Source organism: Micromonospora sp. NPDC005163, assembly GCF_053599835.1.
Window position 1 is genome coordinate 1 of record NZ_JBSFYP010000046.1, and the last position, 55,090, is coordinate 55,090.

Below are 55,090 nucleotides of genomic sequence, written 5' to 3' on the forward strand. Positions count from 1 at the left end.
TCACCACCATCCACGCCACCGAGGCCGGCCGGCACCAGGGCTGGCTGCCCGAGGAGATGAACCGCACCATCCACGGCGTCGAGCACTGGCTCAGCAACGAGTCCGCCCGGGTGATCGTCTGCTCGGGGTACATGCGCGACGAGGTGACCACGCTGTTCGGCGTGCCGAACGGCCGGGTCGACGTGGTGGCCAACGGCGTGGAGCCGCACCGCTGGCAAGTGCCGTCGGCCGCGGTGAGCGCCGCTCGGGCCCGGTTCGCCGGGGACGGCCCGCTGGTCACCTTCGCCGGCCGGCTGGTCTACGAGAAGGGCGTGCAGCACCTGATCGCCGGGTTGCCACGGCTGCGCGAGCGGCACCCCGGACTGCGCGTGGTGATCGCCGGCGACGGCCCGTACCGCGCGGAGCTGGAAGCCGAGGTGCACCGCCGCGGCCTGGGCGGCATGGTCGCCATGCCGGGCTTCCTGGGCGGCACCGACCTGCCGGCGTTGATGGCCGCCTCCGACTGCTTCGCGGTGCCGAGCATCTACGAGCCGTTCGGGATGGTGGCCCTGGAGGGCGCCGCGGCCGGAGCCCCACTCGCGGTGGCCGCCACCGGTGGTCTCGCGGAGATCGTCGAGCCGGGGGTGACCGGGATGACCTTCGCACCGCACGACCCGGACGGGCTGACCGACGCCGTGCACGCGCTGCTGTCGGACCGGGACCGCGCCCGCGCGCTGGCCCGCCGCGCCCGGCAGATGGTGCACGACCAGTACGGCTGGTCCGCGATCGCCCAACGCACCGCCGCCAGCTACGCCGCGGCCATCGCGACCGACGCCGCGTTCACCGCCCAGCGCGCCGAACAGCGCATGTCCCAGGGCCGCGCCCTCCCCGCGCTCCCCCACGGCAACCTGCTGGCCGCCGCCGGCCTCCGCTGAGGTGCAAGGAAGGGCACCTTATTAACGCCTGCGGTAGAGGAAGGGCCCCCTATTAACAAGCGCGCTACTGATCGCACGACAAGGGCCGCCGACCATGAGTCGGCGGCCCTTGTCCTGTCGGAGTGTCAAGAAGGGGCCCTTCCTCTACACGAGGCGTTAATAAGGTGCCCTTCCTTGCACGTCAGCGGTTGGCGAAGGGGACGTAGTCCCGCTCGGCCGAGCCGACGTAGACCTGCCGCGGGCGGCCGATCTTGGTCTCCGGGTCGTTGATCATCTCGCGCCACTGGGCGATCCAGCCGGGGAGCCGGCCGAGCGCGAACAGCACCGTGAACATCTTCGTGGGGAAGCCCATGGCCTTGTAGATCAGGCCGGTGTAGAAGTCCACGTTCGGGTAGAGCCGGCGGGAGACGAAGAAGTCGTCGGCGAGCGCGATCTCCTCCAGCTCCATGGCGATGTCCAGCAGCGGGTCCGGCTTGGCCATCCGGCCCAGCACGTCCTGCGCCGCCTTCTTGACGATCGCCGCCCGCGGGTCGTAGTTCTTGTAGACCCGGTGGCCGAAGCCCATCAGCTTGACGCCGTCCTCCTTGTTCTTGACCTTGCGGACAAAGGAGCGGACGTCGTCGTCGCCGGCGTGGATCTGCTGGAGCATCTCCAGCACCGCCTGGTTGGCGCCACCGTGCAGCGGACCGAACAGCGCGTTGACACCGGCGGACACCGAGGCGAACAGGTTGGCGTTGCTGGAGCCGACCAGCCGGACGGTCGAGGTGGAGCAGTTCTGCTCGTGGTCGGCGTGCAGGACGAAGAGCATGTCCAGCACCTTCGACATCACCGGGTCGACCTCGTACGGCTCCGCCGGCACGCCGAACGTCATCCGCAGCAGGTTGTCCACGTACCCCAGCGAGTTGTCCGGGTACAGCAGCGGCTGCCCGATGGACTTCTTGTAGGCGTACGAGGCGATGGTCGGCACCTTCGCCATTAGCCGGACCGTCGAGATCTCCACGTGCTCGGAGTCGAACGGGTCCAGGCTGTCCTGGTAGAAGGTGGACAGGGCGCTGACCGCCGACGAGAGCACGGCCATCGGGTGGGCGTCCCGGGGGAAACCGTCGAAGAAGCGGCGCATCTCCTCGTGCAGCAGCGAGTGCCGCCGGATCCACTCGGTGAACTCGGTCAGCTGCTGCTCGGTCGGCAGCTCACCGTAGATGAGCAGGTACGAGACCTCCAGGAAGGAGGACTTCTCGGCCAGCTGCTCGATCGGGTATCCCCGGTAACGCAGGATCCCCGCGTCGCCGTCGATGTAGGTGATCGCGGATGAGGCAGCCGCGGTGTTCACGAAACCGGGATCGTACGTGGTCATCCCGGTTTCCTTCAGCAGCTTGCTCACCCCGATACCGGCGGGGCCCTCGACCGCAGGATGCACCGGCATCGACAGCTGCCCACCGGGGTGATCGAGCTTGACTTCCGTCATGTGGTTCCTCGCTTCGCCGGCAGATCTACGTTGAATTGCCTTCGCTTCTACCGTAATTGCGGCTCGGTCGACACCGCCCGCCGTGGTTCTGCGGTGAGGTATGCGTCACCCGATTCCCGACCGGACCGCCGGGAAACCCCGCGCGAAACCACAGCGAGCCCAGCTCAGGACAGCGCGAGGCGTCGGAGCGTACCGTCCGCCGCCACCTGGTAGACGTCGAGCTGGTTGGTGCCGGCCCGGAACAGTTGGTCGTCGGTGAGCAGCGCGGCGAATCGGCGTCCGCCGGGATCCGCCGGCACCACCGGGACCACCGCCCCGATCCGGCCGTTCACCGCCACCGCCAGCAGCGTGCCGTCCGGTATCCGGTCCGGCACGTCGCCCCAGACCAGCGCCGGCAGGGTGCCGGTGTCCGGATCCATCGCCCGGAACGCGGCCAGGTCGGCCACCCTGGCGCTGCCCCCCGTCGGGCCGGCGCGGACATCGGTGCCCACCAGGGGATGCGGCGGTGGCAGCGGCGGTGGGGCGGGCACCCCGCCGGGGAAGGTGACCGGTTCGCCGGGGCGGTCGTAGAAGTGCTTCGTGCCGTCGGTGCGCGGGGCCTGCCGGGCGGAACGGCCGTCGACCCGCCAGGGCAGCCGGATGGCCGCCTCGTCGGCCACGGTCGGCAGCAGGTCGACGTGTTCCCAGTTGCGGTCGTCCACGCGGCCGGCCCGCTGCCCGGGCTCCTTGAGGAACATCGGCACCCACGCCACCTCGCTGGCGGCCGCCTTGATGGCGTCCATCCCCCGGCCCTGGGCGCCCGGGCGGAAGCTCACCCCGTGATCGGCGGTGACCACGACGAGGGCCTGGTCGTAGAGGCCGCTGGCGCGCAGCGTGCGCAGCGTCTCGCCGATCAGCCGGTCGGTGTAGCCCAGTTGGGCGAGGTGCCGCTGTCGGGCCAGGTCGACCCAGCCGGCGCCGTCGTTGGGCAGGTCCTCGGGGGCGTCGTAGCGCGCCCCGGACGGCAGGAACGCCCACGGCGAGTGCGGCATCAGCAGGTGCAGGAAGTGCAGGGCAGGTCGGGGTGCCGGTTTCAGCCCGGCCAGGAAGCTGGTGAACCGGGCCGGCTGGTTGTCGTCCAGGCTGTCCCAGCGGAACTTCGGGTCGGCCGGCACCGGCTCGGCGGCGTCCAGGCCGGCCTCGGCGCGGGTCTGCTCCCGGTACGAGTCCTCCGGGTCGACCCGGGCCTCGGTCGGCCCGGCGACCTGGCCGAGCAGCTTGCCGGTCTCCCGCACCAGCACGCCGAGCCCCTGTTCCGGCGCGACCGGCTGCTCGCAGCGGCTGGGCGGGCAGAGCCGGGTGATGCTCTCCTCGGCGCGGATGTCGTACAGGCCGCCGAAGGCGGTGAAGATGTTGTCCGGGTACTGCGAGTAGTGCGGTGCGACCGACCGCGCCGGGTAGCGGCCGGTGAGCATCGCCGGCAGCGCGTTGGGGGTCCAGCCGCTGACCCCGGTGGCGTTGCGGTACCAGGTCGAGCCGCCGGCCAGCTCGGCGAAGTGCGGGTACCGGGCCGCGTCGATCCGCCCGTCGGCGCCGAGCAGACTCACCAGCGGCAGTTCGTCGAGGATCAGCATGACCACCGGCGGGTGGCCGCCCGTACCCTGCGCGGTGCCGGCCGCGCCGCCGTCGCCGCGGGGCAGCACCACCACGGAGGTGGGTGAGCCGAGCAGGAAGAGCGCCACGAAGGCCACCGGCCCGACTGCGGCCAGCCGCAGCACCCGGCTCGGCGCCCGCCAGCGCCGATGCGCGGCCGCGCCGGCCGCGCCGGCCAGGCCGGCGACGAGCAGCAGGGGTACGCCCCGAAGCGGCGTCACGTGCCGGCCCACCTGCACGGCCAGGGCGGCCAGCAGCAGCCCGACGAGGCCGGTGTGGGTGAGCGCGCGGGTCGTTCGGCCGGCGAGGCGGCTCAGCGCACCGAGCAGCGCCACCGGCACGGTGGGCACCACCGCCACCAGGGCGACCAGCAGCAGAATCTGCCCCGGGTCGGCTCGGTGGAAGAGGAAGAAGTCGGGACTGCGGCCGAGCACGTCCAGCAGCGGCTGGGTGACCACCAGCCCGACCAGCGCCACCACCTCCAGCAGGCGGCACAGTTCACCGCGCCAGCCCCGGTCCCACCGCCCGGTCACCGGCTTCTCGGCCGGCGGGCCCGGCGGGGATGCCGACGCTGGTTCAGCCACCCATCACCGCCCGGTAGAGCGTGCGGGTGCCCGAAGGCAGCTCGAGACGATCGGTGATCTGGCCCCGGGCCGCGAGCAGGCGCTCGAAGGTGTCACGCCGGTAGTCCGGAAAGAGGCCCTCGGGCTTGTTGGCGAGCAGCCGGCGGGCCATCGGGTCCTCCGGATGCACGAACTCCACCACCACCGCACCGCCCGGCGCCGTCAGCCCCGCGAGCCAGTCGATCACCTCCGGCAGCGGCACGTTGCGCCCGATCGCCAGGTGGTGCACCACGGCCAGGGCGAGCACCGCGTCCGCCGACGCCCGCTCGGCGAAGCCGGCGCGCTCGACGCCCCGCCAGCCGCCACCGGGCGACGGGTCGGCCAGATCCACCACCAGCGGCAGGATCCGGCGGTGCCCCTCGGCCCGCAGCGCCCGGTACAGCTCGTCGACCACGGCCGGGTCCTGCTCGACGGCGACCACGTAGTCGGCGTGCTCGGCTGCCAGCCGGGCGTACCGGCCGTCGTTGGCGCCCAGGTCGAGTACCAGGCGCGGCCGGGCGCCGGCAGTCAGCGCGGCGGACACGAACCGCTCCTTGGCCGCCCGGTCCTGAGCGGAGTAGCCGCAGGTGCGCTGGTAGTCCGACCAGTGGCTGCCCGCCGGGCGACGGTCCAGCTTGCGGACGAGTTTCTCCATGCCACGCACGGTGGCCAGCAGCAGTTCCCGGGAGAAACCGGCGGCCCGCAGCTGGGCCCGTACGTCGGTGGTGCTGGCGGCGGCGTTGCGCTGCTGCATCGCGCCGTGCAGGTGCACGTGGGTCAGGACGCCGGGGCGCAGCCGGCGGGCCCCGCCGAAGAGCGGGCGGAGCTGCTCGGCCTCGATGCCGTCGACCCGGGCGCGCAGCCAGGACTGGAAGTCCACCCCCAGGTGGGCGGTGAGCAGCAACGGGTAGAGCACGGTCTGGCAGAACTGCCGGTAGCCGGCCCACGGCTCGCCGTCGCGTACCGGCTCGAAGGAGCCGATGTCGATGAAGACCGCCTCGGCGCCACGCCACTGGAGGTTGTAGGCCGAGCCGTCCTTGGTGGTGAACCCGTCGGTGAGCGCGCCGCGCAGGATCTCCAGGTGCAGCAGCGCGGCGTCGCGCAGCATGCTGAAGGACCACTCGTACGGGTGGGAGACGAACGGGATGCGTTCGTGGCGCAGCACCGCCGCCCACGGCTTCCCGGCGGACGCGGGCACCAGCGCCGGTGGCGCGTCCTCGGTAGCGCAGACCTTGCCCGCGGCAACCAGCGCCGGAAAGAAGGCGGTGGCTCGCAGCGCCCGCCAGTGCTCGGCTGCCTGCGCGTCCAGCCCGCGCAGCACCTCGTCGCCGACATGGAAGACCCGGTTGGCCGGATCGCGGAAGGAGGCCGGCTCGGGCCGGGCCGCCGCGGGTGAGAACGCCATCGCCGGGACGTGCCGACTCACCGCTGGTCGGTGGGCTGTCGGCGGAACCGGTCGACCAGGCGTCGCCAGTAGAGCTTGGCAGCGACCGCGGCCCCGGCCACCCCGCCCACGACCGCCTGCACGATCAGGCTGCCGGATCCCGCGTCCAGGTAGGCCAGATGGATCACCGATCGCTCCTTCACTCGCCGTCTCGACACCGGCGTCCCGGGCGTACAGCGGTGAGGCTTTTGACCCAGAAAGCCGGACTTGTTCCTCACCGTACGCCGATCGTCCACGCCGTAGCGGACAGATTGGCGCACTGCACCGGGACGGAGCTGGGGACTATGCGTCAGCTGTGGGATTCGGCAGCCGCACGGTGAACACGGTCCGGCCCGGCCGGCTGTGCACCGCGACCGCGCCGTGGTGCGCCTCCACCACCGCCGCCACGATCGCGAGGCCGAGGCCGGTGCTGCCGTGCGCCCGGGACCGGGAGCTGTCGCCGCGGGCGAACCGCTCGAACAGCTCCGGTTGCAGCTCCGCCGGCACCCCCGGCCCGTCGTCAGCGACGGTGAGCACGGCCGCGTCCCCGTCGACGGCCAGCGTGGTCGTCACCACCGTGCCGGGCGGGGTGTGCACCCGGGCGTTGGCCAGCAGGTTCGCCGCCACCTGGTGCAGCCGGGCGGCGTCGCCGGGGACCCGGATCACCACCTCGGGCAGGTCGAGCTGCCAACGGTGTTCCGGGCCGGCCACGTGCGCGTCGCTGACCGCGTCCACCACGAGGGCGGACAGGTCGACCTGGTCGACCGCGAGCGGGCGGCCGGTGTCCAGCCGGGCCAGCAGCAGCAGGTCGTCGACGAGGCTGGTCATCCGGGTGCTCTCCGACTCCACCCGGCGCAGGGCGTGCGCCACGTCGGCGGGGACCTCGCCACGGCCGCGCCGGGCCACCTCGGCGTACCCGCGGATCGCGGCGAGGGGGGTGCGCAGCTCGTGGCTGGCGTCGGCGACGAACTGGCGTACCCGTGTCTCGCTGGCCTGCCGGGCGGCGAGCGCGTCGGCGACGTGGCCGAGCATCCGGTTCAGCGCGGCGCCGACCTGGCCGACCTCGGTACGCGGGTCGGTGTCCCCCGCCGGCACCCGGACGGCGAGCGCCACCTCGCCGCGGTCCAACGGCAGCTCGGTGACCCGGGTGGCGGTGGCGGCCACCCGGTTCAGCGGTCGCAGCGTGGCCCGGACGATCAGCGCGCCGGCAGTGCCGGCGATGAGCAGCCCGACGGTGGCCACGCCGGCCTGCGCGGCGATCATCCACCAGACGGTCTCCCGCACGCCGGCCAGCGGCAGCGCGACGACCCGCACCCGGCCGTCGCGGAACTGCCGGGCGACGGCGCGGTACTCGCCGCGGTCGCCGAGGTCGACCGTGCGCGGCTCGGCGCCGACCGGCAGGGCGGCCAGGGCGGCGACCTCGTCGGCCGGAACGGGTTTCTCGTCGGGGAAGGGGTCCGCGCTGGACGGGCTGTGGGTCAGCGTGGACGCGGCCGTAACCCGGTCACCGGTGATGTCGGCTACCACGGTGCCGGCCGGTAGTCCGGGCGGGATGGCCGGCCCGCTGCCCGGGAAGGCCGGCCGACCCGCGCCCCGCATCACCGTGGAGGGGGCCAGTTGGGCGTCGAGCCGGTCGATCAGGAAGTGCCGCAGCGCCACCGTGGTGAGCCCGCCGATGGCGACGCTGACCAGCGCGAGCAGCGCGACCAGGGCGAGCACCAACCGGGTACGCAACGACCGGCCGGCCAGCCACCGGCGGGCGGCGCGCACCGGCCGGCGGCCCGGTCGGTCGCCCGGGTCACTCGGCCGGCTTGAGGACATAGCCCGCGCCGCGCAACGTATGGATCATCGGTGCCCGGCCGGCGTCGATCTTTTTGCGCAGGTACGAGATGTACAGCTCGACGACGTTGGCCTGGCCGCCGAAGTCGTAGTTCCACACCCGGTCGAGGATCTGCGCCTTGCTGAGCACCCGGCGCGGGTTGCGCATCAGGAAGCGCAGCAGCTCGAACTCGGTCGCGGTCAGGGTGATGAGCTGGCCGTCCCGCCGGACCTCGTGGCTGTCCTCGTCGAGGCTGAGATCGCCGACGGTCAGCACCGCGTCCTCCCGGGTGGCGATCGCGAAGCCGGAGCGGCGCAGCAGGGCGCGTAGCCGGGCGATCACCTCCTCCAGGCTGAACGGCTTGGTGACGTAGTCGTCGCCGCCGACGGTCAGCCCGGCGATGCGCTCCTCGACCGCGTCCCGGGCGGTCAGGAAGAGCACCGGCACGGTGGGCGACTGCTCGCGCAACCGGCGCAGCACCTGGAAGCCGTCCAGGTCGGGCAGCATCACGTCGAGCACCACGGCGTCCGGCTGGAACTGCCGCGCGGTGCTCAACGCCGCCGTGCCGTTGCCGGCGCTGCGCACCTGCCAGCCCTCGTAGCGCAGCGCCATCGACAGCAGGTCGGTCAGCGTCGGCTCGTCGTCGACCACCAGCACCCGGACCGGCTCGCCGTCGGGGCGGCGCAGCTCGATCCGGCTGGGCGCGGTCTGCCCGTCCATGACCATGTCCCCCATCGTGGGCGCGCCAGCTGTGGCACGCCTCTGCGGCACCTGTGTGCCGGCTGTGCGGACGGGTCGGCGGCGCGTCGGTGTCACCGCCGGTCAGCTCCGCCCCGGGGTCACTCGGACACCCCGAACGGGTCGGTGCGTACGAACCGCATGCTCCAACCGCCCAGGCCGTCGGGCCGGTCGCGCTCGTAGAGGTGGTCGGGGCCGGCCTGCACCGGCCCGGTGCCGTCCGGGTGCCGCATGATCCAACGCTGCGGCGGGGCGCCGTCCGGCCCGGCCGGCACCTCCCGCACCAGGCCGTCAGCAGGCCCGCCGACGAAGCGTACGGTGACCTCGCCCATCGCGGCGTCCCCTCGGGTGACCGTGCCGGCACGTTCGGTGACACCGGCCCTGGCTCGCAAGCTACCGCACCCACCGCCCGCATCGCAGCGGGTGGGCGGGCCCGGCGCCTCGCGATTTGGCCGACGGTTTGCCCAGCTCGGAGCCCGGGTACCGCGAACGAAGCAACCGCCGCCGGCGGGACGAGGCGAGGAGCGGTCGATGCGCACGCTGGACAGGCGATACCGGCTCGAACAGCGCATCGGCGTCGGCGGCATGTCCGAGGTGTGGCGAGCCCACGACCGGGTGCTGGACCGGCCGGTCGCGGTGAAGCTGATCTCGCCCGGCGCGGACGGCCAGCACGGCCCGGTGGAGCGCATCCAGGCCGAGGCCCGCTCCGCGGCCCGCCTGGTGCACCCGAACGTGGCGAGCGTGCACGATTTCGGCACCTCCTCCTCCGCGCTGCCCGGTCGCCAGGTGCCGTACATCGTGATGGAGCTGGCCGAGGGGGAGACACTCGCCGCGCACCTGCGGGCCGGTCCGCTGGACTGGCGGATCTCGGTCCGGGTCTGCGCGGAGGTCGGCGCGGCGCTGGCCGCCGCGCACGCGAACGGCATCGTGCACCGCGACGTCAAGCCGGCCAACATCATGCTCACCCCCTCGGGGGTGAAGGTGCTCGACTTCGGCATCGCCAGCCCGGCCGGGGCGTCGGACCCGACGCCGGAAGGGATCATCGTCGGCACTCCGGCGTACCTGGCGCCCGAGCAGTTCGACGGCGCGCCGGCCACCCCGGCGGCCGACATGTACGCCCTCGGCGTGCTGCTCTACTACTGCCTCACCGGCCGGCTGCCGTACGCGGCGGACAGCACCGTCGAGCTGCTGGGCGCGCGCCGCCGGCGGCCGGCGGAACCGCTGCCCGAGATCGACGGGCTCCCGCCGGAGGTGGCCGAGCTGTGCCGCTCCTGCCTGGCCGAGGACCCGGCGCGGCGTCCGACCAGCCTGGTCGCCGCGCTGCTGCTGGCCGAGGCGGTGGACGCCCGGGTGTACGTGCCGATGCTGGCGCCCACGGCACGCCGATCGGCTGCGACGTCGCCGTGGACCGAGCAGGCCGCGATGGAGGCCACCGAGGCGGTGCGGGTGGCCGACGGGCCGGACCGGTCCGGCGGGCGCTGACCGCTCGGCGTTTCGCCGCGCAAGGGTCGGGAACTCGGGCCGGTGAGCGACGGGAGGAACGCGATGCCGGATCCGAGTTCCTGGCTGCATGAGGCCACCGCGACCGCCGAGGGCGGTCACGTACGCACCGACGATGGCGGACTCTCCTCCGCGCTGGCCTCGCCGCTGGCGGCGCACTGCACCGGGTTGCGGCCGGAGCAGTTGTTGGCCGCCGCCTTCGCGTCCTGCCTGCACCACGCGGCGGTGGAGGCTGCCGGGGAGATCACCGACGAGGCGCACACCGTTCAGGTGCGGGCTGAGGCGAAGCTGGGGCGCGACGACGACGGCCGGTACCGGGCCGACGTGCACGCCTCGATCTCCTCCGCCGGTCTGAGCCGGCAGCAACTGGCCGACCTGGTCGAGTACGCCGACCGGCTCTGGCCGTTCTCCAGCGGCGACAACAGCCGGCACCGGTTGACCGTCACCCCGGCGGAGAACGGCCGGCACTGATCCGGTCGCCACCTGGGTCGTGCGTCCACCGAACGGCCATGCCGGGGTCTCGGGTGTTCGGTGGACCGGGCATCGGCCGTAGGAGTGAGTCGTGAAGAGCCGCCGAAACGGATGCTGATGACGTCGACGGCGACCGGCTTTGACCGGCGAATCGGGAATACCCGGCTAGCCCGAACGGCGAGGTTGATCGTCTTTGCGGGGTTGTTGCCCCTTATTGTCCCCAAGATCGGGACAAATTGTGGCGCATGCCACCGTACGGGCCGGTGGAATCGGGAAAGCAGTTCTTTAGCCTCGGCGAGTGCATCGCGACGACCCCTCCGAGCAGAAGCTGACCGACGCGCGCCCGACGACCCTTTCGAGCGACGCCGCATCAACCGAACGGACGATCGGCCGTCACCGGGCCTCCGAGCCACCCCGCCGCGCCCTGCTGGGCTCGACCCCGCTCCGGGTGGCCCTGGCCACCGGTGTCACCTGCTGCCTGAGCCTGGTCGCGGTCACCACCGCCCGAGGCGGCGAGGACAACACCCGCCCGGTGGAGTCGCTGGCCGAGGCGGTTGCCGACCGCGCCGCCATCGCCGACGAGCGCGCCTCCCGATCGCTGGACCGCGAGGCCGCCCCCGCGCGGATCATCCCCAGCCCGACCCCGAAGCCCACCCCCACCCGCACCGCCGCGCGCAAGGCGGTCAAGAAGCCGGTCAAGCCGCGCCGACCCCGACCGGTCGCCGGACTCGACCAGGCCCAGATGGACAACGCCAAGATCATCGTTGACGTCGGGCTGGAGATGAAGATGCCGCGCCGCGCGCTGGTGGTGGCGCTGGCCACCGCCATGCAGGAGAGCAACCTCTACAACCTGGCCAGCGACGTGCTGCCGGAGTCGGCGCAGTACCCGAACCAGGGCAGCGGCTTCGACCACGACTCGGTCGGCCTGTTCCAGCAGCGGCCCAGCAGCGGCTGGGGCACGGTGGCCGAGCTGATGCGCCCGTCGTACGCCGCCCGGGCCTTCTACGAGGCGCTCAACGAGATCCCGGGCTGGCAGGACATGAGCGTCACCGCCGCCGCCCAGGCCGTGCAGATCTCCGCCTTCCCCGACGCGTACGCCCAGCACGAGGAGCGGGCGACGACCGTCGCGGCGGCCCTGACCGCCTGAGGGCGCGCACGGCGGTCGCCAGGCGACCGATCCACCCCCTCGGTGCGCGTCAGCGGTTGTGGGCGCCGTCCCGCCCGGCCGGCGGCTCCATGCCCACGTCCCGGCCGCCAGCGGCCACCCGCGTCGCCGGTACGCCCGTGCCCGCCGCCGCGGTCGGGGTGTCGGTGGGTACCTGCTCGGCGGTCACCCCGCCGAGGATCTCGTCCACCCGCGCCTCGCGTCGCCGGCGGGCGTCCAGCGCCGCCTCGAAGTCGCGCCGGGCCTGCATGGCCTCCGCGTACGCCCGCTCGCGTACCTGCCGGGCCTCCTCGCGGGCCTCGTCCAGCTCGATCCGTGCCTGGGCCAGGATCTCGGCCGCCTCCCGCCGCACCGCGTCACCAGCACGCCGGGTGCTCGCGGCGTCGCCCAGATCCAGCCGCTGGAGCAGCCCGCTGAGCCAGGTCGCCTCCTCGCGGATCTCGTCCCAGACCCGAGCGGTCCCGGCGGCGCCCTCCGCCCGCGCCGCGAGCCGGGACAACCGGATCGCCAGCTCATCCAGGCAGGAATCCACCTGCCGCTGGTCGTAACCGGTCTCAACGACGGAGAACCTCATACTGTCGCCCCCAGGCAGCTGCTGTTTCTTCCCACCTGGATCCTCGGTCGCGACGGGAGCGGCCGAGGGTGTTCGGGAAAATTGTTCAGCATCCGAGCGCGCGGGGTGCGCGGTCCGCGCCGGAGAGGTCAGCCGCGCTTCGGCAGCACGACCACCCGGCCGAAGAACTCGTCGATGCGGCGCACCACGTCGTTGAAGTCGTCCAAGTCGATCGGCTTGGTGACGTACGCATTGGCCTGCAGCGTGTAGCTGCCCACGATGTCGGTGTCCGCGTTCGAGGTGGTCAGCACCACGATGGGGATGGTCCGCAGGTCCTCGTCCTGCTTCACCGCGCCGAGCACCTGCCGCCCGTCCATCCGTGGCATGTTCAGGTCCAGCAGGATGACGTCCGGCCGGCGGGCCTCCAGGTGCCGCCCCTCGGCGCGGAGGAACTCCATCGCCTCCTCGCCGTCGCTCACCACGTCGATGACCTTGTCCACGTCGGAGTCCGCCAACGCTTCCTCGATCATCAGCACGTCGCCCGGGTCGTCATCCACCACCAGGATGCGTACCGGCTGCGGGCTGTCTGCGCCCATCACTACCTGCCTCGGCTCAGCGGGGACGGGACCAGACGGTCACCGTGTCGGCGGGGAAATCTAGCCCATCAGAGGGCGCTGTGGGACGCCGGGTCGACGGCGTCCGGTTGGTAGTGCAACACGTCGGCGAGGCCGGTGACCCGCAACACCCGCTCGACCCGCCCGCTGGCGCCGGTGAGCCGCAACCAGCCGCCCTCGGCGGCGGCCCGGTTGTCCCCCCGAACGAAAACGGCCATTCCGGTGGAGTCGCAGAAGGTGAGGTCGGTGAGGTCGAGCAGGAAGCGGCTCTCGCCCGCGTCGGCGAGCCGCTCGATCGCGGTGGCCAGCTCGGGCGCGGTGCTCAGGTCAAGCTCACCGGCGAGCCGCAGGCAGTAGCCGTCGCCGTCGCGCCCGGCGTGCCTGACGCTGAACGTCACCGTGCTCCCCCTTCGCTCCACCGCTGATGGGTGGGACGTTTGCAGTGCGGCAAGTATAAGCAGGGGCACCCCGCCGAGCGAGTGACGCGGTGATCGAGTGCTCGCTGGCGCGTTCGGTCCCGGTGGACGTCGCCACGGCCGCCCTCCGGGCGGCCGGTGTCGTGAGCGATATACCTGTGAGGCATAACTACGACTCTGAGGTATATCGCTCGTTGGCGACCCGATGCCCGGCACTCCCCGGCGGCGATCAGCCGGCGGCACTGCCCCCGGCGGCGGGCAGCGCGGCCCGGCCCAGGGTCAGCGCGCGCACCGCTCGGGGAAAGTCGCGTAGCGCGGCGGCGTAGTGCTCCAGGGGCAGGTCCACCGCGGCAGCCGGCACCCCACGGCTGGTCAGGATCCCCACCAGCCACCCGACGAACTCGGTGAACAGCGAGGCGTCGTCGACGTAGAGCGCGGCGGCCAGGAAGTCGACGATGTGGCCCAGATCGCTCACGGTCGAGTCGAGCTGGGCGGGCGTGTACGCCCGGGTCGCCGGCACCCGCTCGCGCAGGTCGGCCAGCGCGCTGTCGATCAGCTCACCCCGGCGCCGGACCAGACTGGCGTACTCGTCGTCGGCCAGGTGCGACAGCTGCGCCGGTGGCACCCGACGCAGCGCCCGCTCGTCCGCGATCAGCTCGGCCGCCGCCGGCGCGTCCGCCGCCCAGGGGGCACCCAGCCGACGGGCCTACCGGCCGTCCGCACCGAACCCGCGCCCGCCGACCACCACCGGCACGTCCGAACGGCGGCACGCCTCGATCATGCGGTGGGCGTGCGGCAGCCGTACCGGCTGCGCGCAGGCCAGCGCCACCGCGTGCGCGTCGTGCTGGTGCAGGTACGACACCAGGTGCGCCGCCGGGACGCTCGCGCCCAGAAAGGTCACCTGCCACCCGCGCAGCCGCAGCACCTCGGCCACCAGCCGGGGCGGCAGCGCGTGCCACTCGCCGTCCATGCAGGCCACGACGATCCGCCCACCGGTCGGACGTGGGTTGGCGTGCGCGGCGACCGACGCCACCACCCGCTCGCTGATGTGGGTGGCGGCGTGCTCCTGGGCGTGACCTGCTCGACCCGCTCGGCCACGGCGGGCGCCGGCATCCGCTGGCAGCCGGTCACCGCCGTGACGAGCCGCTCCGGGCCGAACTGCTCGTCCCCACGGCGGCCACCACGGGCCTCGGTCACCCCGTCGCTGTAGAGCAGGCAGGTCTCGCCCGGGGCCAGTCGGACGGTCACCTCGCCGACGCGTGGGTCGGGCACCACGCCGATGAGCATGCCGCGCAGTGGCACGGTCTCCACCTCGCCGGAGGCCCGCAGCACCAGCGGCGGCAGGTGCCCACCGCCGGCCATGGTGAGGGTCAGGCCACCCTCGCGCTCCGGCCGGGCGACGCCGAGCACGATGGTGGCGAAGCGGCCCTGGCCGTGCGCCTGGGTCGTCTCCAGGAGCGCGTCGTTGAGCAGCCGCAGCAGCCGACCCGGGTGCGACTCCACCCGGTGCAGGGCCTGCAGGCACTGGCGCAGCGGTGCGCTCCGGCCGCGCCCCAAAGGGGGGTGGCCCCCGACCCTGGGACCTGGGGTCGGGGGTCGGAGGAATGTCTAGGGTGCGGTCATCGGCTGGAGCCGGGGCCCGCTCTCGCGTAGTTCGGCGGTCGGCGCGCCGTCGGCGTCCTCGGGTGCCCCGGAATCGGGCGTCTGGTACAGGTAGCGGACAAAATCCGCACCGGACTCGTTGTCGTCCGCGCCCGGCCACTGACCGATGCAGTCCATGCCGACCACTTCACGGCCGGTCCCGTCGGCCTCCTCCAGCAGCGCCCACAGGCTCACCGGGTAGGACCGCGTGGCGTCTGGCGTGAGCTGCCAGCGGGCGTACCAACCGGGTCGGGCGGGGACGATCTCGACGATCCGTTTCATGACGACCTTCCTTCCGCGTACCTCGGAAGAACTCCGGTCCTGAACTGATCCTGTGGGCGGGACGGGTGAGCGTCCATCACCCACCCCGGATGAAGCCCACCGACGCTCGCCCGGCCCGCCCCGGCGGCGTCCGTTTCGGTGCCCGGCACGGCGGGAAGGCGACGGACGCAGGCACGATCCCCAGCGGAAGGGGTGTCACCATGCGCAAGCAGATGGAGGGCGACAACCAACGGCGCCGGGCGCTGGCCCGGCAGGCCCGCGAACAGGGTCGCCAGCCCAGTGAGTTCGGCGCCAGCCTGAGCGCCTCCAAGCAGATCACCAGCCTCGATCAGGGCAAGCGGGCCGGGCCGGCGTCGGCCGGGCACCGCAAACAGGACAGCACGCGCGGTGGACCGGCCCCGCCGCCGGTCGGCACGGCGGACAATCCGCGGCCGCAGCCGTCCCCGCCGGCCGGCGCCGCAGGGGCGAGCAGCGTGGGCTACCAGGAGCTGGTCGAGGACGTCCGGCGCCGGGCCGGCGTCGACTTCAAGACGGCCAAGGTGGGCACCGAGGCGACCGTGCTGGTCCTCGCCTTCGCGCTCGAGGCGGCGGAGCGGCAGCGGCTGCTCACCGCGGTACCGACCTCACTGCACGACGTGCTGCCCGTCGACGGCGTCGAGCGGCACCGCGACCTGCCCGGCTTCCTGGCCGAGGTGGGCCGGATCAGCGGCCGCAGCCCGGAGCAGGCCCGCTACCACGCGGAGGCGACGCTCGCCGCGCTCGCCGAGCAGGACGGCGACCTGGTCGAGTCGCTGCACGTACCCGACGGCCTGCGGGACCTGCTGAACCCGCCGGAGGCCGGCGGGGGCCTCGTCGGCGCCTCCACCACCACACCCACCCTGGACGCGGCCGAGCTGCGGACGGCGCTGGACGACCTGCCGTACTGGGCCGGCGACAGTGACGCGCTGTACCGGGTGGTCGCGCTGCCGTCGGACAACCTGGACCGGGTGCTGGACCGGCTCGACCAGCTACGCGCGGAGACCGGGCGCGCCCCGAGCATCGGGCGCCCCGGCGACACGGCCGCCGTGCTGACCGTGCGGACCAACCAGGCAGACGGGGTGACCGCGCTCGACGTGGACCTCGCCCACCGGATCGACGACGCGATCGACGAGGTGGGCGCCGGGATGGCCGGCGGCTGACCGGGCACATCGGCGCACACGGGCCGGCGGACGCGGGGCACACCCCGCGCCGCCGGCCCCCGCCGTGCCGTCCCGCTCCGGCGGCTCGGCTAGCGTGCCGGACATGAACCGCGCCGCCGACCGGCTGGAACTGGTCGCCGATCCGGTCCGCCGGAGCGGACGGATGCTGCTCTCCGGCGGCGTCGAGCAGTCGTACGTGGACGTCGACGATCCCCGGCACCTGCACTTCGAGTACGTCCGGCGGATCGCCTCAGCGGTGGAGCTGGCGGCCCCACCGGGCGACCCGCTGAGCGTGCTGCACCTCGGCGGCGGCGCGTTGACGCTGCCCCGTTGGCTGGCCGCCACCCGGCCCGGCTCCCCGCAGCGCGTCATCGAGCGGGACCCGTCGGTGGTCGAGCTGGTCGCACGGGAACTCCCGCCGCTGCCGCCCGAGGTGGACGTGCGGATCTCCGACGCCCGGGAGGCCGTCGCCGCCAGCCCGGCCGGCCGTTACGACCTGGTGGTCGCCGACATCTACCGGGCGGCCCGGATGCCACGACACGTACGCACCGTGGAGTTCGCGGCCGAGGTGGCACGCACCCTGCGCCCGGACGGGCTGTACCTGGTCAACGTCACGGACCTGCCGCCACTGGTCGGCACCCGTGTGCAGGTGGCGACGCTGCGGGCGGTCTTCGGCGACGTGTGCGTGCTCGGCGACCGGCGGATGCTGCGCGGCCGGCGCTACGGCAACCTGGTGCTCGCCGCGACACCCCGGCCCGGCGGGCTGCCGGTCGGCCGGCTGGCGGTGGCCGCCCTGCGTGACCCGGTGCCCGGCGGTCTGCTGCACGCTGCCGCGCTGGACGGTTTCGTCGCCGGCGCCCGACCGGTCACGGACGCCGACAACCCCGCACAGAAATGATCACCTGACGCCCGGCGGCCGGCCGCACACCACCGGGTGATCCGCGCGGGCGCCGGGTTTCCCGAGGTGACCCTGGGGAAGCCGCGCCGGATGAGCAACGCCGACACGCGGGTGACCGCACGCCGGGCTCTGATCGTGATCGGTCTGGTGCTGGCGACCGCGTTCGCGCTGGCCTTCGTGTACGCGACCCGCCGGGTGCTGGTCTGGACCGTGGTGGCCGCCTTCTTCGCCGTCGCGCTCAAGCCCCTGGTGGACCGGCTCCAACACCGGTTCGTGCGGCGGCGGGCGTTGGCCACGCTGCTGGTGTTCCTCGCCGCGTTCGTGGTGCTGGCGATCCTGGCCGCGGTCATCCTGACACCGCTGATCAACGAGCTGGGCCGGTTCGCCGAGCGGGCGCCGGAGCTGCTGCGCGACGCGCGCGCCGGCCGGGGCCCACTGGGGCACCTGGTGGAGCGCACCGGCGCCCGGCGGTACGTGTCCGAACACTCCGAGCAGCTACGCACCTTCGGCACCCGGCTGCGCGAGCCGGCGGTCGGCGTGCTGCGCGGCGTCGTGGAGACGGTCGCCGGGCTGGTCACGGTCATCGTGCTGGCGTACCTCATGGTGCTGGAGGCGCCGCGGATCACCAGCCGCGTGCTCGCGGCGGCCGGGGACGGCCAGCGCGAGCGGTTGCGCCGGGTGGGCCGCGAGGTGTCCCGGACCGTCACCGGCTACCTCACCGGCAACCTGGTGATCAGCGTGATCTGCGGTGCGTTGACCTTCGTGGTGCTCGCTCTCACCGGGGTGCCGTTCGCCGCCGTGATCGCCCTGCTGGTGGCGGTGGCGGACCTGATCCCACTGGTCGGCGCGACGTTGGGTGCGATCATCGCGGCCGGGGCCGGTTTCCTGCACTCCCCCACCGCCGGCGTGGTGGTGCTGGTCTTCTTCGTGGTCTACCAGCAGGTGGAGAACCACCTGCTCCAGCCGCTCATCCTGGCCCGCGCGGTCCGGCTGAACCCGCTGACCGTGCTGCTCAGCGTGCTCCTCGCGGCGGAGCTGGCCGGCCTGCTCGGCGCCCTGCTGGCCATCCCCGCCGCCGGCATCGTCCAGACCCTGCTGCGCGAGTACGGCCCGGCCCGGCTGCGCCCCGACCCGCCAGCGTCAGCGGGACCGGGCCGCGACCTCGGGTGAGGTGCTCTCCAGCGGTACCGCGTTCGCCGGGACCAGCCCGAGCTGGACCGCCTGCCGGGACAGCGTGGCGTCCAACGCCCAGTCGGCGCTGACCCTCGTCCGGTTCCCCGGCATCGCCATCAGGTGGTACGCGCGGGTGACCGCCTTCGCGGGCAGCCCGGCCAGCGGCACGTGCAACGGGTTCGCCGCCGCGGCCTTGCCGCCCAGGTCGACCACCCAGCCCAGGTCGTGGTGCTTGTACGGCTTGCGCTGGCCGTACCCGTACGACGCGGCGATGTTGTGCGCCACGCGCTTGCCCTGCCGCTGGGCGTGCTGGGCGGTCATCGTGCAGACCTGGCCGGGGCGGGTCAGGTCGGGCACCGCCGCGGCGTCGCCGCAGGCGTACACCTCGGGGTAACCGGGGACGGTGAGGAACTCGTCGACCACCAGACGGCCCTTCTCGGTCCGCAGGCCCAGCTCGCTGACGAACGGGTCGGGGCGCACCCCCACACACCACACCAGCGTGCAGGTCGGCACGTACTCGCCGTCGGTGAGCTTCACCCCGTCGGCGGTCGCCTCGGCCACCGACGTGCCCATCCGCACGTCCACCCCGCGCCGGTCGAGCACCTTGTGCGCGGTCTGCGACATCCGTTTGTCCAGCTCCGGCAGCACCCGGGGGGCGATGTCGAGCAGCATCCAGCGGGGACGGACGGTGAGCCGGGGCCGCTGAGCCTGCAACGCGTCGGTGAACAGCTGCCCGTGCGCGGCGACCTCGGTGCCGGTGTAGCCCGCGCCGACCACCACGAAGGTGGACCGGGCGCGCTGCTCGGCCGGGTCCTCGGCCTGTTCGGCCAACTCGATCTGGCGGATCACGTGGTCGTGCAGGTAGACCGCCTCGGGCAGGCCACGGAAGCCGTGCGCGTACTCCGTCACCCCGGGGATGGGCAGCAGCTTGTTGACGCTGCCCACGGCCAGCACGAGCCGGTCGTACGCCAGCCGGTTCTGGTCCCCCTCCGGCTGGGTGAAGCCGACCCAGCGGTTCTGCAGGTCCACGTGGTCCGCCTCGCCGATCACGACCCGCACGCCCTTGAGCGTCCCGGTCAGCGGCACGGCGATCCGCTTGGGCTCGACCACCCCGGCGGCCACCTCGGGCAGCAACGGCAGGTAGAGGAAGTAGTCGGTGGAGTTCAGCAGCACGATCTCGGCCCGGTCCCGGGCGAGGCGGCTCAACGTCTTCGCCGCGTGGTAACCGGCGAACCCGGCCCCCACGATCACCACACGAGGTTTCGTCATTGCGGCCCGTTTCCCGTCGAAGCCCGGGACAAACGTCGAAGAAGCCGTACGTCGGGCGCGGCGGTCGGTCGGCGACGTCGGCGGCGGGACGGCTCAGCTCGGCTGGAGCCGGAGGTGACCGCTGCCGCCCACCGCCTCCAACCCCCACTCGTGGCCGAACGCCCGCACCCGATCGGCCGTGATCCGGCCCAGTTCGGGCGGGATGTCCGGGTCCAGCACCAGCCGCCCCTGCACCGGGTTGAGCCCCAGCATCGCGCGGATCAGGGCCAGCGGGGCGCCGGCTGCCCACGCCTGCGGGCTGCACGCCGCACGGCAGCCATGCCACCCACCGTAGGAACGGTCGACACCAGGTGTCATCACCCGGTCCGGGTGAAAGCAATGGAACATCCACGCCCGGCGATGTGGACAGACACCTCCATCGATGGGGAGGATGCCGGAATGGGATCTGACGACACCGGCGAGAAGCCCACGAGGTCCACCCGCCGCACCTTCCTGTCCGCCTCCGCCGCCGCCACCGCGGCGACCGCCGCCACCGTGGCGGTGCCCGCGCTCGCCGCGTCGGCCACCGCCGACGCCCCACCGTCCGGTCCGGGCCGCCCGCTACGCCCGCAACGGCCCGACCGCGAGCTACGCGAGCTGCTGCGCCAGGTCGATCCGCGCCGCATCGAGGCGATCGTCCGCCGGCTGGCCGCGTTCGGCACCCGGCACACCCTCGCCAACCAGGACGACCCGCAGCGGGGCATCGGCGCCGCCCGGGACTGGATCTTCGCCCGCCTCCAGGAGTACGCGGCGGCCTCCGGCGGCCGGATGACCGTGGAACTCCAGTCGTACATCCAGCAACCGGCGTCGCGGATCCCCACCGCGACCCGGATCACCAACGTGGTCGCCACCCTGCGCGGGACGACCTCGCCGAACCGGACGTACGTGGTGACCGGCCACTACGACTCCCGGGTCACCGACGTGATGGACGCGGTCAGCGACGCGCCCGGCGCCGACGACGACGCCTCCGGCGTGGCCGTGGTCATGGAGCTGGCCCGGTTGATGGCCAGCCGGCCCACCGCCGCCACCGTCGTCTTCGCCGCGGTCGCCGCCGAGGAGCAGGGGCTGTACGGCTCGACGTACCTGGCCCAGCAGCTCAAGGCGGCCGGTGCGGACGTGCATGGCATGTTCAGCAACGACATCGTGGGCAGCAGCACGGCCGACGACGGCACCCGCGACCCGTACGCGGTGCGGCTGTTCGCCGAGGGCGTGCCGACGGCGGAGACCCCCGCGGAGGCGACCACCCGGCAGTCCGTCGGCGGCGAGAACGACTCGCCGTCCCGGCAGCTCGCCCGGTTCGTTCGGGACGTGGCGGAGAACGACACCACCAGGATGCGGGTACGGGTCATCTACCGGCGGGACCGCTACCTGCGCGGCAGCGACCACATCTCGTTCCTGCGCGAGGGCTGGCCGGCGGCGCGGTTCACCGAGCCGAACGAGGACTTCGCCCACCAGCACCAGGACGTCCGGGTGCAGGACGGGCAGCAGTTCGGTGACCTGCCGGAGTTCTGCGACTTCGGGTACATCGCCCGGGTGGCCCGGGTCAACGGCGCGGCGCTGTGGTCGCTGGCCCAGGGGCCCGGCACGCCCAAGGGCGCCATCATCGTGACCACCGACCTGACCAACAACACCACTCTGCGCTGGCAGCGCGGAACCGAGCCGGACCTGGCCGGCTACGAGGTGCTGTGGCGTGAGACCACGGCCGCCGAGTGGCAGCGGGTCATCCCGGTCGGTGATGTCACCGAGGTCAGCATCGACCTTTCGAAGGACAACGTCTTCTTCGGCATCCGTGCCGTGGGCCGTGACGGCCTGCGCAGCCCGGTCGCGTTCCCCCGGCCGGGCAGCTGAGCAGGCGCCCCAGTGACCGCAGCCTGACCTCGGCCGCCGGGCCCGCCGCGGAGCGGGTCCGGCGGCCGTTCAGGTCGCCGCCGGTGCCGTGATCGCCCAGCGCTCGTGGTCGCGCCACGCGCCGTCGATGAACAGGTAGTCCGGGGAGAAGCCCTCCAACCGGAAACCCAGCTTGCGGGCCACCCGCCGGGACGGCTCGTTGCCGGGCTGGATGTTCGCCTCCAGCCGGTGCAACCCTTGCGCGCCGAACGCGTGGTCGATGACCAGGGCGAGGCCCGCCGAGGCGTGCCCGGTGCCGCTGTACGGCTGGAACGCCGCGTACCCGAGGTAGCCGCCGCGCAGCGCGCCCAGCACGATCCCGCTGATGTTCACGTAGCCGGCGATCTGGCCGCTGGCCCGATCGCAGATCAGGTAGCCGGAGCTGTCCCGGCGGCGGATCCGGCGCAGGTACCGGTCGTACTCCTCCGGGCTGTCCGGCGCGACCAGCCACGGGTGGTGCAGCTCCCGGCTGCGGCGCGCGGCGGCGAGAAACTCGTCCGAGTCGGCGGGCCGGGGTCGGCGGATCGCGGCGGGACCGCCGGTACGCAGGTATCTCACGGCGGACCACTCTGACCGACCCACCCCGGCGCTGTCCAACCGGCGGTCAGCGCACGGCCGGCCCGGTGCTTTCCCGGGGCAGCACGCTGTGCGGCACGGTGACCCTGGCGATCGCCGCGCCCGGCTGGTCGATCCGGGCGGTGAGCCGGGCCACGGCCTCCCCGGCCAGGAAGCCGGTGTCGACGGCGACGGTGCTCAAGGTGGGCCGGGAGTAGCGCCCCTCCTCGATGTCGCCGATGCCGATCACCGCGACGTCGACCGGGACGCGCAGCCCGGCGTCGAAGGCCGCGCGCATCGCGCCGATCGCGAGGGGGTCGGAGTAGCAGAAGATGGCGTCCGGACGGTCCGGCTGGGCGAGCAGGGCGCGGGCGGCACGGTAGCCGTCGGCCCGACGGTGCCGCGACGCGGGCAGCCGCTGACCGGGGACGGCCGCCAGCCCGGCCCGACGCAGCGCGCGGTGATATCCGTCAGCTGACTCCCTCGGGTACGCGCCGATCGCGGCGATCCGCCGGCGGCCGGCGCGCAGCAGGTGCGTGGTCGCGTCCTCGGCAGCCTGGGCGACGTCGACGCTGACCCGGTCGCAGCGCCCGTCCCGAACCTCGCCGCCGACCAGCACGACGGAACGCCCGGCGGCGGTCAGCGCCTCGACCAGTTCGGTCGGCGCGACGGGCGCGCTGACCAGCACGCCGTCCACCGGCAGCGGGCGGGCAGCGCCCAACGACGGCGCCGGGCGCTCGTCGTCGGGCCCCACCTGCTCGATGACGACCCGGTAACCCCGACCTGCCGCCGCGCGCACGACCTCGCGTGCGAGGTCGTGCGGGTAGGGCACGTCGGCACCGGGCAGGACCAGGGCGAGCACGCCGGTGCGGCCGGTGCGCAGCGTCCGGGCGAACACGTTCGGCCGGTAGCCCAGATGGGCGACGGCGGTCTCGACCCGGCGGCGCACCTCGGGGCTCACGTGGGGATAGCCGTTGACGACGTTGGAGACGGTCTTCACCGACACGTCAGCGAGCTGCGCCACGTCCTTGAGCGTGGAAGCCACGACCCGCCCTCCCCCCGACGAAGGTCACACCACCAAAGCCGTTTCGCTGGTGCAGTTCCGACCCTCGCAGGCGATTTCACACCTGTCAAGACGATACGGTGGTGTTAATGAAAGGGGAGTCAATGGACAACGACGCTGCGGTGCCGGCCACTGTGCGGCTCGTCCGGGACTTCGTGAACACCTTCGAGCGGCAGATCGACGACGAGATGCTGACCAGCCCCGACCGGCTCCGCGACTGGTTCGTCGAACGGGACCTGATGGCAATGGACGTGCACCTCGGGCCGGCGGACCTCGACGTGGCCGTGACGGTTCGGGAGGGCCTACGCGCCGTGCTGCTCGGCCACGCCGGTCACCACGCCGACCCCACCGCGCTCGACCGGCTCAACCAGGCCCTGGCCGGGGTGCCCGTCACGCTGCGCTTCGCCGACGACGGTCACCACCTTGTCGCCGCCGACAGCGCCCCGCTGAACCGGGCGCTGGCCGGGCTGGTCGACGCGATCCGCGTGTGCGGCGAGGATGGCAGCTGGCCGAGGCTCAAGGTCTGCGCCCGCGACACCTGCCGCTGGGCGTACTACGACGCCTCCCGGAACCAGGCCCGCCGCTGGTGCTCGATGGCCGGCTGCGGCAACTACATCAAGATGAAGCGGGCGTACGCCGTCCGCACCGGCCGGCCCACCCGGGGCAACGGTTTCGGGCCGTGAGTGTTGCGTAGGTTGAAGCAGAGCAAAGGGCGCGAGCAGACCGCCGGCTCCTCCGCTGGCGAGGAGTCAGCCGAGGTCCGGGGCAGCCTTCTCACCGGGCCGGACGAACCACGGCGCCAGCCACGGGGTGAGCGCGACAAGTGCGATGGCGAGGGCGGTGATGACCGCTTGGCCGATCCGGCCCGGGGTGACACCCGCCGCCGGACCCAGCACATAGTTCGCGTACCAGTTCGCGGTCGCGTCCGTCACCAGCACGACGCATCCCAACGCCAGTCCCCGCACCCGACGAGCCGCCAGCAGAAGTGCCGCCAAGGAATCCCACAGAGTCAGGGACACGAAGTAGAACGTGAGCCAGCCAGGCAGGATGAGCTGCGGCCTCAACGCGGGCACGAACAACTGAAGCAGGTGGACCACCGTGCCGTAGGCGAACACCAGCACGGCGACCGACACGGCGAGTCGAACAACGCGCGGCACGTCACGCCATCGAGCAGCGCACATGCGGCCAGTCTGCCTCAGCCGGGCAACGCCGCCCGCTTCCTCACAGCGGGCCGGGCTGGGTCTGCTCCAGTGGCATCGGGACCTGGAGGAACGTGGTGCCGCGCATGTCCAACCAGGCCCGGTCCGGTGCCCGAACCAGCCGCAGCATCACCGACTCACAGGACGGGCAGCGCGCGACCAGACCCGGGGCGTGCGAGAAGACGTGCAGGCTGGCCATCGATCCGGTCATTCCGCAGTTTTCGCAGCGGCCCATCGCCGTGCTCAGGTCGACGGCGAACAGCTCGCGCAGCGGGCCGTCGAGCATGTTGCCGTCCAGGTACGACATCTCGGTCATCGGGTCTCCTCGACGTTGCGTGGGCGGGTGGGCTGGTCAGCCGGTGGGGCCGAAGCGTTCGGTCTTCACCCGCCGCGACGCGTGGCCCAACCCCACCAGCAGGTCGGCAACGGTCTCCACGAACCCGGTCGGGCCGCAGACGTAGGTGAGTGGTTCCAGATCCGGCGGCCAGCCGTGGGTGTTGACGTCGGCCAGCCCGATCCGGTGCGGCTCACCACGCCACCCCTCGGGCGCCTCGCGGGTGTACACGTACGCCACGTCCAGCCCGAAGTCGTCGCGGACCCGGCGGCGCAGCTCGTCGCCGTAGATCACGTCGCCGGGCGTACGCACCGAGTAGAGCAGCCGGAACGGCACCTTGCTGCCGGTCGCCCGGCGAGCCCGGATCATCGCCATCAGGGGCACGATGCCGGAGCCACCGCCGAGCAGCTGCACCGGCGCCGTCTCCTCCGGCCGCCAGATGAACCAGCCACCGAGCGGGCCGCGGACCTCCACCGGGTCACCCGCGCCGTAGACGTCGATCAGGTACGGCGACACCTCGCCGTCCGGCACCCGCTGCACGGTCACCTCGATGCGCGGCCCGCCCGGACCGTCCACGACGGGCCCGGCCACCGAGTACGACCGGGCCGCCTGGTAGCCGTCCGGCGCGGTCAGCCGCAGGTCGACATGCTGCCCGGGCAGGTGCCCCGGCCAGTCCGGCACCTCCAGCACCAGGGTGTGCGCGCTCGGCGTCTCCACCCGGCGCTCCAGCAGCCGGCCGACCTGCCAACGGATCGGGGCTCGCGCCGGCGTGCCGGTCGCGACCGCGCGCTCAGTCACCCTGGTACCGCTGCTCACGCCACGGGTCGCCGTAGTCGTGGTATCCGGCCGTCTCCCAGAACCCCGGCTCGTCCATCGTCTTGAGCCGGATGCCGCGCACCCACTTCGCGGACTTCCAGAAGTACAGGTGCGGCACGAGCAGCCGAGCCGGCCCGCCGTGCTCCGGGGGCAGCGGCGCGCCGTCGAAGGTGTGCGCCACCCAGGCCCGGCCGCCGCGCAGGTCGTCCAGCGGGAGGTTGGTGGTGTACCCGCCGTACGAGTGCGCGAGCGCGAAGTGCGCGCCGGTGTCCACGCCGTCGAGCAGAGTGTCCAGCGAGACGCCCTGCCAGGTGGTGCCGAGCTTGGACCAGTGGGTGACGCAGTGGATGTCCACCATCGGCGTCTCCTGCGGCAGTGCCATCAGCTCCTGCCACGACCACCGGTGCTCGGTGCCATTTTCGGCGGCGATGACGAACTCCCAGGTGTCCAGCGACACCCGGGGCGTCGGGCCGGCCGAGAGCACCGGGAAATCCTCGGTCAGGTACTGACCGGGTGGCAGGGCGGGCTCCTGTGTTCGGGGCCGACCCTGAAAGCCCGGTGACACGATTCCCATTGCACAGTCGTACCACCCGCGCCGGCCGGGGCGGGAGCTTTCCCGCGTACCTCCTCGTCGCCCCGGCGCGGCGCGGTCAGCGCCGCTCCGCGACCACCTCACGCTCCTCGGGCTGGTCGCCCCGAGTGGCGCGCAAGCTGGTCAGCGTGACCACCACCAGCACCCCGATGATCACCACGAGCGAGGCCAGGGTGGGGATCTGCGGCACGCTGTCCCAGATGCCGTGCGCCCAGTGCAGGCCCAGCTTCAGGCCGATGAACGCCAGGATGATGGCCAGGCCGTAGCTGAGGTGCACCAGCCGGCTCAGCGCCGCGTGCAGGACGAAGTAGAGCGCACGCAGACCGAGCAGGGCGAACGCGTTGGTGGCGAAGACCAGGTACGGGTCCTCGGTGATGCCGTAGACCGCCGGCACCGAGTCGACCGCGAAGACCACGTCGGTGGCCAGCACCGCAACGACCACCAGGGCGAACGGGGTGAGCGCCCGCTTCGCTCCCTGCCGGACGGTCATCCGGGTGCCGTGGTACTCGTTGACCACCGGCATGAACCTGCGCAGCAGCCGCACCGAGCGCATCCTGCTGATGTCGACTTCCTGCTGGTGCCCGGAGAGGGCGTCCCGGAGCAGCTTCACCGCGGTGGCGATGAGGATGATCGCGAAGAGCAGGAAGGCGAAGTCGAGGGTCTGCAACGCCGCCGCACCGAGTGCGATGAAGACCGCCCGCAGCACCAGCGCGCCGGCGATGCCGTACAGCAGCACCCGCTGGGCGAGCACCGCCGGCACCGCGAACGCGGCCAGCAGCAGCATGAAGACGAAGAGGTTGTCGACCGAGAGGGACTTCTCCACCAGGTAACCGGTGAGGTACTGCACGCCCAACTCAGAGCCGTAGCGGGCCCAGACCCAGCCGCCGAACGCCAACGGCAGCGCGATGTAGAACGCCGACCAGCCGATCGCCTCCCGCATCGACACCTCGTGCGGGCGGCGCGTCACCAGGAAGTCCAGTACCAGCAGCAGCAGTACGCCGCCGATGGTCACCACCCACAGCGTGGGCGTGCCCACCGACGACAACTCACCGGCAGCGGACAGGTACGACACTTCGGTCATGGGGCCTCCTCGAACACCGTGTCATGTTCGAGGTCTCCTTCACCCACCAAAGATGGGCAACCACCCGAGGCACGCCGGGCGCGCCGTACTGACCGGAATGGTTCGTGGGAAGTACTCCCCTCGCAGGACAAGGTTAGGTCAGGCTCAATCTCGCCGCCAGGCGGGATGTCGATGGTTGCCCTGATCAACCGCTGTGTGCGAGCGGGGACATGCGCGGTCAGGCGCGACGCAACGTCGCCCCCGGGGCCATCGCAGGCTCGACGAGCTGCCGGTAGTCGCGCGGCAGCTGCGTGACCACGTCGTCGAACTCCCCGCCGGTGATCGCCTCGCGCAGCGTGGTGAAAACCGCGCGGACGGCGTCTCGGGCGAGGGGCTCCTCCACGTCGGCGCGTAGCGCTACCCGGGCGACGAACTCGGCCGCTCCGAACCGGTCCGCCTGCTCGGTGCGCGGGCTCGGCTTGAGCACCAGTTGCAGCGGTTTGGGCAGCTGGGCGGCCAGATCCAGCACCTCGCCGCCGGTCAGCCGCTCGGCGAACGTCTCCAGCACGGCCCGGGTCAACTCGACCGACCGCTCGGACGGCGCCCGGGTGCGCTGCGAAACCTGGTCGATGAAGGTGTCGTAGTTCATCACGTACTCCCTCGGGCTAGCGTCGGCGCCTGCGGGTACCCGCGGCAGCCGGGGGGAAACGGCAGCCGATTCGACCACCCGCCCGGGCGTGACCGGACGGCGAGCGGGTAACCGCCGCCCGTCGTGACCACATCGATGTCGTGAGGGAGCCCCTGCCATGGCGAGCTACGCCGACGTCCTGCAGTACCTGTCGAGCCTCGACTACCCGGCCGAGAAGAACGACGTGGTCCGCGAGGCCGAGCGGGAGGGCGCCCCGCCGGACGTGCTGAAGGCCCTGCGCGCCCTGCCTCCGGTGGACTACGCCAACGGCACCGAGGTGGCCCGGTCGGCCGGCATCGACGCGGCCCCCGAGGTGGGTCCTTCGCAGCGGGCCGCGCAGGCCCGGGACAAGCACAGCCGTGTCTCGCAGCACCTGCGTGGCATCTGACCCGAGGGCGGTGGCGGCCCGAGTCCCGACGCGCGGCCGGCACTGATGATCGGCACGGGTCCGCTGTCCCGGGTCCCGAGCGGGCACACCCCCGCCGCGGTCCAGCTCGCCCTGGTGGGGGTGGTGGGCATCATCGTCGGCGGCGTCGTCGCCGTGGTGTGGTCGCCGCCACTCGCTCCGCTGGTCGGCTGGGACGCGGCCGCGCTGAGCTGGCTGGGGCTGGTCTGGCGCAAGCTCTGGCCGCTCGACGACGCGCAGACCTCGCGGGTCGCCTCGTACGAGGACCCCAACCGGGCCGTCCGTGACCTGGTGCTGCTGATCGCCTGCCTGGCCAGCTTGCTGGCGGTGGGGTTGGTGCTTGCCAGCGCCCACTCCGCGCCGCCCGGGCTCCGCCGGGAGATGTCCGGCGGGCTGGGCGTGCTCAGTGTGGCGCTCTCCTGGCTGGTGGTGCACACCGTGTTCGGCGCCCGGTACGCCCGGATCTACTACACCGGCCCGGACGGCGGGGTGAACTTCAATCAGCCCGAGCCGCCCCGCTACTCCGACTTCGCCTACATGGCCTTCACCATCGGGATGACGTTCCAGATCTCCGACACGAACCTGACCAGCAACGAGATGCGTCGCACGGTGCTGCGGCACTCGATGGTGTCGTACCTGTTCGGCGCGTTCATCATCGCCGTCACGGTGAACCTGCTGGCCGGTCTGGTCCGCTGAGACGCCCGACGGGGCCCCGGAAGTAGCCACGGGGGCGTGGGCTGGCGCGCCGGGACAGGCGGGCGCCCCGTGGCCACGAACCGCGACCGGGGGCGCCACGCAAACCTGCCCAGGCGGTGAACCGCACCCGAACCGGATGCGATCACCAGGCGGTGGATGGTCGCCCGAACCGAGCGGCCAGCACTGCCGGGTACAACCATACGACAGAACATCATCCGTACGGTCAGAATTTGGCGAACTGTGGGCCAGGGCACGTCATGGTCAGCGGGTCAACTCCGCGTACCGGTGCTCCAGGTCGACCCGGGCCAGCGCCCCCACCAGCCAGGCCAGCCGCTCCGACTCCCCGCTGGTCAACCCCGCCAGGTCGTCCGCGGACCGGCCCAGCCCGAGGCGGCGGGCCGCGGCCAACGCCCGCCGGTCGGCCACCGGCGCGACCTCCCGCCACAGCGCCTGCGCCTCGCGCAGGAACAGGTCGACCACCTGGTCGTCCACGCCGGGCAGCTCGGCGAGGAGCTTGCGCTCCCGGGCCGGGTCGTGGTGCGCCAACGCGCGCAACCGGCGCAGGTCACCCCGGTACCGCTCGACGACCGTGCGAGCCAGGTCGCCCAGCACGTCGGCCAACGCGTCCACGTCGCCGCGCTGACCGCTGTCGCGCAGCACACGCACCCGGTCCTGGTGCAGCGAGCGGGCCAACCGGGCGGCACTGTCCCACCCCTCGTCGCGCAGCGCCCGCGCGCCGTCCAACGCGCGACGGAAGTCACCACGACGGGCCAGCAGCACCGCGAGGTAGAGCACCTGGAACAGGCTCGCCGGGTTGTTGGTGACCCGGAAGCCGTACTGCTCGGCGAAGCCCCGTCCGCTGCCGGCGAGCCGGCGGGCCAGGCGCTTCCGGTCCTCCACCGGAGTGATCAATGTGGTCGCCATGCCGGCGACTACCCATGCGGACGTCGGTCACACGCCGACCGTGAGGGTGCGCCGTGGCCCCGCCGCGCGGGGTGTGGCCTCAGCCGTGCAGGCCACCGGTGCGGTCGCGGGCCTTGAGCCGGGTGGTGGGCAGAGCGGGCGCCGGCAGCGGCGGCGCCGGATCGTCGGCGACGACGCCGAAACGTCGCCCGGCCATCCAGTCCTCCCGAGCCGCGACGACCTCCTCGTGGGAGCGGCCGACGAAGTTCCACCACATCACCAGCGGCTCATCGAACGGCGTCCCGCCCAGCAGCAGCAACCGGGCCCCGGCCCCACCGCGCACGGTCAGCTCGCGGCGGTTCGAGCCCAGGTAGAGCAGCGCACCGGGTTCGAACCCGACACCGGCCGCCTCGGCGGACCCCGACATCGCCAGCAGCGCGTACTCGAAATCGGGCCGCAGCGGCAGCGTGGTCGGCGCGGTGCCGCCCAGCTCCAGCTGCACACCGACCAGCGGGGTGTGCACCACCGCCGGGGACCGCTCCCCGGCGAACTCGCCGACCAGCAGGGTGACGTCCAGATCGTCGTCGCGCCAGCGCGGCAGGTCGGCGTGGTGCGCGAAGCCCGCCGCTCGGGCCCGCGCCGGGTCCGGCAGCGCCACCCAGAGCTGCACGCCGTGCATCACCGGCGGATGGGTGGCCGGCGACCGCTCGGAGTGGGCGATGCCGTGCCCGGAGGTCATCACGTTCAGCTGACCGGGCCGGATCGGCTGGACGTTGCCCAGGCTGTCCCGGTGCATGATCTCGCCGTCGAGCAGCCAGGTCACCGTCTGCAGGCCGGTGTGCGGGTGCGGCGGCACCTCCATGCCGGGCCGCTGCTCCACGTCGTCCGGGCCGAAATGGTCCACGAAGCACCACGCGCCGACCATCCGGCGGGGGCGCTGCGGCAGCAGTCGGCGAACAGTGGTGTAACGGCCCAGCGGCACGTCGTGGCCAGGCAGCAGCACGCTGCCGGGATCGACGTCGGCCACGCCGGGCGGTCGGGTCTCCGCCAGCATCGATTCAGTACGCTCCACCGCCCGACTGTACGCTCGCCCCCGCCCGCCGCCGCAGCGCTTCCACCGCACGGGCGACGGTCGGATTCACCGGGTGCTGGCGCCCACCGTCACGCTGCTGACTCCCGCCACCAGGTCGAGATGGAGCCGGTCCGCCGACCGGTCCCATCCCGGCGTACCCACCAGTGCCCCGGCAGCCACCCCGGCCCAGCGCTGGTCGCGCAGCACCACCGAGGCGGCGCCGGCTCCCGCGCGGATCCGTACCGGCGGCTCGCCCGGCACCCGGACGTCGAGTTGGCTGGCCCCGCCGGTCAACCGCACCGTCATGGTGCCGCTGACCGCTGGCAGGAGCAGTTCGGTACGGGCCGACCCGCCGGCGAGCTCCAGCCCCAGCAGCCGTGCCCGGGTCAAATCCAGCACCTGGCTGCTCACACCACCGACCAACTGGAGACGCCAGCTGACCCGCTCATTGAGCAACACCCGCACGGCCCTCGCCCCGGACGCACCGCTGGTCACCACGCCGAGCCGGACGGTCTCGCCCAGCACCGCCGGCCGGGCCGTCACGCCCGACCCGGCCGGGCTGCTGATCCGGTAGAGGTCGTCACCCAGGTCCACCACCCGCAGCTCGAACGAGGACAGCCCGTCCGCCAGCACGAAGGTGGCCCGCTGCCGCCCCGCCAACGGCGCGGTCACCGTCTGCCCGTCGCCCGCCGCGCCCTCCCTACCCGGCCCCCCGCCGGCCCGGTCGGGGTCGACCGCGCCCGTCCGAGGGCCGCCGTCCGATCCCGATCCGGCATCATCAGGTCGACCAGCACCGGGTTGGATGCTGCCGGGGCGGGCGTGGTCCGGCGGGGTGCCGTCGGAGCGGGTGCCGCCCGGGCGGGTGCCGTCGGAGCGGGTGCCGTCGGGGCGGGTGCCGTCGGGGCGGCCGTCGGGTGCGCTGGAGTAGGACATGCCGAGGCGGTGCGGATCAGCAATGATCACGGCCACCGCGGCGGCGCCGAGGATCAGCACGACGGCCGCGGCGGCGAGCAGCATCCGAGTCCCGACAGGCCAGCCTCGATGGGGGGCGGCGTCACCCCTCGGCTCCGGCTCTGGCTCCGGCTCCGGCTGGTGATCCGTGCCGTTACCCACTGCGGCCATGTTCTCGTCCCTCCGCCGGTCCCCGCCGGTGAGTACGTACCCGCCCACCGTTCGGATCACTCAGCGCCGACCGCACCGCTGCCGTGCGTCGCCAATCTTGGACAGTTTTCGTTCGCCGGTGACGGGAACTGTCCAAGATTCGGTCGTGGGTATGCCGCTGGCCGGCACCCCGGGGTGGGGTGCCGGCCAGCGGTCGATGTCGTGCGGTGGTGCGGTGGGGTCAGCTGTTCCAGTGCTTGGCGACCAGGTCGGTGGCCTGCTGCTCCCACTGGGCGTAGGCGTCGGGGTAGGCCGAGACCTGCACGGTCTGCGCGGCGTCGGTCAACGCCATGTCCTGCCACCCGTCGACCTGCTTCAAACCCTTGAGGAACGCGGTGGTGGAGTACTCGGGGTTGGTGATCTGCTCCGGCGTGCCCCAACCCGAGGTCGGGCGCTGCTGGAACAGGCCCAGCGAGTCATGGTCGTTGGCGTCGCCGAGGTGACCCAGGTTCTCCAGCTTCGACTCCTGCAGACTCGTGGCGATCGAGATCACCGCGGCCCGCTCAGGCAGACCGGCCTTCTTCGTCGCCGCGATGATCGCCTTCACATTCGCGGTCTGCTCGTCGTTCAGGTCGATGTGCGACTGCGCGCCCTGCGCCTTGGCCGTCTGCACCGCGACCGCGACCGGCTTGCCATCGGCGGGGGTGGCGGCGTGCGCGGCGATCGGACCGGCGAACACGCCACCGGCGAACGCGAGACCAGCAACAGACAGCATGCTCTTACGAATGATCGTGTTCATGAGAGGTCAGCTCCTTCAGGGGGGTAGACACCCACACGCCCGAGGGGGACGGCGCAAAGGTGCGAGCACCTCGTCCGGCGCTTTCAACAACACGGGGGAAAGTCATCGGTCGGCGGCCTACGCGCGGGGGGCTCGTGGCGCCGGGTCTGTGTGTAACGACCGCCAGACCGCGGGCATTCCGGGGGTGGCCCATCCATCGGCACCCCGGTGAGCGGGGGCTCCGTTCCAGCGGCCCCGGGTGAGGGGGTGCTGGTGCGGTCGGTCAGGGGTCTGCAACGACCGGCCACCCGCGGGCATTCCAACCCGGGCCCGGCTGCCATCCCAACCCTGTAGGGGGCGGGGTGCCGGGCCGTGGTGCTGCGATCGTCAGGGTGTGTAACGACCCCCGGCCCGCCACGATTCCACCCCACGGATGCACCGGGCCACAGGCCAGAAACCCTTATACCGGACATTCGGCGCGGGATCGCCGACGGTCTCGGGCGCCCGTTCGACCGCTTGGGGTTGATCGACTCGGTATCACCGATATCGGGCGATCCGGTCGCCCGGGACACCACGACATCGCTGACATCGCTGACCGCAAGTCGATCACGCCGAACGAGGCGAGCCCGGGCGAGGTGGTCAACGAGCGCTATACCTCAGAGGCATATTTATGCCTCACAGGTATATCGCTCACAACAGCGACCGCCCGGGAGGGCGGCGGGGCCGCATCCACGGCAGGACTGAGCGGGGGCGGCGAGCACCAGCGGGATGCAGCCCACTGCAGGGAAGTGCTGGACCGTCCGCAGGAACAAGGACCGGACGACGGTCGCCGCCGGGATGGGAGTCACCGCACGGCGGGCCCTACCCTATACCCGACGAATCCGGCACACCGGCCAAAGTCGGAATTTGGCATGCCGGGTACCCGGTCAGTCAGCGAGGCGGGAGCGGACCTTGGCGGCGCAGGAGTCCAACACCGACCGGGCATCCAGCCCCAGGCTCTCGATCGCCACCAGCGCCGTGAAGGCGACGTCAGCCAGTTCCGCTGCCACATCCTCGCGGGTGTGCGTGACGCCCTTGCGCGGGTTCTGCCCGAGCAGACCGATCCAGGCCGCCGACGCCTCCCCCGCCTCCTCGGTCAGCTTGAGGATGCGACAGGTCAGTTCCGTCTGCCCGGTGCCGTTCGCCGTGTCCAACCAGCTGCGCGACGCCCGGGCCGCCTCCCAGATCGACTCGTCCACGGCGACCAGTCAACCCGACCCGCCCACCGGGCCTCACAGCCGGGCCGCACAGCCGGGCCGCACAGCCGATCGGTGGGCGAGCCAGGTGAGGCCGGCACGCGCGCGGCCAGGGCGAACGCCGGGATGGAGGCGCCGGGGCAAGGACGGGCGGGCGAGCGGTGAACCGGACGGGGGCGGCGGGCCGTACTCCGGGGCGGCCGGTGGGTCGCGCCGGCACAGTGGCGGCGACGATGCCGCCGATACGGAAGGGACGTGCCGGTCATGCCGGAGGCCGTCGAGACGGTGTTCGCCAGTGTGGTTGCCCGCAATCCGGGCGAGCCGGAGTTCCACCAGGCCGTGCGGGAGGTGCTGGAGAGCATCGGCCCGGCGCTGGCCCGGCACCCCGAGTACGCCGAGGCGCGGATCATCGAGCGGATCTGCGAACCGGAACGACAGGTGATCTTCCGGGTGCCGTGGGAGGACGATCGTGGCCGGGTACAAATCAACCGCGGCTTCCGGGTGGAGTTCAACAGCGCGCTCGGCCCGTTCAAGGGTGGCCTGCGCTTTCATCCGTCGGTCTACCTGGGAATCGTGAAGTTCCTCGGCTTCGAGCAGATCTTCAAGAACGCGTTGACCGGCCTGCCGATCGGCGGCGGCAAGGGTGGCGCGGACTTCGACCCGAAGGGGCGCTCGGACCGTGAGGTGATGCGCTTCTGCCAGAGTTTCATGACGGAGCTGCACCGACACATCGGCGCGCAGACCGACGTGCCGGCCGGGGACATCGGGGTGGGCAGCCGGGAGATCGGCTACCTGTTCGGCCAGTACAAGCGGATCACCAACCGCTACGAGTCCGGCGTCCTCACCGGCAAGGGGCTGGCGTACGGGGGTGCGCAGGCGCGCCGGGAGGCGACCGGGTACGGGGCGGTGTTCTTCGCCGAGGAGATGTTGCGGGAGAGCGGCGACAGCCTGGAGGGCAAGCGGGTCGTCGTTTCCGGCTCGGGCAACGTGGCGATCTACGCGATCGAGAAGGTGCACCAGCTCGGTGGGACGGTGGTGGCGTGCTCGGACTCCGACGGGTACCTGCTCGACGAGAAGGGCATCGACCTGGAGTTGCTGCGCGAGCTGAAGGAGGAGCGCCGCGGCCGGCTCGACGACTACCTGCGGCACGTGCCGCACGCGGTGGCCGTGGCCGACCGTACCGTCTGGGAGGTGCCCTGCGACCTGGCCCTGCCGTGCGCGACGCAGAACGAGATCGGCGGCGCGGAGGCCGCGGCGCTGGTGGCCGGCGGCTGCGTCGCGGTGGTCGAGGGGGCGAACATGCCGACGACGCCGGAGGCGGTGCGGATCCTCGGCCGGGCCGGCGTGCGGTTCGCCCCGGGCAAGGCGGCCAACGCCGGCGGCGTGGCGGTGAGCGCGCTGGAGATGCAACAGAACGCCAGCCGGGACTCGTGGACGTTCGCCCAGTCGGAGCAGCGGCTGCGGGAGACCATGCGGGACATCCACGCCCGCTGCTGGAGCACGGCCCAGGAGTACGGGCTGCCCGGCGACTACGTGGCCGGGGCGAACATCAACGGGTTCCGCCGGGTGGCCGAAGCGATGTTGGCGCACGGCCTGGTCTGAGCGGCCGGACAGTCGAGCCTGACCGGCCGGTCAGCGCAGCCATTGACTCTGGTCGACGGCGGTCCTAGGTTCAGGACGCTACCGGCCGGTAGGCAACCGTCCCGCCTGGTCGCCCGCGGGCGACATCCGTCCGATGGGGAGCATCGATGCTGTCCTCACCCGTTCGCACCCTCCGCCGCCTGCTCGCCGCCACCGCGACCCTGACCCTGGCGGTCGGGCTGGCCGGCGCCGCGCCGGCCAGCGCCACCGCCGACCGCGACCCGGGCGGCGGCCAGCCGCTGCCCGGGTACACCATCGAGAACCCACCGCTGGCGCCGCTCGTCGTGGCCGGCAAGCCGACGACGGTACGTCAGGGCGTGCACCGCCACGCCGGGTACGTCATCGAGGTCCCCGCCCGGTGGAACGGTGACCTGGTGCTGTGGGCCCACGGCTATCGCGGCCAGGGCACGGTGCTCTCACCGGAGCCGCCCGGCTTCGGGCTGCGTCAGCGGCTGCTCGAGCAGGGGTACGCCTGGGCGTCGTCCTCGTACGACCGTAACGGCTTCGACATCCGCTCCGGGGTGCTGGGCACCAAGGACCTCGCCGACCACTTCGGACGGACGGTCCGCCGGCCGCACCACACCTACCTGGCGGGAGTGTCGATGGGCGGGTACGTCATCGGCCGCTCGCTGGAGCAGTACCCCGGCTACTACGACGGCGCGTTGCCCATGTGCGGCGTACTCGGCGACCAGACACTGCTCGACTTCTACCTGGACTACAACCTGGTCGCTCAGTCTCTCGCCGGGGTGTCGGCCTATCCCACGCCGACCGACTACCTGACCAACGCGGTGCCCCGCATCCAGGTGGCCCTCGGACTGGCGGGGCTCACCCCCACCGGGCCGGACACCACTACCGACCGGGGCAAGCAGTTGCGCGCGATCACGGTGAACCGTTCCGGCGGGCCGCGCCCCGGCGCCGACGCCGCGTTCGCGGTCTGGAAGGACTTCCTCTTCTCGATCAGCGTCACCAGTGGCGGCGACTCCCCCGCCCAGCGGCCCGGTCAGCTCTCCACCAACCTGCTCACCCGCTACAGCCCGAACAGCCCGGTCAACGTCAACGCCACGGTGCCGCGGGTCGCCCCGGAGAACGTCTGGCAGCGGCTCCTTCCGACGCTGACCGAGGTGCCCCGCATCGCCGGCCGCCCCACCGCGCCGGTGCTCACCCTGCACGGCCTCGGTGACCTGTTCGTACCGTTCAGCATGGAGCAGGCGTACGCCACCGACGTGGCACGGCACGGACGCAGCCGGCTGGTGGTGCAGCGGGCCATCCGGGCCACGCAGCACTGCGAGTTCACTCCGGCCGAGGCCGGCGCCGCCTGGGATGATCTGGTGTCCTGGGTACGCACCGGCGAGCGCCCGGCCGGCGACACCGTGACCGACCCGACGGTGGTGGCCCGTCCCGACTACGGCTGCCGGTTCAGCGATCGGGCCGCGTACGCCGCCGGGGTCGGCACCCGGCGCCTCTACGCCGCCTGCTGAGGTACCTGGACACGACGACGCCGGCCGGCCCCCTGTTCGGGAACCGGCCGGCGTCGTGTGCGCGGGTGTCACCAGAGCTGCTGGACGATGTCCGCCGCCTGCTCCTCCCACTGCGCGTACGCGTACGGGAACGCGGAGACCTGGACGGTCTGCGCCGCGGTGGTCAGCGGCAGCTCCTGCCAGCCGCCCACGTTCTTCAGCGCGCTGAAGAACGCCGTGGCGGAGTACTCCGGGTCGGTGATCTGCTCGGGCGTACCCCAACCGGACGACGGGCGCTGCTGGAACAGGCCCTGCGAGTCGTGGTCGTTGTACGCGCCGAGGTGGCCGAGGTTGTACAGCTTCGACTCCTGCAACGAGGTGGCGACGCCGATCACCGCGCCCCGGTCTCCGACACCGGTCTTCTTGGCCGTGTCGACGATGGCCCGGGCGTTGGCCAGCTGCGCGTCGTCGAGCGGGATGCGCGACTGGGCGCCTTCGATGCCGTGCGGAATGAGCTCCTCGCGGCTCGGCTTGCCAGCCGGCGGCTTGCCGGTGGCGGAGCCGGTGGTCAGCCCCGATTCGACGGGCTGGTCGGCCTGGCGGGCCGTGGTGGCGGCCTTGCCGGTGGCGAGGTCGATGGCGGCCACGGCGCCCTGGTGCGGCCCGGAGGTGACCGGGGCGGCGGCCGCTGTCGGCGCGAGTGCCAGGCCACCGAGGGCGGCCACACCCACAATGCTCAGCGCGGTCTTGCGGTACGAGTCCTTAGCGATGGCGGGGAGCCATCGAGTGAAGTCGGCCTTCACGATGGTTGCCCTTTCGATCGTGCGGAGCGCTCCGGGGTGAACACTCCTCGGGAGATGACCGCGGAAAGGGTTTGGGCTCCGGCGGTACGGGGGACACAACCAGGTCCACGTGTCGGGCATTCCGGAAATGCCAGGGCCCCGCGCGGCTGCGGTCCGGGTCACCCCCGGAATCGGACAGGTCGACCTTTCGCCTCCGAGGCCCCGCACCGGGTGACAGAGGGTGGTCTTCGCAGTCACGCGCCACACCCACCCAGGAGCCTTTGCTCTGCTTCAACAGACGCAACAGTCACGGACCGTGCTGACGGTTAGACACTCCCGAAGAGGCCCGAAATCGCCTTTGGGCAGCTCAAGGGACGTGTTGCGTCCGTTGAAGCAGAGCAAAGGGCCCGACACCGGTGGCGTGCAGGGCGGCGGGTGAGGGTGGCGCGTGGGTCACGGCTAACGGTGCGTGATCGGCCCAACATCTCACGCAGGGTGATTTCGAGCCCTGAGCTCAGTCGTTGCCGTCCCGAGCTCAGTCGTCGCCGTCCGGCGTACGCAGCTCCTGAAAGATGGTGATCTGGAGGTCGGCCGGTGCGTCGAGGCGGGCGTTGAGGGAGTCCCAAGGGGTACGGGTGGGCGGCGCGATCTCGGTCGCACCGGCGGCGACAAGCCGGGCGGTGGTCGCCTCGGTGTCGTCCACCTCGAAGGCCACCCGGATGCGCGGCGCGACCTGCCGGCCCACCTCGACCTCGTCGATCATGCGCTTCTGCGCCGGGTTCGCGATCTCCAGGGTGGCGCGGCCGGCGTCCAGGATCACCACCCGGGCATCTCCGTCGCCGCTGAACGCCGCCTCCTCGGGCAGGCCGAGCGCGTCGCGGAAGAACGCCACGGCGGCGTCGTGGTCGGCCGCCTCCACCACGAGTCGCAGCTGACGGACAACGGGTGCGGGTTGCTCGGCGGCCATGAGCGGGATCCTAGCGCCGGCCGGCGGCGCTAGATTGGGACCGTCCCGAAGGGAGCGACATGGTCGAAGGCCAGAGCGACGACGCGTACCTGCTGCGCCCGGTCGGCCGGGTCTCGTCGCCTCTGACCGACGCGGCGAGTGCGCCGAGGCAGGGCGATGAGGGCGCGCCGGACGCCTGGTTGGTCTTCGACCCGCAGGTGGAGCGCGCACTGGACGACGTACGCGTCGACGCGGAGCTGCTGGTGCTGACCTGGTTGGACCGGGCCCGACGGGACATCCTCACGGTGCACCCGCGCGGGGACGAGACACGGCCGGAGACCGGCGTCTTCAGCACCCGCTCCCCACACCGACCCAACCCGATCGGGCTGCACCGCGTCCGGGTGCTGGCGGTGGACGGGCTGCGCGTCCGGGTGGCCGACCTGGAGGCGCTGGACGGCACGCCGGTGCTCGACGTCAAGCCGGTGCTGGGCGCGGCCGACGAGCGCTGACGCGCCGGCCCGGCCCGGCCAGCCGACCGTGCTCAGTGGCCTCGGGCCAGCCACTCCTCGAGGTGCGGCGCCTCCGCGCCGATCGTGGTGTCGTCGCCGTGCCCGGTGTGCACGACCGTCTCCGGGGGCAGGGTGAGCAGCCGGGTGCGGATCGATCGGACGATGGTGTCGAAGTCGCTGTACGAGCGGCCGGTGGCACCCGGGCCGCCAGCGAAGAGCGTGTCGCCGGTGAACACCACGCCCAGTTCCGGCGCGTGGAAGCTGCACGCGCCGGGGCTATGCCCGGGAGTGTGCAGCACCCGCAACGCGGTGCCGGCCACATCGATCTCCTGGCCGTCGTGCAGCTCGCCGTTGGGCGGCAGCTGGGGGTGGACCATGTCCCAGAGCACCCGGTCGGCGGTGTGCAACAGCACTGGCGCGCCGGTGGCCATGGCCAGCTCGGGTGCCACGCGGACGTGGTCGTCGTGCGCGTGGGTGGCCAGGATCGCCCGGACCCGCCGGTCACCCACCACGGCGAGGATCGCGGCCACGTCGTGCGGCGCGTCGAGGACGACGCACTCGCTGTCGTCGCCCAGCACCCAGACGTTGTTGTCCACGTCGAACGTCTGCCCGTCGAGGGAGAACGTGCCGGTGGTGACCGCGTGCCCGACGCGGGCGCTCACGGGAACACCACCACCGAACGGAGCACGTCGCCGTTGTGCATCCGGTCGAACGCGTTCTCGACCTGGTCCAGCGCGATCTCCTCCGTGACGAACGCGTCCAGGTCGAGCCGACCCTGGAGGTACAGCTCAGTCAACATCGGGAAGTCCCGGCTGGGCAGGCAGTCCCCGTACCAACTGGACTTGAGGGCGCCGCCGCGACCGAAGACGTCCAGCAGCGGCAGCTCGATCTTCATCTGCGGCGTCGGCACGCCCACCAGCACGACGGTGCCGGCCAGGTCCCGCGCGTAGAACGCCTGCTTCCACGTCTCCGGTCGACCGACCGCGTCGATCACCACGTCGGCGCCGAAGCCGCCGGTGGCGGCGCGGATCGCCTCGACCGGGTCGGTCTCCGAGGCGTTCACGGTGTGCGTGGCGCCGAACCGGCGAGCCCAGTCCAGCTTGCGGGAGTCGGTGTCCACGGCGACGATCGTCGTGGCGCCGGCGAGGGCCGCTCCGGCGACCGCCGCGTCGCCGACGCCACCGCAGCCGATCACGGCGACCGAGTCGCCGCGGGTGACGTTGCCGGTGTTCATGGCCGCACCCAGGCCGGCCATCACCCCGCAGCCGAGCAGCCCCACCGCGGCCGGTCGGGCGGCCGGGTCCACCTTCGTGCACTGTCCGGCGTGTACCAGGGTCTTCTCAGCGAACGCGCCGATGCCCAGGGCCGGTGCGAGCTCGGTGCCGTCGGTGAGGGTCAACCGCTGGCTGGCGTTGTGGGTGTTGAAGCAGTACCAGGGGCGCCCACGGCGGCAGGCCCGGCAGACCCCGCAGACCGCCCGCCAGTTGAGCACCACGAAGTCGCCCGGGGCGACGTCGGTGACGCCCTCGCCCACCTGCTCGACGATGCCCGCCGCCTCGTGGCCGAGCAGGAAGGGGTAGTCGTCGTTGATGCCACCCTCGCGGTAGTGCAGGTCGGTGTGGCAGACCCCGCAGGACTGGATCCGGACGATCGCCTCACCGGGACCGGGATCGGGCACCACGATGGTGGTGACCTCAACCGGCGCGCCCTTGCTGCGGGAGATGACTCCCCGGACTTCCTGGCTCACTTCGCCTCCTGCTGGTGATCTGCGGCGGGGTCGGGTGCCGGGCTGGCGGGTGGCCGGGCCTGGCGGTGAGCCCCTCGCGAACCTACCGCGATCACCACGGCCGGCCCAGTCGGCTCAACGGGTTATCGCGGGCCGCGGCGGGTACGCGGGCCGCATTCGGACCACGGCCACCGGGAGTGATCATGAAACTGGCGCATCTGCCGCTGCGGGTCAGCATCGGCGCGTTCTTCCTCAACTCTGGTCTGAGCAAGCGGACGCTCGAGGGCGACGCCGCGCAGGGCCTGCACGGGATGGCGGTCGGGGCCATTCCGCAGCTCGGCCAGTTGGAGCCGGCGCGCTTCGCCAAGCTGCTGTCGTACTCGGAGATTGCCCTGGGGGCCGCGTTGCTGGCCCCGTTCGTGCCGACCACCCTGGCCGGGCTCGGCCTGACCGCGTTCGGCGCGGGCCTGGTGCAGCTGTACCTGCAGACGCCGGGGTTGCGCGAGGCGGGTAGCGTACGCCCGACCCAGCAGGGCACCGCGCTGGCCAAGGACGTCTGGCTGCTCGGCGCCGGGCTGACCCTGGTGCTGGAGGGCCTCACCCACGGCCGGAGACGCCACTGAGGAGCCGCGTTGACCCGTTCGCCATCGGTGCGGCCGTTCTACCGGCCGATGAGGCCCCGTCACCGGGATGAGCCGCACCGCTCGGCCACCCCGCTGGAGCTCTTCTTCGACCTGTGCTTCGTGGTGGCCGTGGCGCAGGCCGCCGGCAGCCTGCACCACGACGTCTCCGAGGGTCACTTCGGTCACGCGGCGGTCAGCTACGCGATGGTGTTCTTCGCGATCTGGTGGTCGTGGATGAACTTCACCTGGTTCGCCTCGGCCTACGACACCGACGACGACGTCTACCGGATCACCGCACTGGTGCAGATCACCGGAGCGTTGATCCTGGCGGCCGGGGTGCCGCGCGCCTTCGCCGACGGCGACTTCACCGTCATCACGTACGGGTACGTGGTGATGCGGTTGGCCGCCGTCGTGCAGTGGAGCCGAGCGGCCGCCGGCGACCGGGCGCACCGCGCGGCGGCACGCCGCTACGCGATCGGCGTGACCGTGGTGCAGGTCGGCTGGTTGCTGCGGCTGGCGCTGCCCGACGAGTGGGGCATCGCGTCGTTCGTGCTGCTGGGGCTGGCCGACCTGCTGGTGCCGGCGGTGGCCGAGCGGCCCGGAATGACCCCGTGGCATCCCCGGCACATCACCGAGCGGTACGGGCTGTTCACCCTCATCGTGCTCGGCGAGGTGGTGCTGTCGGTGTCGGTGGCGATCCAGACCGAACTGGACAGCGGTGGACGCGACCTCTGGTCGCTCGCGGCGGCCGGGGCGGTCATCGTGTATGCGCTCTGGTGGCTCTACTTCGACCAGCCGATCGAGGCGCCCGACCGGCTGCCGTACTCGCTGGTCTGGGGCTACGGCCACTATCTGATCTTCGCGGCGGTCGCGGCGGTCGGCGCGGGCCTGGTCGTGGCGGTGGACCACCAGCGGCACATCGGGCACATCTCCGGATCCGCCGCCGGGTACGCGGTCGCCGTACCGATCGCCGTCTACCTGCTCACCGTCTGGGTGCTGCACGTCCGCCGGAGGCAGCACGGCGCGGTGGTCGTCGCCTTTCCGGTCGTCGCGCTGCTGGCGCTGCTCGCGCCACTGGGTCCGCTTCCGGTGCACGTGCTCGCGCTCCTGCTCTTCGCCCTGGTGGCGCTGACGGTGGTGCTGCGCCGGCGTGACGTCCTGCCGACCTCGGCGCCGGCCGACGCCGACCCGGCCTGAGTCACCGCGAGATCAGCGACGTCAGCCGCGGCGGGCGTCGGCGGCCGGCACCGTGCTGGTCGGCGGTGCGGGGCGGACGACGCCGCGGTTCAGGCCGGTGACCAGCAGCCGGTTGTACGAGGCCGGCAGGACCCGGGCCAGCAGATCGGGCAGCTTCGCCGACCAGCCGATCAGCACCCGGCCCCGGCGGCGCTCGACGCCCCGCAGGATCACCTCGGCGGCCCGTTCCGGCGCGATGGTGAGCAGCTTCTCGAACTGCGCCCGGCCGGCCGCGTACTCCTCGATCGAGACGCCGCTGCCGACGCGGGCGTTCTCGGTGATCCGGGTGCGGATCCCGCCCGGGTGCACCGAGGTCACCCCGATGCCGTCCTCGACCAACTCGTGGCGCAGCGCCTCGGTGAAGCCGCGCACCGCGAACTTGCTCGCCGAGTAGGCGGTCTGCCCGGCCGGCGCGATCAGCCCGAACAGGCTGGAGACGTTGACCAGGTGGGCGCCCGGCTCCGCCTTGAGGGTGGGCAGCAGCGCGTGTGTCAACTGCGCCACGGCCCGGAAGTTGATGTCGATCACCCAGCTGAACTCGTCGAACGTCACCTGGTCGAACCGGCCACCGAGGCCGACACCGGCGTTGTTCACCAGCAGCCGGACCCGCGGGTGCCGTTGACCGATCTCGACGGCCACCCGGGCGGTGGCCGCCGCGTCGGCGAGGTCCACCAGGTAGGTGTGCAGCTGACGGTCGGGGTGGTCGGCCCGGATGGCGGCGGCGACCGCGTCCAGCCGCTCGGCGTCGCGGTCCAGCAGGACCAGGTCGCTGCCCCGGCGGGCGAGCGCGTGCGCCAGCGCGGCGCCGATGCCGCTGGCCGCGCCGGTGACCACGGCCGTCCCGCCGACGAAGTCGAATCTCTGCACGACCGGTGCTCCTCTCCTGGCGGCCCCCGAGCGGGAGAACCGCACACCCTCGTCGGTGAGCCGGCCGTGCCGCATCAGCAGCACGTCGCGGGCGTAGTTCTGATACAGCCGCCACGGTGCGGTGGCGCCCTGCTTGGGCAGCGCGTCGACGCTGCGCAACACGTACCCGGAGCGCAGGTCGATGAGCGGCACCCGCTCGTCGTCGGGCGGCGGGAGCGGGGTGACGACGTGCTGGCCGGTGCGGTCCAGGTGGCGCAGCAGCCGGCAGACGTAGCCGGCGACCAGGTCGGCCTTGAGCGTCCACGAGGCGTTGGTGTAGCCGATGGTGAACGCGAAGTTCGGCACGCCGGAGAGCATCATGCCCTTGTAGGCGACGGTGCCGGCCAGGTCGACCTCGGCGCCGTCCACGCTGAGTGTCAGGCCACCGAGGGCGAGCAGGTTGAGCCCGGTGGCGGTGACCACGATGTCGGCGGGCAACTCGTCACCGGAGGCCAGTCGGACGCCGTCCGCCGTGAAGGTGTCGACGGTGTCGGTGACCACCGACGCCCTACCCTGCCGCAGGGCGGTGAACAGGTCGCCGTCGGGCACCACGCAGAGCCGCTGGTCCCACGGGTCGTAGCGGGGGGAGAAGTGCCGGTCGATGTCGTACCCGACCGGCAGCCGGCCCTTCGCGCCCCTGCGCAGCAGCCGCTTGACCAGCCCGGGCGCGCGCCGGCTGAGCTGGAAGTTGATGGTGGACAGCAGCACGTTCTTCCAGCGCACCACGGGGTACGCGGCCTTCGCCGGCAGCCCGCGCCGCAGCGCGTCGGCCAGGACGTCGCGCGAGGGCAGCGCGATGACGTACGTCGGTGAGCGCTGGAGCATGGTCACGTGGGCGGCCCGCTCGGCCATCGCCGGCACCAGGGTGACCGCGGTGGCGCCGCTGCCGATCACCACCACCCGCTTGCCGGTGTGGTCGAGGTCGTCCGGCCAGTGCTGCGGGTGCACCAGCCGCCCGGCGTACTCCCCGACGCCGGGCAACTGCGGGGTGTATCCCTCGTCGTAGCGGTAGTAGCCGGCGCAGGCGAACAGGAACGAGCAGGTCAGCACGGTCGTCTCGGCGGTGTCGACGCGCTGTGCGTGCACCGTCCAGCGGGCGGTGTCGCTGTCCCACTCGGCACGCAGCACCCGGTGCCCGAAGCGGATGTGCCGCTGCACGTCGTACTCCCGGGCGGTCTCCCGGACATACTCGCGAATGGCCGCGCCGTCGGCGATGGCCTTCGGGTCGGTCCACGGCTTGAAGGAGTAGCCGAGGGTGAACATGTCCGAGTCGGACCGGACGCCCGGGTAGCGGAACAGGTCCCAGGTGCCGCCGATGGCGTCGCGTGCCTCGAGCACCGCGTACGTCTTGTCGGGGCAGTCGCGGCGCAGGTGGCAGGCGCCGCCGATGCCGGACAGGCCGGCTCCGACGATGAGCACGTCGACGTGGTCGGAGGTCATGGCGTTCCCTCCATCCGGGGCAGTGGACGGACACTATCCACCGCCGTCGACAGCAGTCAACACCCTGTCGAGTGCCGTCGACAGGGTGTCGAGTTCGGGTAGCATCACCGGCCATGACGACCGCGCGTACCGGGAGGGCGAGCCCGCGCGGTCGCCGCGCCGCCCGTTCCACCGGCGACGACCGGGAGACGGCGATCCTGGCCACCGCCGAGCGGCTGCTGGAGCACAAGGCGTTCGGCGACATCTCGATCGACGACCTGGCCCGGGGTGCGGGCATCTCCCGGCCGACGTTCTACTTCTACTTCCCGTCCAAGGACGCCGTGCTGCTGACCCTGCTGGACCGGGTCACCGAGGAGGCCGACGCGGCCGCCGGAGACGTCCTGGTCCGGCTCGCCGAGGACCCGCGGGCCCGGTGGCGGGAGCTGATCCAGCGGTTCCACGAGACGTTCGGCGCGCACCGCGCGCTGGTGCTCGCCTGTGCGCAGGTCCGTGGCACCAACGCCGAGGTACGCCGGCTCTGGGCGGCGGTGCTGGAGCGCTGGGTGCAGGCGATCGCGGCGGCCATCGAGGCGGAGCGGCGACGCGGCGCGGCCCCGGACGGGTTGCCCGCCCGGGACCTCGCCATCGCGCTCAACTCGATGAACGAACGCGTCTGGTACGCCACCTTCGCCGGCGACGGGCCGGCGGTCGACGAGCGGGACGTGGTGGACGTGCTGCTCGACCTCTGGCTGGTCGGCATCTACCGCGACACGACTCCCCCGCCGTCGACCTGAGCTACTCCGCCGCCTTGGTGAACGTCATGATCCAGTTGGTCTCCCAGGTGCGCTCGCCGTCGACGGAGAACGCCTGCTCCCAGCGGGCGGTGGTCGCGGTGATCTCCGACCAGATGAACCGGCACCGCACCGGACGTCCCTCGTGCTGGTCGTCGGCGTAGAGACGGCCGACACCGTCGACGAAGCGGCCCACCATCGGCGGCTGCTCCAACTCGCCGCGACCGCTGTTCATCCAGTAGATCGACCACTGCTCGGTCGCCGGGTCGAAGAGCCGGATCGTGGCGCCGGAGAAGCCCTTGGTCGGAAAAACGATCTCGTCGAAGTGGCCGCCGCCGCCGAAGAAGCCGTGCGCGACCGACACCCCCGGAAACTCCTCCCACTCGTCCGAGCCGACCAGCCGCTTGCGCAGCCGCCGGTTCACCACGTTCCAGGTGCCCACAAAGAAGTCGAAGTCGCCCATCAGCGGCCCACCGGCCCTTCCGCTCGCGTGTCGTGCAGATAACCGGTCAGATCGGGGCTCTCCGGCACCAGCATGTGCCGGACCCAGGCGGCCCGCTCGTGCTCCAGCACCGCCAACTCCCAGACGCAGCCCACCGCGGGGCGGCGCAGCTCGACGAAGTGTGCCGGATCATCGTCAGGGCAGTCCAGTGCAGGCTGCCCGGCCGCCGCGGTGCGCACCTCCAACGCGTTGTCCCACACCCAGGTGTACGCCAGCAGGTAGGCGCCGGTGTCCGCGCCCCGATGCAGCACCACCCAGCCGGCGGCCGGGGTGCCGTCATCCGGCACGTCGGCGAGCAGCGCGGGCAGCAGGTCGTACGCGGCCTTCTCCACCTCCGGCTCGATCGGCCGTTCCGGCTGGTCGATGTGGTAGCGCTTGAGCTGTCGGCCGTCCACCATGACCGGTCCCGGCGTTCGTAGATCCTTGTCGCGAAAAGCCATGCCGGGACGGTAGAACGACTCCCCTGACAGCTAGTGTCAGTGAAGTGCGGGCCAGTCGACTTCTCTCCCTCCTGCTGCTGCTCCAGTCGCACGGCCGGCTCACCGCCGCGCAGCTCGCCGAGCGGTTGGCCGTCTCACCGCGGACGATCTACCGGGATGTGGAGTCGCTGCACGCCGCCGGCATCCCGCTCTACGGGGAGGCCGGGCACGCCGGCGGCTACCAACTGGTCGACGGGTGGCGGACGCGGTTGACCGGCCTGACCGCCGAAGAGGCCGACCGGCTCTTCCTGGCCGGGCTGCCTGGGCCGGCCGACGAGCTGGGCTACGGCGACGTGGTGGCCGCGCTGCAACTCAAGCTGCACGCCGCGCTGCCCGCCCCACTGCGCGACCGGGCCACCCAGCTCCAACAGCGCTTCCACCTCGACACACCCGGCTGGTACGCCGACGGCGACGCGTCCCCCGAGCTGGCCCGCACGGCCGAGGCGGTCTGGCGGCAACACCGCGTCGAGGTGCGCTACCGCAGCTGGAACGGCGAGGTGACCCGGGTGTTGGAGCCGTACGGCCTGGTGCTCAAGGGCGGCCGGTGGTACGTGGTGGCCGACCGGCCCGGCCGGGGCGCCCCGGCGACCTACCGGGTCAACCAGATCCTCGCACTGACCCCCCTCGCCGAGGAGTTCGACCGCCCGCCCGACTTCGACCTGCCGGCCTGGTGGCGCGCGCACGTGGTGCAGTTCCGGGCCCGGCTGCACCAGGACGAGGCCACCGTGCGGCTCTCCCCGGGCGGCCGGGAACGGCTGCGGGAGATCGGCAGCGATCCGGTGGTGGCAGCGGTGGACGCCAGCGCCGGGCCACCGGACGCCCAGGGCTGGGTGACCGCGGCGCTGCCGATCGAGTCGCTCACCCACGCACACGGTGACCTGCTCCGTCTCGGCGCCGACGTGGAGGTGCTGACCCCGGTCGCGCTGCGCGAGCGACTCGCCGCCACGGCGGCCGGACTGGCCGCCCTCTACGCCCGCAGCGAGCAGCCGGCACGGTAACGGCACGCGCCACTTCTTCCACAATGGAAGATCCACGGGGCATCGACTGTCGGCGCGGTGTGCCACCCTGGGACGGTCACCAGCGGTCACCGGAGGTGAGGCTCACGTTACGGCTACGCGCACTGGTCGCCGTCCCCGGCACTGGGCCGGTGACCCTCGACGTTCCGGCCGGCACGACCGCCGCCCTGGTGACGCCACCCCGGGTCGGCACGGCCGTGGCCCGGGTGCTGGCCGGGCTCGCCGCCCCGGTCACCGGGCGGGTCATCGTCGGCGACCGGGACGTCACCGCCCTGCCGCCGCCACGCCGGCAGATCGGCTACGTGCCCGCCGGCGGCGCACTGCTGCCACAGCTCACCGTGCGCCGCAACATCGAGTACGGCCAACGCCGTCGCGAACGGGTGCACGAGGTGGCCGACGACTGGACAGCCACCGTGGTGGACCGGCTGGAGCTGGCCCCGACGCTGGCCCTGCTGCCGCACCTGCTCTCCGACGCCCAGCGGTTCCGGGTGGCGCTGGCCCGGGCCGCGGTCTGCCTGCCCGAGGTCCTCGTCGTCGACCTGCCCGTCGATCCGGCCGGCGGCGGCCGCCTCGGCGACCTGCTGCCCCGGCTGTCCCCACCGGACGCACCGGGGGTGGCCGTGCTGGTGTGCACCGCCGATCCGGCCACCCTGGCCGAGATCCCGCGCCGGCACGAGCTGGTCACCGAACCCGAGGGGACGGTCCGGTGACGCCGGCCGGGCGGGCGACCCGCCGTACCCTGCTGCGCGCCGCCGCGGCCGGCGCCGCGGTGACCGCGGCCGGCTGCGCCGGCGGCACCCGGTCCGTGCAGGTGGCGGTGGTCTGGAGCGGAAGCGAGCTGGACCGGTTCCGGCGGGTCGTCGCCGGCTACCCGGCCCCGGTGCACGTGGTCAGCGCCGGCAACGACATCGACGCGTTCCTGCGCGCCCGGCACCTCGCTGGCACCAGCCCGGACGTGGCGATCCTGCCGCGCCCCGGCCTGGTCACCGACTACGCCCTGCGGGGCTGGCTGAGCCCGGTGCGCCCGTCGAACGAGTACGCGGTGCCCACCGGGCTGAGCGACCTGCTGATGACCCGCGGGCGGCGTTACGGCGTCTGGGTGAAGGCGGCGCACAAGTCGCTGATCTGGCATCTGCCGTCGGTGCTGCCCCGGCCGCCGGCCACCTGGGACGAGCTGGTCACCGTGACCCGCACCCTCGGCGCGCTCGCCCGGCGCGGGTCCGGCCCGGCGCCCCTGGCGATCGGCGCGGCGGACGGCTGGGTGCTCACCGACTGGTTCGAGAACGTGCTGGCCGACCTGGCCCCCGACGCGTACGACGCCCTCGCCGGCCCGGACGCCGACTGGCAGGGCCGACCGGTGCGCGACACCCTGGACCGGCTCGCCGAGCTGTGGAGCATCGGCGGCGCGTTCCCCGGCGGCGGCCGCCGTGCCCTGCTCACCCAGTACGAGGAGTCGGTGATCCAGGTGGTGCGCTCCGGGCGGGCGGTGATGGTCTTCGAGGCCGACTTCACGGCCGAGGTGGCCGGCACGTTCCGGCGCGGCCCGGAGCAGCCGAAGACCTTTCGGTTCCCGAGCGCGCGGGCGGGCGGCGGTGGCCCGCTGATCGTCGGCGGAGACGCGGCGGTGGCGTTCGCCGACGCCCGGGGCGGGGTGGAGCTGATCGAGTGGCTCAGTCAGGCCGGCGCGTTCCAGCCCTGGTTGGACGCCGGCGGCTACCTGTCGCCGAACACCACGGTCGCGCTGGACAGCTACGCCGATCCGGTCCGCCGCCAGCTCGCCGGCGAGATGCGCGCTCCCGGCACCCTGCGCTTCGACCTCTCCGACCAGCTGCCCGGGCCCTTCACCGGCTCCGACGGGGTGGGCATCTGGCGGATCATGCAGGACTTCTTCGCCGACGTCACCGACGGCGTACCCGCCGCCGAGGCGGTCCGCCGGGCCACCGGGCAGCTCGCCGCTGCGGCCCGCAGCGCGGGAGGCGGGCGGTGAGCCGGGTCCGGGTGCTCGGCGAGCTGGCCGTGCTCGACGATGTGGGGCCGCCCCGGCGCGGCCGGGCGTACCCGGCGGCCGGCGCGACCTCCGCGCTGCTGTTGCCGGCGATCCTGCTGCTCGGCGGGCTGGTGCTGTGGCCGGTGCTGCGAACGGTGCACGCCAGCGTCACCACGGACGGTCACTGGGTCGGCGCCGAGCACTTCCGCACCGCGCTCGACGCGCCGGACACCGGCGCGGTGGTGGGCCGCACGGTCCTCTGGGCGGTGCTGGTGCCGGCGGTGGTCACGGCGCTGGGCTACCTGCTCGCCGCCGCGTCGCGCCGCTCGCAGGAGGGTGGGCTGGTCCGCCTGATCCTGCTGGTGCCGGTGGCGTTGCCGCTGGTCGTCACCGGAGTGACGTTCCGGCTGATGTACGACCCCGACCCGAGCCGGGGCCTGGCCACGCTGGTCGCGGCGCGACTGACCGGCCGGTCCGCCGCCGAGGCCCCGCAACTGCTCGGGCCGGGCCTGGTCACGGTGGCGCTGATGTCGGCGTTCGTCTGGGCCTGGGTCGGCCTGGCCGTGCTGGTCTTCCGGGCCGCGCTGGACGCGGTGCCCCCGAACCTGGCCGACGCGGTACGCGCCTACGGCGGCGGTCGCCGGCACGTGCTGTGGGACGCGCAGTGGCGACCGCTGCTGCTGCGTACCGTGGCGGTGGTCTTCGCGCTGGTCGCGGTGGGCACCAGCCGCACCTTCGACCTGATCCTGGTGATGACCCCCGGCTCGGTCCGGGACGAGGCCGCCGTGCTGGCGCTGCGGGTCTGGCAGACCTCGGGTGGCACCACCACCGGCGAGGGCGCCGCACTCGGTGTGGTGTGGCTGGTGGCGGTCATCGGCGGGATCCTGGTGGCGGCGCTGTTCGTCCGGCAGGCGTGGCCGCCGCCGCGGGCCGAGATGCCGCCGGACCCGGACCGGGTGGCACCGCCCCGGCGGGTGTTCCGACTGCTCGCGGCGGGCGCCGCGGTGGCCTGGCTGGTGCCGCTGGTGGTGCTGGTCGCCACCTCCCTGCACGGTCAGGTGGATGCGGCGGCGCGCGGCTGGTGGTCGACGCCGCCGGGGGTTGGCTCCTACCGCGACCTGGTCACCGGGGCCGAGCTGTGGCGAACGCTGGCCTTCACGCTGCTGCTGGCCACCGTCGTGACCGCCACGGTGCTGGTGGTCGCGCTGCTGGCCGCGTACCCGCTGGCCTGGTTGACCGGACCGGCCGCGCAGGCCACTGGGCTGCTGCTGCTGGCCGCCAGCGTCGTACCGGTACAGGTCATCGCCGGGCCGCTCAACGAGGTGCTCGGCCTGGTGCTCTCCTCCGGCACCGCCCGCGGCCTGGCCCTGGTGCACGTGGCGCTGGGCGTGCCGTTCGCGGTCCTGGTGCTGCGCAACGCGTTCGCCGACCTGCCCGCCGAGCAGGTGCGCGGCGCCCGGCTGGGTGGGCGCCGCTGGTGGGGCACGCTGCGCCGGCTGGCCCGGCACAACCTGCCCGCGGTGGTCGCGGTCTCCGTGCTGGAGTTCGTCCAGGTCTGGAACGACCTGGTGGTGGGCCTGCTGTTCAGCGGGCCGGAGGCGACACCGCTGGGGCTGTTCCTGGCCGGGCAGTCCCGTGGCTTCGTGTCCAACAGCGGGGCGCTGGCCGCCGCCTCGGTGTTCGCCTCGGTGCTGCCGGTGCTGCTGGTGGTGCTCGCCCGCCGGCAGCTCGTCGCCGGGCTGGTCTCCGGGGGCGTCCGGTGACCGGCCCCACCGGCACCGGCCGCGGGCCGCGCTGGCCGGTGCTGATCGCGGTCGGCACGCTGGTCAGCGGGGTGCTCGGCAACCTGGCCAGCAACATGCTCTCCGAGCTGGCGGCCAGCGTGCTTGGGCCGGCGAGCATCGCGCTGGTGGTCAGCGGCGGGGTCGGTTTCGTGGTGTTCGAGATGCGCCGGCGCCGAACCGGTCGGGAGGTGAGCCCGGAGCCCACCGAGGTCGTCGCCGCACCGGCCACCGGCGCGCCGACGCTGCCGTACCCGGCCGGCTTCACCGGACGCGACGAGCACGTCCAGGCGGTGCTCGCGCTGCTCGCCCGGGAGCACGCGGTGGCCGTGCTGGGCCGGCGGGCGGTGGGCACCTCCGCCTGCGCCGTACAGGCGGCGAACCTGTGCCGGGAGGACTTCCCGGACGGGCAGTACTACCTCGACCTGCGCCGCGGCGGTCGACCCCGGTCCGCCCGGCAGGTGCTCACCGCGCTGGCCGGGGTGCTGGGCACCGCCGCGCCCATCTCGGGCCGGCCGGACGCCCTCGCGGTCGCCGCCGACGCCCTGCGTGGCCAGCTCGACGGCCGCAAGATCCTGCTGGTGCTGGACAACATCGACCGGCCCGAGCAGGTCCTGCCGCTGCTGCCGCCGACCGCGCGGACCTGCCGGCTGCTGCTCGCCGGCGGCCCGGCGTTGAGTGGGCTGCAGGGCGTGGTCGCGCACTGGATCGCCGAGCCGGGCCCGGCCGAGGCGGTCGAGCTGTTCGCCGCAGCGGGCGTGGCCGCGCCGGCCGCCCGGGTCCGCCGCGCCGACCCCCGCACCGACCCGGCGGTCGGCGACATCGTCGAGCTGTGCGGGCGGCAGCCGCGCACCGTCCGGGCACTCGGCTACCGCACCGCCCAGCACGGCTGGCGGCACGCCGACGTGCTGGACGCGCTGCGCCGCGCGGTGCAGACGCCGCCGCACCAGCGGGTCACCGTTTCGCCGGCGGCCCGGCTGGTCACCGAACGGGACACCGCGTACCGGGCGTTGACCCGTGAGGCCCGCCGGCTGTACAGGCTGATGTCGCTGGCGCCCGCCCCGGTGGACCGACCCGCCATCGCCGCGCTGGCCGGTCGACACCCGGAACGGGTGACCGCGCTGCTCGACCAACTGGCCGCCGCGGCGTTCGTCGTCGGCGCGCCCGGCGACCGGTACGAGATCCGCCCCCTGCTCGCCGGCAACGCACGGCTGCACCTGCGCGACGCCGATCCGGCCCGGGCCCGGGTCGCCGCGCAGGCCCGGCTGACCCGGCACCTGGCCCGACGGGCCGAACGGCACGCGGCCAACCTGGCCGTGCTGGGCTCTCCACCGGACCGGGAGTGGTCACTGCCGCTGGACGACGACCCGTACGGCTGGTTCGACCTGCACCAGGAGCTGCTGCTGGCGGTGGTCCGGGTGCCGGCCGGCGCGGCCGAGACGCTGCCGCGCCGGGTGCGCCGGTGGTGGTTCCGGCTGGCCGTGGCGCTGTGCGGATGGCTGGCGCACGTCGAGCGGCTCAACGAGTGGGAGCAGGTCTGCCGTACCGTGCTGGCCACCCCGACGGCCGACGACCGACCGGAGATCGCCGGGTGGGCGCACAACGAGCTGGGGGTGCTGCGCCGGCGCCGGCACGACCCGCAGGGTGCCGCCGCCGCACTCACCCTCGCGGTCTCCGAGCGCGGCCGGCGGGGCACCGCCCAGGCCCGGATGAACCTCGGCCTGGCCCTGATCGACCTGGGGCAGCTCGACGACGCGGTGGAGCACCTGGAGCTGTCCCGCCGGCACCGCTCGGGCGCGGACCGGGCCGGGCACGCCCTCACCGATCTGGGCCTGGGCGCCGCGCAGTTGGCCCGGGGCGAGCTGGAGATCGCCCACCACCATCTGGTGCGGGCGGCGAACACGTTCCGGTCGGTGGGTGACGCCCGTGGCTACGCGGCGGCGCTGACCAACCTGGTGCTGGTGCACGCCGCCCTCGGCGAGCACCTGGATGCCGCGCAGGCGTGGCGGGCCGCGCTGCGCGAGTACGAGTCGGTCAGCGACCCGACGAGCCGGGCGGCGGCGCTGCTCAACGCCGGGGCGACGCTGCTGACCGCCACGCCCGGGCAGGCGCGGGCGGCGTACGAGCTGCTGGCCGAGGGTCGGCGGCTGCGCGAGGAGAGCCGGCCCACGGCGGGGCTGGCACGCACCCTGCTGTACCTGGGTGACGCCGCCGCGGCGCTGGGCGACCGGGCTGAGGCGCGGCGACACTGGGCGGACGCGGCGGCGGTTGCCGAGGAGGTCGGCGACGCCGACGGGCAGGCCGCCGCGGACAGCCGGCTGGAGGACGACGGGGAGCTGCCGGTGGCCGGCGCGTGATCCGCGTCCCGACCTGCGCGGCAGGGGCGCCCGCGTGATGTCGGTCGCTCAGGTTGGCCGGTTGCAGGGGTCTGGGAGAGTGTGTGATCGTGGATACGCTCTCGGTGCGGGGACTGAGCCGCAACTTCGGCAACCTGGTCGTGCTCGACGACGTGAGCTTCACGCTCCAGGCGGGCCGGATCGCGGTGGTGCTGGGCCCCAACGGGAGCGGCAAGACCACCCTGCTGCGCTGCGTGGTCGGCGCCGACCGGCCGGACGCGGGCGAGGTGCTGGTGCAGGGTCGCCGGGCCGACGAGACCGATCCCCAGGTGCGGGCGCTGGTGGCGGCCGCCCTGGACGACATCGACTTCTTCCCCGACCTGTCCGTGGTCGAGCACCTGGAGCTGGTCGCGTACGCGCACGGCGGCAACGCCGAGCCGGTTGAGGAGGTGCTCGCCGAGCTGGGCCTGGAACCGGCCCGCGACCAGCTGCCGGTGACCCTGTCCAGCGGGCAGCGTCGCCGGCTGGCGCTGGCGTCCTGCTTCGTACGCCCCCGCCGGGTGCTGATCCTGGACGAGCCGGAGCAGCGCCTGGACGTCCGCGGCCGCCAGTGGCTGGCCGACCGGCTGCGCCGGGAGCGGGACGCGGGCACCGCCGTTCTGCTGGCGTCGCACGACCCGGAACTGATCGACGCGGTGGTCGACGAGCGCATCGAGATCGGCCGGTGACCGCCCCGCTCGCAACCGTCGCGGACGCGCCGGCCGGCGTGCCCACCG

Annotated in this window: 60 protein-coding genes and 1 pseudogene (1 of these 61 cut by a window edge); 24 read left to right on the forward strand and 37 right to left on the reverse strand. The window is 73.1% G+C overall.

The annotated features are described in order from the left end of the window. On the forward strand, positions 1-914 hold a 914-nt coding region (locus tag ACWD6N_RS26165), incomplete at its 5' end, for a glycosyltransferase family 4 protein (protein WP_449941285.1). 181 nt (positions 915-1,095) lie between these two features. Here the strand turns inward: ACWD6N_RS26165 and ACWD6N_RS26170 are convergent. From ACWD6N_RS26170 to ACWD6N_RS26200, 7 genes are all read right to left on the reverse strand, one after another. Next, positions 1,096-2,379 (reverse strand): citrate synthase, encoded by a 1,284-nt coding sequence (locus tag ACWD6N_RS26170; RefSeq protein ID WP_354967623.1) that lies wholly within the window; start codon positions 2,377-2,379, stop codon positions 1,096-1,098. Between the two features lie 164 nt (positions 2,380-2,543). Next, positions 2,544-4,544: a sulfatase-like hydrolase/transferase gene (locus ACWD6N_RS26175; protein ID WP_450005236.1), complete on the reverse strand. Its 2,001-nt coding sequence runs from the start codon at positions 4,542-4,544 to the stop codon at positions 2,544-2,546. Positions 4,545-4,587: 43 nt separating this feature from the next. After that, positions 4,588-6,018, reverse strand: a complete 1,431-nt coding sequence (locus tag ACWD6N_RS26180; protein WP_354967705.1) for a class I SAM-dependent methyltransferase — start codon at positions 6,016-6,018, stop codon at positions 4,588-4,590. 17 nt (positions 6,019-6,035) lie between these two features. Then, positions 6,036-6,185, reverse strand: a complete 150-nt coding sequence (locus tag ACWD6N_RS26185) for a hypothetical protein (RefSeq protein ID WP_007459587.1) — start codon at positions 6,183-6,185, stop codon at positions 6,036-6,038. A gap of 154 nt (positions 6,186-6,339) precedes the next feature. Further along, complete coding sequence (locus ACWD6N_RS26190) at positions 6,340-7,785, reverse strand: sensor histidine kinase (protein WP_354967704.1); 1,446 nt, start codon at positions 7,783-7,785, stop codon at positions 6,340-6,342. A 49-nt stretch (positions 7,786-7,834) separates the two neighbouring features. Further along, the gene (locus ACWD6N_RS26195; RefSeq protein ID WP_354967622.1) at positions 7,835-8,581 is read right to left on the reverse strand and encodes a response regulator transcription factor; all 747 of its coding nucleotides are present in this window, start codon (positions 8,579-8,581) and stop codon (positions 7,835-7,837) included. Positions 8,582-8,694: 113 nt separating this feature from the next. Further along, entirely contained in the window at positions 8,695-8,985 is a 291-nt protein-coding gene (locus ACWD6N_RS26200; RefSeq protein ID WP_354967621.1) for a hypothetical protein, read from the reverse strand. 139 nt (positions 8,986-9,124) lie between these two features. Here ACWD6N_RS26200 and ACWD6N_RS26205 point away from each other — a divergent pair, with 139 nt between their 5' ends. The 3 genes from ACWD6N_RS26205 to ACWD6N_RS26215 all read left to right on the forward strand — a co-directional run bounded on the left by ACWD6N_RS26205 (position 9,125) and on the right by ACWD6N_RS26215 (position 11,711). Next, positions 9,125-10,075 carry a serine/threonine-protein kinase gene (locus ACWD6N_RS26205; protein WP_354967620.1) on the forward strand — a complete coding sequence of 317 codons (951 nt, stop codon included), beginning with the start codon at positions 9,125-9,127 and terminating at the stop codon, positions 10,073-10,075. Positions 10,076-10,138: 63 nt separating this feature from the next. Further along, entirely contained in the window at positions 10,139-10,564 is a 426-nt protein-coding gene (locus tag ACWD6N_RS26210) for an OsmC family protein (RefSeq protein WP_121657400.1), read from the forward strand. Positions 10,565-10,862: 298 nt separating this feature from the next. Next, positions 10,863-11,711: a hypothetical protein gene (locus ACWD6N_RS26215; protein ID WP_354967619.1), complete on the forward strand. Its 849-nt coding sequence runs from the start codon at positions 10,863-10,865 to the stop codon at positions 11,709-11,711. A 49-nt stretch (positions 11,712-11,760) separates the two neighbouring features. Here the strand turns inward: ACWD6N_RS26215 and ACWD6N_RS26220 are convergent, their stop codons facing one another. From ACWD6N_RS26220 to ACWD6N_RS26250, 7 genes are all read right to left on the reverse strand, one after another. After that, complete coding sequence (locus ACWD6N_RS26220; RefSeq protein WP_354967618.1) at positions 11,761-12,303, reverse strand: ATPase; 543 nt, start codon at positions 12,301-12,303, stop codon at positions 11,761-11,763. Positions 12,304-12,431: 128 nt separating this feature from the next. Further along, the gene (locus tag ACWD6N_RS26225) at positions 12,432-12,878 is read right to left on the reverse strand and encodes a response regulator (protein ID WP_354967617.1); all 447 of its coding nucleotides are present in this window, start codon (positions 12,876-12,878) and stop codon (positions 12,432-12,434) included. A gap of 68 nt (positions 12,879-12,946) precedes the next feature. Further along, positions 12,947-13,294, reverse strand: a complete 348-nt coding sequence (locus ACWD6N_RS26230) for an STAS domain-containing protein (protein WP_387327957.1) — start codon at positions 13,292-13,294, stop codon at positions 12,947-12,949. Positions 13,295-13,541: 247 nt separating this feature from the next. Continuing rightward, on the reverse strand, positions 13,542-13,937 hold the full coding sequence (locus tag ACWD6N_RS26235; RefSeq protein WP_354967615.1) for a hypothetical protein: 396 nt from the start codon (positions 13,935-13,937) through the stop codon (positions 13,542-13,544). A gap of 81 nt (positions 13,938-14,018) precedes the next feature. Continuing rightward, positions 14,019-14,282 (reverse strand): cobalamin B12-binding domain-containing protein, encoded by a 264-nt coding sequence (locus ACWD6N_RS26240; protein WP_354967614.1) that lies wholly within the window; start codon positions 14,280-14,282, stop codon positions 14,019-14,021. Continuing rightward, positions 14,210-14,869 carry a PP2C family protein-serine/threonine phosphatase gene (locus ACWD6N_RS26245; RefSeq protein ID WP_354967613.1) on the reverse strand — a complete coding sequence of 220 codons (660 nt, stop codon included), beginning with the start codon at positions 14,867-14,869 and terminating at the stop codon, positions 14,210-14,212. The genes ACWD6N_RS26240 and ACWD6N_RS26245 overlap by 73 nt, the downstream gene beginning before the upstream one ends. A gap of 51 nt (positions 14,870-14,920) precedes the next feature. Then, positions 14,921-15,235 carry a hypothetical protein gene (locus tag ACWD6N_RS26250; protein WP_354967612.1) on the reverse strand — a complete coding sequence of 105 codons (315 nt, stop codon included), beginning with the start codon at positions 15,233-15,235 and terminating at the stop codon, positions 14,921-14,923. 200 nt (positions 15,236-15,435) lie between these two features. Here ACWD6N_RS26250 and ACWD6N_RS26255 point away from each other — a divergent pair, with 200 nt between their 5' ends. The 3 genes from ACWD6N_RS26255 to ACWD6N_RS26265 all read left to right on the forward strand — a co-directional run bounded on the left by ACWD6N_RS26255 (position 15,436) and on the right by ACWD6N_RS26265 (position 18,481). Then, positions 15,436-16,413: a DUF2267 domain-containing protein gene (locus ACWD6N_RS26255; protein WP_354967611.1), complete on the forward strand. Its 978-nt coding sequence runs from the start codon at positions 15,436-15,438 to the stop codon at positions 16,411-16,413. A 103-nt stretch (positions 16,414-16,516) separates the two neighbouring features. Next, entirely contained in the window at positions 16,517-17,311 is a 795-nt protein-coding gene (locus ACWD6N_RS26260) for a spermidine synthase (protein ID WP_354967610.1), read from the forward strand. A 66-nt stretch (positions 17,312-17,377) separates the two neighbouring features. Then, positions 17,378-18,481: an AI-2E family transporter gene (locus ACWD6N_RS26265; RefSeq protein ID WP_354967609.1), complete on the forward strand. Its 1,104-nt coding sequence runs from the start codon at positions 17,378-17,380 to the stop codon at positions 18,479-18,481. Here the strand turns inward: ACWD6N_RS26265 and ACWD6N_RS26270 are convergent. Together ACWD6N_RS26270 and ACWD6N_RS26275 are read right to left on the reverse strand one after the other, a co-directional pair. Next, positions 18,452-19,753, reverse strand: coding sequence for an NAD(P)/FAD-dependent oxidoreductase (locus tag ACWD6N_RS26270; protein ID WP_354967608.1), 1,302 nt, complete (start codon positions 19,751-19,753; stop codon positions 18,452-18,454). The genes ACWD6N_RS26265 and ACWD6N_RS26270 overlap by 30 nt on opposite strands. Before the next feature lie 93 nt (positions 19,754-19,846). After that, on the reverse strand, positions 19,847-20,110 hold the full coding sequence (locus tag ACWD6N_RS26275) for a hypothetical protein (protein ID WP_387327950.1): 264 nt from the start codon (positions 20,108-20,110) through the stop codon (positions 19,847-19,849). Positions 20,111-20,191: 81 nt separating this feature from the next. Between ACWD6N_RS26275 and ACWD6N_RS26280 the strand changes: the two genes are divergently transcribed. Continuing rightward, a complete protein-coding gene (locus ACWD6N_RS26280) occupies positions 20,192-21,640 on the forward strand; it encodes a M20/M25/M40 family metallo-hydrolase (protein ID WP_354967607.1) in 1,449 nt (482 codons plus the stop codon). 69 nt (positions 21,641-21,709) lie between these two features. Here the strand turns inward: ACWD6N_RS26280 and ACWD6N_RS26285 are convergent, their stop codons facing one another. Next, positions 21,710-22,237: a GNAT family N-acetyltransferase gene (locus tag ACWD6N_RS26285; RefSeq protein WP_354967606.1), complete on the reverse strand. Its 528-nt coding sequence runs from the start codon at positions 22,235-22,237 to the stop codon at positions 21,710-21,712. 46 nt (positions 22,238-22,283) lie between these two features. Further along, on the reverse strand, positions 22,284-23,279 hold the full coding sequence (locus tag ACWD6N_RS26290) for a LacI family DNA-binding transcriptional regulator (RefSeq protein ID WP_387327944.1): 996 nt from the start codon (positions 23,277-23,279) through the stop codon (positions 22,284-22,286). A 122-nt stretch (positions 23,280-23,401) separates the two neighbouring features. Here ACWD6N_RS26290 and ACWD6N_RS26295 point away from each other — a divergent pair, with 122 nt between their 5' ends. Then, positions 23,402-23,980: a CGNR zinc finger domain-containing protein gene (locus ACWD6N_RS26295; protein ID WP_354967604.1), complete on the forward strand. Its 579-nt coding sequence runs from the start codon at positions 23,402-23,404 to the stop codon at positions 23,978-23,980. A 66-nt stretch (positions 23,981-24,046) separates the two neighbouring features. On the opposite strand, the gene ACWD6N_RS26300 is transcribed toward ACWD6N_RS26295, so the two are convergent. From ACWD6N_RS26300 to ACWD6N_RS26325, 6 genes are all read right to left on the reverse strand, one after another. After that, on the reverse strand, positions 24,047-24,478 hold the full coding sequence (locus ACWD6N_RS26300; RefSeq protein WP_354967603.1) for a hypothetical protein: 432 nt from the start codon (positions 24,476-24,478) through the stop codon (positions 24,047-24,049). Between the two features lie 40 nt (positions 24,479-24,518). Continuing rightward, positions 24,519-24,812 (reverse strand): DUF6510 family protein, encoded by a 294-nt coding sequence (locus tag ACWD6N_RS26305; RefSeq protein WP_354967602.1) that lies wholly within the window; start codon positions 24,810-24,812, stop codon positions 24,519-24,521. 36 nt (positions 24,813-24,848) lie between these two features. Then, positions 24,849-25,628, reverse strand: a complete 780-nt coding sequence (locus ACWD6N_RS26310; RefSeq protein WP_354967601.1) for a ferredoxin reductase — start codon at positions 25,626-25,628, stop codon at positions 24,849-24,851. Then, the gene (locus ACWD6N_RS26315) at positions 25,621-26,220 is read right to left on the reverse strand and encodes a sulfite oxidase-like oxidoreductase (protein ID WP_354967600.1); all 600 of its coding nucleotides are present in this window, start codon (positions 26,218-26,220) and stop codon (positions 25,621-25,623) included. Before ACWD6N_RS26315 ends, ACWD6N_RS26310 begins: the two co-directional genes overlap by 8 nt. Positions 26,221-26,296: 76 nt before the next feature. Further along, on the reverse strand, positions 26,297-27,319 hold the full coding sequence (locus tag ACWD6N_RS26320) for a TerC/Alx family metal homeostasis membrane protein (protein WP_354967599.1): 1,023 nt from the start codon (positions 27,317-27,319) through the stop codon (positions 26,297-26,299). Positions 27,320-27,536: 217 nt separating this feature from the next. Then, on the reverse strand, positions 27,537-27,947 hold the full coding sequence (locus ACWD6N_RS26325) for a DUF2267 domain-containing protein (RefSeq protein WP_354967598.1): 411 nt from the start codon (positions 27,945-27,947) through the stop codon (positions 27,537-27,539). Between the two features lie 157 nt (positions 27,948-28,104). Here ACWD6N_RS26325 and ACWD6N_RS26330 point away from each other — a divergent pair, with 157 nt between their 5' ends. Beyond that, entirely contained in the window at positions 28,105-28,374 is a 270-nt protein-coding gene (locus tag ACWD6N_RS26330) for a DUF2795 domain-containing protein (RefSeq protein ID WP_354967591.1), read from the forward strand. 45 nt (positions 28,375-28,419) lie between these two features. After that, positions 28,420-29,088 carry a DUF1345 domain-containing protein gene (locus ACWD6N_RS26335; RefSeq protein ID WP_354967590.1) on the forward strand — a complete coding sequence of 223 codons (669 nt, stop codon included), beginning with the start codon at positions 28,420-28,422 and terminating at the stop codon, positions 29,086-29,088. Positions 29,089-29,349: 261 nt separating this feature from the next. Here ACWD6N_RS26335 and ACWD6N_RS26340 read toward each other — a convergent pair whose 3' ends face one another. The 5 genes from ACWD6N_RS26340 to ACWD6N_RS26360 form a co-directional block, all read right to left on the reverse strand. Then, on the reverse strand, positions 29,350-30,012 hold the full coding sequence (locus tag ACWD6N_RS26340; RefSeq protein WP_354967589.1) for a hypothetical protein: 663 nt from the start codon (positions 30,010-30,012) through the stop codon (positions 29,350-29,352). A gap of 79 nt (positions 30,013-30,091) precedes the next feature. Then, entirely contained in the window at positions 30,092-31,063 is a 972-nt protein-coding gene (locus ACWD6N_RS26345) for a pirin family protein (protein WP_354967588.1), read from the reverse strand. A gap of 66 nt (positions 31,064-31,129) precedes the next feature. Beyond that, complete coding sequence (locus ACWD6N_RS26350) at positions 31,130-32,080, reverse strand: hypothetical protein (RefSeq protein ID WP_354967587.1); 951 nt, start codon at positions 32,078-32,080, stop codon at positions 31,130-31,132. Positions 32,081-32,405: 325 nt separating this feature from the next. After that, entirely contained in the window at positions 32,406-32,963 is a 558-nt protein-coding gene (locus ACWD6N_RS26355; protein ID WP_450005234.1) for a hypothetical protein, read from the reverse strand. A 905-nt stretch (positions 32,964-33,868) separates the two neighbouring features. Beyond that, the gene (locus tag ACWD6N_RS26360) at positions 33,869-34,180 is read right to left on the reverse strand and encodes a MazG-like family protein (protein WP_354966582.1); all 312 of its coding nucleotides are present in this window, start codon (positions 34,178-34,180) and stop codon (positions 33,869-33,871) included. 261 nt (positions 34,181-34,441) lie between these two features. On the opposite strand from ACWD6N_RS26360, the gene gdhA reads away from it, so the two are divergent. Together gdhA and ACWD6N_RS26370 are read left to right on the forward strand one after the other, a co-directional pair. Then, positions 34,442-35,779 (forward strand): NADP-specific glutamate dehydrogenase, encoded by a 1,338-nt coding sequence (gdhA, locus tag ACWD6N_RS26365; protein ID WP_387327934.1) that lies wholly within the window; start codon positions 34,442-34,444, stop codon positions 35,777-35,779. Between the two features lie 146 nt (positions 35,780-35,925). Beyond that, entirely contained in the window at positions 35,926-37,296 is a 1,371-nt protein-coding gene (locus ACWD6N_RS26370) for a hypothetical protein (protein ID WP_387327931.1), read from the forward strand. A gap of 68 nt (positions 37,297-37,364) precedes the next feature. On the opposite strand, the gene ACWD6N_RS26375 is transcribed toward ACWD6N_RS26370, so the two are convergent. Together ACWD6N_RS26375 and ACWD6N_RS26380 are read right to left on the reverse strand one after the other, a co-directional pair. After that, on the reverse strand, positions 37,365-38,078 hold the full coding sequence (locus ACWD6N_RS26375) for a hypothetical protein (protein ID WP_354966585.1): 714 nt from the start codon (positions 38,076-38,078) through the stop codon (positions 37,365-37,367). A 514-nt stretch (positions 38,079-38,592) separates the two neighbouring features. Further along, entirely contained in the window at positions 38,593-39,024 is a 432-nt protein-coding gene (locus ACWD6N_RS26380) for a VOC family protein (RefSeq protein WP_354966586.1), read from the reverse strand. Positions 39,025-39,083: 59 nt separating this feature from the next. Between ACWD6N_RS26380 and tsaA the strand changes: the two genes are divergently transcribed. Continuing rightward, positions 39,084-39,512: a tRNA (N6-threonylcarbamoyladenosine(37)-N6)-methyltransferase TrmO gene (gene tsaA, locus ACWD6N_RS26385; protein ID WP_354966587.1), complete on the forward strand. Its 429-nt coding sequence runs from the start codon at positions 39,084-39,086 to the stop codon at positions 39,510-39,512. 32 nt (positions 39,513-39,544) lie between these two features. On the opposite strand, the gene ACWD6N_RS26390 is transcribed toward tsaA, so the two are convergent. Next, positions 39,545-40,174 (reverse strand): MBL fold metallo-hydrolase, encoded by a 630-nt coding sequence (locus tag ACWD6N_RS26390; protein ID WP_354966588.1) that lies wholly within the window; start codon positions 40,172-40,174, stop codon positions 39,545-39,547. After that, positions 40,171-41,259, reverse strand: coding sequence for an S-(hydroxymethyl)mycothiol dehydrogenase (locus ACWD6N_RS26395; RefSeq protein ID WP_354966589.1), 1,089 nt, complete (start codon positions 41,257-41,259; stop codon positions 40,171-40,173). Before ACWD6N_RS26395 ends, ACWD6N_RS26390 begins: the two co-directional genes overlap by 4 nt. A gap of 182 nt (positions 41,260-41,441) precedes the next feature. Here ACWD6N_RS26395 and ACWD6N_RS26400 point away from each other — a divergent pair, with 182 nt between their 5' ends. Together ACWD6N_RS26400 and ACWD6N_RS26405 are read left to right on the forward strand one after the other, a co-directional pair. Further along, the gene (locus ACWD6N_RS26400; RefSeq protein ID WP_354966590.1) at positions 41,442-41,861 is read left to right on the forward strand and encodes a hypothetical protein; all 420 of its coding nucleotides are present in this window, start codon (positions 41,442-41,444) and stop codon (positions 41,859-41,861) included. Positions 41,862-41,870: 9 nt separating this feature from the next. Continuing rightward, entirely contained in the window at positions 41,871-43,058 is a 1,188-nt protein-coding gene (locus ACWD6N_RS26405; RefSeq protein ID WP_354966591.1) for a low temperature requirement protein A, read from the forward strand. 21 nt (positions 43,059-43,079) lie between these two features. Here the strand turns inward: ACWD6N_RS26405 and ACWD6N_RS26410 are convergent, their stop codons facing one another. Next, positions 43,080-43,964, reverse strand: coding sequence for an SDR family NAD(P)-dependent oxidoreductase (locus ACWD6N_RS26410; protein ID WP_354966753.1), 885 nt, complete (start codon positions 43,962-43,964; stop codon positions 43,080-43,082). Positions 43,965-43,976: 12 nt separating this feature from the next. After that, positions 43,977-45,443 (reverse strand): annotated as a pseudogene (locus ACWD6N_RS26415) (flavin-containing monooxygenase); the annotation flags it as partial. Positions 45,444-45,556: 113 nt separating this feature from the next. Between ACWD6N_RS26415 and ACWD6N_RS26420 the strand changes: the two are divergent. After that, positions 45,557-46,216, forward strand: coding sequence for a TetR/AcrR family transcriptional regulator (locus ACWD6N_RS26420; RefSeq protein WP_354966592.1), 660 nt, complete (start codon positions 45,557-45,559; stop codon positions 46,214-46,216). A gap of 1 nt (position 46,217) precedes the next feature. Here ACWD6N_RS26420 and ACWD6N_RS26425 read toward each other — a convergent pair whose 3' ends face one another. Both ACWD6N_RS26425 and ACWD6N_RS26430 read right to left on the reverse strand, forming a co-directional pair. Further along, entirely contained in the window at positions 46,218-46,676 is a 459-nt protein-coding gene (locus ACWD6N_RS26425; protein ID WP_354966593.1) for a hypothetical protein, read from the reverse strand. Next, positions 46,676-47,155: a hypothetical protein gene (locus ACWD6N_RS26430; RefSeq protein WP_354966594.1), complete on the reverse strand. Its 480-nt coding sequence runs from the start codon at positions 47,153-47,155 to the stop codon at positions 46,676-46,678. The genes ACWD6N_RS26425 and ACWD6N_RS26430 overlap by 1 nt, the downstream gene beginning before the upstream one ends. Before the next feature lie 44 nt (positions 47,156-47,199). Between ACWD6N_RS26430 and ACWD6N_RS26435 the strand changes: the two genes are divergently transcribed. The 7 genes from ACWD6N_RS26435 to ACWD6N_RS26465 form a co-directional block, all read left to right on the forward strand. Continuing rightward, a complete protein-coding gene (locus ACWD6N_RS26435) occupies positions 47,200-48,192 on the forward strand; it encodes a helix-turn-helix transcriptional regulator (protein ID WP_354966595.1) in 993 nt (330 codons plus the stop codon). A gap of 95 nt (positions 48,193-48,287) precedes the next feature. Next, positions 48,288-48,920, forward strand: a complete 633-nt coding sequence (locus ACWD6N_RS26440; protein ID WP_354966596.1) for an ATP-binding cassette domain-containing protein — start codon at positions 48,288-48,290, stop codon at positions 48,918-48,920. After that, on the forward strand, positions 48,917-50,197 hold the full coding sequence (locus ACWD6N_RS26445) for a hypothetical protein (RefSeq protein WP_387327917.1): 1,281 nt from the start codon (positions 48,917-48,919) through the stop codon (positions 50,195-50,197). Before ACWD6N_RS26440 ends, ACWD6N_RS26445 begins: the two co-directional genes overlap by 4 nt. Continuing rightward, positions 50,194-51,960 (forward strand): ABC transporter permease, encoded by a 1,767-nt coding sequence (locus ACWD6N_RS26450; protein WP_387327915.1) that lies wholly within the window; start codon positions 50,194-50,196, stop codon positions 51,958-51,960. Before ACWD6N_RS26445 ends, ACWD6N_RS26450 begins: the two co-directional genes overlap by 4 nt. Next, positions 51,957-54,335 (forward strand): tetratricopeptide repeat protein, encoded by a 2,379-nt coding sequence (locus ACWD6N_RS26455; RefSeq protein ID WP_387327912.1) that lies wholly within the window; start codon positions 51,957-51,959, stop codon positions 54,333-54,335. The genes ACWD6N_RS26450 and ACWD6N_RS26455 overlap by 4 nt, the downstream gene beginning before the upstream one ends. 83 nt (positions 54,336-54,418) lie before the next feature. Further along, positions 54,419-55,042 carry an ABC transporter ATP-binding protein gene (locus ACWD6N_RS26460; RefSeq protein WP_089021258.1) on the forward strand — a complete coding sequence of 208 codons (624 nt, stop codon included), beginning with the start codon at positions 54,419-54,421 and terminating at the stop codon, positions 55,040-55,042. Beyond that, positions 55,039-55,090: part of a DUF6297 family protein coding region (locus ACWD6N_RS26465; RefSeq protein WP_450005235.1), annotated on the forward strand (this coding region is incomplete at its 3' end). 391 nt of the annotated region lie beyond the right edge of the window; the window shows 52 of its 443 annotated nt. The genes ACWD6N_RS26460 and ACWD6N_RS26465, both read left to right, overlap by 4 nt.

Coding starts and splice junctions, on each gene's coding strand:
- ACWD6N_RS26250 (WP_354967612.1), bottom strand. CDS start 15,235: ATGAAACGGATCGTCGAGATCGTCCCCGCCCGACCCGGTTGGTACGCC.
- gdhA (WP_387327934.1), top strand. CDS start 34,442: ATGCCGGAGGCCGTCGAGACGGTGTTCGCCAGTGTGGTTGCCCGCAAT.
- ACWD6N_RS26180 (WP_354967705.1), bottom strand. CDS start 6,018: ATGGCGTTCTCACCCGCGGCGGCCCGGCCCGAGCCGGCCTCCTTCCGC.
- ACWD6N_RS26280 (WP_354967607.1), top strand. CDS start 20,192: ATGGGATCTGACGACACCGGCGAGAAGCCCACGAGGTCCACCCGCCGC.
- ACWD6N_RS26350 (WP_354967587.1), bottom strand. CDS start 32,080: ATGCTGCTCGCCGCCGCGGCCGTCGTGCTGATCCTCGGCGCCGCCGCG.
- ACWD6N_RS26170 (WP_354967623.1), bottom strand. CDS start 2,379: ATGACGGAAGTCAAGCTCGATCACCCCGGTGGGCAGCTGTCGATGCCG.
- ACWD6N_RS26220 (WP_354967618.1), bottom strand. CDS start 12,303: ATGAGGTTCTCCGTCGTTGAGACCGGTTACGACCAGCGGCAGGTGGAT.
- ACWD6N_RS26225 (WP_354967617.1), bottom strand. CDS start 12,878: ATGGGCGCAGACAGCCCGCAGCCGGTACGCATCCTGGTGGTGGATGAC.
- ACWD6N_RS26330 (WP_354967591.1), top strand. CDS start 28,105: ATGGCGAGCTACGCCGACGTCCTGCAGTACCTGTCGAGCCTCGACTAC.
- ACWD6N_RS26270 (WP_354967608.1), bottom strand. CDS start 19,753: ATGACGAAACCTCGTGTGGTGATCGTGGGGGCCGGGTTCGCCGGTTAC.
- ACWD6N_RS26325 (WP_354967598.1), bottom strand. CDS start 27,947: ATGAACTACGACACCTTCATCGACCAGGTTTCGCAGCGCACCCGGGCG.
- ACWD6N_RS26300 (WP_354967603.1), bottom strand. CDS start 24,478: ATGTGCGCTGCTCGATGGCGTGACGTGCCGCGCGTTGTTCGACTCGCC.
- ACWD6N_RS26340 (WP_354967589.1), bottom strand. CDS start 30,012: ATGGCGACCACATTGATCACTCCGGTGGAGGACCGGAAGCGCCTGGCC.
- ACWD6N_RS26195 (WP_354967622.1), bottom strand. CDS start 8,581: ATGGTCATGGACGGGCAGACCGCGCCCAGCCGGATCGAGCTGCGCCGC.
- ACWD6N_RS26400 (WP_354966590.1), top strand. CDS start 41,442: ATGAAACTGGCGCATCTGCCGCTGCGGGTCAGCATCGGCGCGTTCTTC.
- ACWD6N_RS26420 (WP_354966592.1), top strand. CDS start 45,557: ATGACGACCGCGCGTACCGGGAGGGCGAGCCCGCGCGGTCGCCGCGCC.
- ACWD6N_RS26430 (WP_354966594.1), bottom strand. CDS start 47,155: ATGGCTTTTCGCGACAAGGATCTACGAACGCCGGGACCGGTCATGGTG.
- ACWD6N_RS26425 (WP_354966593.1), bottom strand. CDS start 46,676: ATGGGCGACTTCGACTTCTTTGTGGGCACCTGGAACGTGGTGAACCGG.
- ACWD6N_RS26320 (WP_354967599.1), bottom strand. CDS start 27,319: ATGACCGAAGTGTCGTACCTGTCCGCTGCCGGTGAGTTGTCGTCGGTG.
- ACWD6N_RS26370 (WP_387327931.1), top strand. CDS start 35,926: ATGCTGTCCTCACCCGTTCGCACCCTCCGCCGCCTGCTCGCCGCCACC.
- ACWD6N_RS26205 (WP_354967620.1), top strand. CDS start 9,125: ATGCGCACGCTGGACAGGCGATACCGGCTCGAACAGCGCATCGGCGTC.
- ACWD6N_RS26315 (WP_354967600.1), bottom strand. CDS start 26,220: ATGGGAATCGTGTCACCGGGCTTTCAGGGTCGGCCCCGAACACAGGAG.
- ACWD6N_RS26335 (WP_354967590.1), top strand. CDS start 28,420: ATGATCGGCACGGGTCCGCTGTCCCGGGTCCCGAGCGGGCACACCCCC.
- ACWD6N_RS26295 (WP_354967604.1), top strand. CDS start 23,402: ATGGACAACGACGCTGCGGTGCCGGCCACTGTGCGGCTCGTCCGGGAC.
- ACWD6N_RS26355 (WP_450005234.1), bottom strand. CDS start 32,963: ATGAACACGATCATTCGTAAGAGCATGCTGTCTGTTGCTGGTCTCGCG.
- ACWD6N_RS26210 (WP_121657400.1), top strand. CDS start 10,139: ATGCCGGATCCGAGTTCCTGGCTGCATGAGGCCACCGCGACCGCCGAG.
- ACWD6N_RS26255 (WP_354967611.1), top strand. CDS start 15,436: ATGCGCAAGCAGATGGAGGGCGACAACCAACGGCGCCGGGCGCTGGCC.
- ACWD6N_RS26260 (WP_354967610.1), top strand. CDS start 16,517: ATGAACCGCGCCGCCGACCGGCTGGAACTGGTCGCCGATCCGGTCCGC.
- ACWD6N_RS26275 (WP_387327950.1), bottom strand. CDS start 20,110: ATGACACCTGGTGTCGACCGTTCCTACGGTGGGTGGCATGGCTGCCGT.
- ACWD6N_RS26240 (WP_354967614.1), bottom strand. CDS start 14,282: ATGGACGGCGAGTGGCACGCGCTGCCGCCCCGGCTGGTGGCCGAGGTG.
- ACWD6N_RS26305 (WP_354967602.1), bottom strand. CDS start 24,812: ATGACCGAGATGTCGTACCTGGACGGCAACATGCTCGACGGCCCGCTG.
- ACWD6N_RS26380 (WP_354966586.1), bottom strand. CDS start 39,024: ATGGCCGCCGAGCAACCCGCACCCGTTGTCCGTCAGCTGCGACTCGTG.
- tsaA (WP_354966587.1), top strand. CDS start 39,084: ATGGTCGAAGGCCAGAGCGACGACGCGTACCTGCTGCGCCCGGTCGGC.